This window comes from Roseospira navarrensis (genome assembly GCF_009601025.1).
Classification (GTDB): domain Bacteria; phylum Pseudomonadota; class Alphaproteobacteria; order Rhodospirillales; family Rhodospirillaceae; genus Rhodospira; species Rhodospira navarrensis.
This window is the reverse complement of record NZ_WIVE01000024.1, coordinates 1-57301: the sequence shown is the minus strand read 5'-3', so window position 1 is coordinate 57301 and position 57301 is coordinate 1. Positions and strand designations below refer to the sequence as shown.

Below are 57301 nucleotides of genomic sequence, written 5' to 3'. Positions count from 1 at the left end.
AACGTGTCCCGATCCATGCCCGCCTCCCGCGTTCGGTATCCTTCATGATACCAAATCCGGGAATGCATAGCGAACGCTATTTGAGCCAAAATTATAGGATGTCATCCTGAAGCCGCGAAGCGGCTGAAGGACCTCGAGCGCAGGTCGCCGACCCCCTGCAAAGGCCTGAAAGAGCGAGCCCGTTAACCTGAGCCCGTTGCCCTGTCCAGGACGCGGGCTTCAGGGAAAGCCGGGCGTGCGATGCCGCCACCAGCGCCGCTCGTTCACCGAATACAAGGGCTGATAGTGGGCAATGCGGTCGTCGGTCACCGGCGCCAGGATCTGGTTGTCGAGAATGTACGACTTCCCCCCCAACCGCACCGCCAGCACGGCGTGCGGCACATCCAGGTTCAGGTCCTGCAGCACCACGATGCGCAGCAGGGCGGGCGACCAGCCTAGGTCCCGCAACGCCATGTACTTGGCGATGGCATAGTCTTCGCAGTCGCCGTGCCGGGCCAGGAACTGGCCGGGCGTGGCCCAGTAGTCGGACACGCCGTAGTTGGCCGAATCCTGGACATAGGGCCCCCGGTTCAGGGCCGCGTTCACGGCCGCCAACTGGGCGTCCCGGTCCAGATCGCGCAAGGGGTCGAGCATCGCCCGCCAGCGGTCGGCCGCGCAGGCATCGTAGTCCCGCGTCCGGCAGGCGGCCCCGGCGCCGCCGGACGCGATGGCGCGTTCGGTCTCGATCCGTTCCAGCACTTCGGTCCAGCGCACGAACGGGGTCAGATCACCGTTCGCGATCTCCTCGCTGCCGAACAGCCCGTCCCCCGCCGCCGCCACGGCCGGAGACCCGGCGAGCGGCAGCAGGACCAGCAACCCGGCCATCAGCCGCGGCCCCTGTCGCACCGCGGCGCGGATCGTCCTTGCGCCTGCCTTGGGGCCTGTCATGTCGAGGGGTCGCCGTCTCGTCCCGCTGATGTGGAAATCGGGCCGCGCGCCCGACTGGCCAGCGCAGCAGGACGGGCGGTCCCGTGCCATGACCTGGATCACAGGCCGGCCCGACCGCGTCAAGATGATCGTGGGTTTTCGGGCGCGGTGGAGTGCCCCTCAGCCGCCGTCGGAATACGGCGTCCCCGACTCAAGGCGCGCCCAGACGGCGCGCTTGTCATCGGCGGTCATCCGCGTCCACAGACGGATTTCCTCCAGATGGCGGCCGCAGCCCTTGCACAGGCGCGTTTCGGTGTCGAGCTTGCAGACGGACACGCAGGGGGACGGCACGTCCTCCGGGTGGGGAGCAGTGGCGGTCATGGGTCTCGGGGCCTGGACTGTCTGTCGTTGAGTAAGGGTCGGGACGCGCGATCGCGGCGCCTCAGCAGCCGCCCCCCTCGATGGGCTTCAGTTCGCTCAGCACGCCGCGCAACGCCATGGTGCCGAAGTCCTGGATGACCTCTTCCGCTACGCCGTTGTCGTGGTAGCGCAGCCGCACCTCGTAGTCCGGCAGGCTGCTCCGGCTGTCGGCCGCGAAAAAGCTCAGGACCATTCGCCAGGAGGGGCTGTCCAGCAGCGGGTTGTCCGGCAGTTCTCCGATCGCGCCCGCCGGAACGGCCTCGGCGATCACGGCCGTGGACTGCATGGGACCGTTCACCTCGGACCCGTCGAACATGGAGGCGGTGTAGATGCGGTCGCCGGCACTGGCCGCCTCCAGCACCCGCAGCGTATGCTGCACCGGCAGCAGAACACGCGGGGCCAGATCAAGGGTGCGGTCTGCCGGCTTGCTGAACGCGGCGACCCCGCCACTGTCGCTGTCCGCCGCCATGCGCGCCTTGCCGTCGATCAACTCGTCCAGGGTGCCGTTGCGCTCCGAGCGGATGCGGAAGCGGTACTGGGTGGCGTCCTTGCTCTCCCACGAGATGAAGGACCAGTCGGTCTGGACCGGATCGCCGCGATTGTAGAACAGATTCAGGACCGTGCGGCTTTCCATGGCCCAGCCGTCGCAGGTGTCCTCGATGCGATAGGTCATGGTGCCGTTCGCCGTGGCGACGGGACTGCCCGGGGCACGGCTGATGAGGCGCAGGTCGTACACCGCCTCGTGCGGCGCCAGGGTGAACGACGACCCGGCGGCGCCATCCGCCGCCCCGCCGTCGCCCGTGGCCACCGTCTGCCCCCAGGCCGCCGGGGCGGCCGCAAGCGCAACCGCCGACACCACGAGAAGCGCGGCCCCCAGGACCGCGGCCTTGATCCTCTGATCGGTGTGGATCGCCCGGGCAACGGAGGCAGCGGACCGGCGGCGGGACTGGGCGACACTCATGCGTTCGGTTCCTTGGCTTGTCGGCGATTGGGGACATCAAGGAGGGCCTTACGGTCCGGCCCTTCTCTCATCCCTCAACGTGGGTCGGGCGGAGCGCCGCTCCAAGACACGACCGGGAAAAACGCCCGGCCCGAGACCTCACGTCATCGGTCGGGCCGCATCGCCCTGGCCCGTATCAGTCCCCGGAGCCGCCGCCGAACATCTGCTGTTGCAGGTAGCCCTGCACACCGACCTGCTCCATGAGCAGGTGCTGGCTTTCCAGCCAGTCGATGTGCTCTTCGGTGTCGTCCAGGATACGGCGCATCAGGTCGCGGCTGACGAAGTCCTGCACCTGCTCGCAGTGGGCCACGCCCTCGACCAGGGTTTCCCGGGCGGCGTATTCCAGCTTCAGGTCGCTGGCGAGGCACTCGGGCACCGTCTCGCCAATGCTCAGTGTCTTCAGGTCCTGGAGGTTGGGCAGGCCCTCCAGCAGCAAAATCCGCTCGATCACGAGATCGGCGTGCTGCATTTCCTCGATGGACTCGTGGTAAACGTGATCGCCGAGCCGCAGATACCCCCAGTTCTTCATCATCCGGGCATGGAGAAAGTACTGGTTGACGGCCGTCAATTCATTGGTGAGGACCGCGTTCAGCCGGTCGATGACAGATTTCTGTCCCTTCATGCCCGTCTCCCTGAGCCTGGACCGTGAGCGAAACCGGGAGAACCCCGGCCCGTTGACCCTCACAGTAGGCTTTCCGGGCCCGGCATGAAAGACCCGGACGCACCTGCCGCGCACTTTCGTGCCGGCCGCGCGGCAAAAAAATCCGAGTCCGGCAGCCCGGATTGGGCGCGGGTGGAGACCGTTCGCGCGATCAGGCTTCCATCTGCTGTGGCGACGGCATGTGAGCCCCGACCAGGGCCATCGGCGCGCCCTTCTCGGCGCGAATCAGGGCGGCGATCCGTTTGACGCACCGCGCGCACTGCGGTGATTCGCCGCAGGCGTGAAAGACTCCCGCCACATGGCGCGCGCCACCATCGATGGCGCCGCGCACGTGACGCTCATTCAGCCCCTTGCAGTTGCAGACGTACATCCCGCACTCCCGTGACCGCTCGTTCGCATGAGCCGGAGTATGCCGCGCCCCGGCACAAAATGCAAATGCAAATCGCTCGCAATTCACCTCGACTTGACCCGCCACAGGGTGGTCGTCCGGGTGGCCCGGTCCTCCAGCTCCAGCGTGGTGGGAACATCGAAGACGGCGACGGGCTCAAGGCCGTCCCCGGGCAGGTGGGCGCGCCCCGGATCGGCGATCAGGACCAGCGCGCCGGCCGCGGCCCGCGCCCGCAGAAGCCCCATCATGCGGTCCGCCATGGGCTGGGCGTAGCAGACGTCTCCCGCCAGCACGACCGGCCAGTCCCCGGTGTCGGCGCTGTCGGCCGCCAGGTCCTTGCAAAGCGGCGTGATCCGATCCGCCACGCCGTTTTCCGCCGCGTTGAGGGCGGTCGCCGTCAGGGCGAGCGGGTCCACGTCCACACAGTCCACGGCGGCGGCGCCGGACAGCGCGGCGGCCAGACCGATCAGGCCCCCGCCGCAGGCCAGATCGAGCACGCGCCGCCCGCGCACCGTGTCGGGATGATCCAGCACGTACCGCGCCAGCGCCTGCCCGCCCGGCCAGGCAAAGGCCCAGAACGGCGGCTCCAGGCCCTGTTCGCGCAGCCCCTCTTCCGTGGCCAGCCACAAGGGGGTGATTTCGGTGGCGGTGTGGAGACGCACCTCCGGCACCAGCGGCGGTGCGGCCAGGGCCGTCCAGGCCTGCACGAAGGCGCGGCGGCCGGCCTCGTCCCAGGGCGCGTCCGGCATGGCCCGGCTTCCTCCGTTCCGCGCGCCCTCCGCGCCTGGTGCTAATCCTTGGGGCGCAGGTCCACGACCCGCTTGGCCTTGCCCATGGAGCGCTCGATGCCGCCTTCGTCGATCACATCAACGGTGGTGCTGATGCCGATCAGACTCTTGATATGGTGCTGCAGGTCGCGCGCCGCAGCCCCGCCCGCGCTCTCGTCGGTCAGGCCGTGGCGGACCTCCACCTTCACCGTCACGTGATCCAGGTGGTGTTCCTTGCGGACCTCAAGCTGGTAGTGCGGCGACAGGCGCTCATCCTTGAGGATCAGTTCCTCGATCTGGGTCGGGAACACGTTCACACCCCGGATGATGAGCATGTCGTCCGAGCGCCCGGTAATCTTGTCCATGCGCCGCATGGTGCGGGCGGTGCCCGGCATCAGGCGGGTCAGATCGCGGGTGCGGTAGCGGATGACCGGCATGGCCTCCTTGGTCAGGCTGGTGAACACCAGTTCGCCCAGTTCGCCGTCGGGCAGCACCTGCCCCGTCTCCGGGTCGATGATCTCGGGGTAGAAGTGGTCCTCCCAGATGTGCAGGCCGTCCTTGGTCTCGATGCACTCCTGAGCCACCCCGGGGCCGATGACCTCGGACAGCCCATAGATGTCGATGGCGTCGATCCCGAGGCGATTTTCCAGCGCGCCGCGCATCTGGCCGGTCCAGGGCTCGGCCCCGAACAGGCCGATCTTCAGCGAGCTGTCGCGCGGGTCCATGCCCTGGCGCTCCATCTCGTCGGCGATCACCAGCATGTAGGACGGGGTGACCATGATGATGTCGGGCTCGAAGTCCTTGATAAGCTGGACCTGCCGTTCGGTCTGGCCGCCGGACATGGGGATGACCGTGGCGCCCAGGGCCTCGGCGCCGTAGTGCGCGCCCAGGCCGCCGGTGAACAGGCCGTAGCCGTAGGAGACGAGCACCCGGCTGTGATGGTGGCCGCCGCCGGCGCGGATCGAGCGCGCCATCACCGAGGCCCACATCTTGATGTCCGCCTGGGTGTAGCCAACCACGGTGGGCTTGCCGGTGGTGCCGGACGAGGCGTGGATGCGCACGACTTCGCTCATGGGCACGGCGAAGCTGCCATAGGGATAGGTCTCGCGCAGGTCCTGCTTGCCGGTGAAGGGGAACTTCGCGAGGTCCGACAGGTCCTTGAAGTCGCGCGGATGGACCCCGGCGGCATCGCACTTGGCCCGGTAGTGCGGCACGTTCTCGTAGGCGTGACGCAGGCTCCAGGCCATACGGCGGGTCTGCACGGCGGCGAGCTGGTCGCGAGTGGCGGTCTCGATCGGATCCAGTTCGTGTTCGAGCGGCCGCTTGGTCAGGTCCATCGTCACGTCTCCCCCCGGGATTTTTTTTCGGAAAGTGTGGTTGTTTGTCGGTTCGGGGCGACCGGGTCAAGGCGGAAAGCGGACGCGCCTACATCCGCTCCAGAATCATCGCGATCCCCTGCCCCACCCCGATGCACATGGTACACAGGGCGAACCGGCCCTGACGGCGATGCAGGTCATGGAGCGCCGTGGTCACCAGCCGCGCCCCGGACATGCCCAGCGGATGGCCGAGCGCGATCGCCCCGCCGTTGGGGTTCACGTGGTCCGCGTCGTCGGGCAACCCCAGATCGCGCAGCACGGCCAGGGCCTGGCTGGCGAAGGCCTCGTTCAGCTCGATCACGTCCATGTCGGCGAGCGCGAGCCCGGTCCGCGCCAGCACCTTGCGCGTCGCGGGCGCCGGTCCGATCCCCATGATGCGCGGCGGCACGCCTGCCGTGGCCATGCCCACGATGCGGGCGCGCGGGGTCAGGCCATGGCGGACGGCGGCGGACTCGCTGGCCACCAGAAGCGCGGCCGCCCCGTCGTTGACGCCCGAGGCATTGCCGGCGGTCACCGAGCCGTCCGGCCGCACCACGCCCTTCAGTTTCGCCAGCCCCTCCGGCGTCACATCGGGGCGCGGGTGCTCATCGGTGTCCACCACGATCGGGTCGCCCTTCCGGCGGGGCACCGAGACCGGCACGATCTCCGCGGCCAGACGCCCGGCGTCCTGCGCCGCCTTGCACCGGGCCTGGCTGCGCAGCGCGAAGGCGTCCTGGTCCGCCCGGGCCACCGCGAAATCATCGGCCACGTTTTCCGCCGTCTCCGGCATGGAGTCGATGCCGTGCGCCGCCTTCATCAGCGGATTGACGAAGCGCCAGCCGATGGTCGTGTCATGCACCGCATTGGCGCGGGCGAAGGCCGTCTCCGCCTTGGGCATGACGAAGGGGGCGCGGCTCATGCTCTCCACCCCGCCCGCGATCATCAGATCGGCCTCGCCGGCCTTGATCGCGCGGGCGGCGATGCCCACCGCATCCATGCCGGACCCGCACAGGCGGTTCACGGTCGTCCCCGGCACGTCCACGGGCAGGCCCGCCAGCAGCGCGGCCATGCGCGCGACGTTGCGGTTGTCCTCGCCGGCCTGGTTGGCGCAGCCGTAGATGACGTCCTCGACCGCGCCCCAGTCCACACCGGGATTGCGGGCCATCAAAGCCCGGATCGGCACCGTGCCCAGGTCGTCGGCGCGCACCGAGGCCAAGGCCCCGCCGTAGCGCCCGATGGGCGTGCGGATGGCGTCACAGAGAAACGCGTCGGTCATAGGGGTGGCTCCTCGCCCTCGGTCACGCGGCCGGACAGGGTGCGGGAGTTGCCCCGGAACACCGCCAGCACCTCGCCGGTCTGGTTGGTCACGGTCACATCGGTGATGCCCGCGCGGCCCTTCCTGACCACCTCGACGGCCTCGGCGGTCAGGCGGTCGCCTAGCTTGCCGGGCGCGATGAAGGAAATGGAACACGCACTGGCCACCGTGACCACGTCGTGGCTGTTGCAGCAATAGGCGAAGGCCGTGTCGGCCAGGGTGAAACATACGCCGCCGTGCAGGATGTCGTGACCGTTCACCATGAAGTCCCGCACCTCCATGGTGGCGCGGGCATAGCCGGGGCGGGTCTCCTCGACCACGATGCCCATGTGGCGGGCCGTGTTGTCGCGCGGGTACATGGCGCGGGTGGTGGCCTCGGCCATCGCCTGTCGGGCGGTCTGATCCATCTGGGGGTCCTGTTCCCGTGTCATCAACGCCCGGTGAAGGCCGGCGGGCGCTTCGCCAGGAAGGCCCGCACGCCCTCGGCGTAATCGTCCGTGGCGCCGGCCCGGCGCTGCAGGTCGCGTTCCAGGTCAAGCTGTTCGTCCAGCGTGTTGGTGGCCGAGGCCGCCAGCGCCTGCTTGATGAGCGCGAGCCCCGTGGTCGGCTGCGTCGCCAGATGGCGGGCGAGGCCGCGCGCCTCGTCCATCAGCGCCTCGTCGTCCACGACCCGCCAGATCATGCCCCACTGGGCGGCCTGCTCCGCCGGCACCTTGTCGCCCAGCATCATCAGGCCGGCCGCGCGGGCCGGCCCCACGAGGCGCGGCAGCGTCCAGGTGCCGCCGGAGTCGGGCACCAGCCCGATCTTGCAGAACGCCTGGATGAAGCTGGCCGAGCGCGCCGCCAGCACGATATCGCAGGCGAAGGCCAGATTGGCGCCCGCGCCGGCCGCGACGCCGTTCACGGCGCAGATCACCGGCATGCGCAGATCCCGCACGGCCCGGATCATGGGGTTGTAGCGGGCCTCGATGGACTCGGCGATGTCCGGCATGGTCTCGCCGGGCGCCACCGCGCGGTCGTTCAGGTCCTGTCCGGCACAGAAGCCCCGCCCGGCCCCGGTCATGAGGGTGCAGCGCACGGTCTCGTCCGCCGCCACGGCGGCCAGGGCCTCGGCCAGGGCGGCGTGCATCTCGACGGTGAAGCTGTTCAGCTTGTCCGGGCGGTTCAGGGTGATCGTGGCCACGCCGTCGGCGCGGTCCAGCAGCACGGTGGGGTCGCTCATGGCGGAACGGAATCCTCGGAAGCAAGCGGGGGGCAGCAGGCGTCGGATGGGGCGTCGGTCAGCAGGGAATGGGCGGCGGCGTCAGGCCCAGGGCCGTCAGCCGGGGGTCGGTGGTCGCGACCCAGCGATTGAGCAGTTCCGCGTTGGTGTGGCGGCGCAACCCGAACTGGCGATACCGCTCGAAATGCGCGGAGTCCACCCGCCCGAAGGTATGGGCCACGCGCGGATACCAGTAATCCACGGCCACCTGGGCGGCGGTCGGGGTGCGGCTGCGCTCGATGGCCTGGGCAAGCGCGGTCTCGCCGGCGGCCGCGTGGGCGGACTCGCGGGCGGCGATCTCGCCCATGACCGCGCACAGCGGCTGATAGGAGCAATCCGTCAGCTCCCCCAGTTGCACGGCCACGGCCGCGCCCATCAGCATGTTCATGGTGATGGCGTCCAGCCAGCCTTCCAGCGGCGCGTGAAACACGTTCAGTCGCTTGTCGCCGCCGACCCGGCGGTTGCCCAGCTCCATTTCGCGGTCCAGCCGCGAGTCCCAGCAGTGCGCCCGCACGTACAGGGTCGGATTGATGCCGAACGGCGCCATGATCTCCAGCACCCGATGGGCGTGGTCGAACTTCTCGGCCACGATCCGCGCCGCCGTGGCGCGCTCGCGCAGGCCGGGCGCGCTGTTGATGAACGGCACCAGGCCGGCCGTGCCCGCCAACTCGCTGTCCACGAACACCGCCAGCACGCGCATCAGCTCGGCCCGGTAGCCGGCCGAGCACGCCTCCGGGGCTGTCAGGGTCTCGCCCCGGGCTATGGTGGCGATCACGTCCGCATCCGTCGTTCCCATGGCTTCCGTCTCTCGTGCTGGCGTCTGTGGGGCGGGTTTGGACCGGGTCGGGGCCGGCCCGGCCCGTCGCGACTTGGAAGAGATACAAAAATAGACACATGGGACGAAACTTGGTATCGCTTTTTTCGGGCGCGGCGGCCGCCCGGGTGATCGGCGCCATGGAGAGCAGTGGTGTGAACATTCTCGTCATCGTCGGAACGGAATCGGGCAATGCCCAGATGGTGGGCGAGACCGTGGCGGACGAACTCGGCCGGTTGGGGCACCATGCGGACCTGGTGGAGGACTGCGACGGCGGCCTGGACGCGCTGGACCTGCCCGGACGCGATGCCCTGCTGGTGTGCACCTCGACCCACGGGCTGGGCGAACTGCCCGACAACCTGATCCCCTTCGCCGATGCTCTGAAAGACCAGAGCCCCGACCTGTCGGCGCTGATGTACGGCGTCATTGCGCTCGGCGACCAGACCTACGGCGAGACCTTCTGCCGCGCCGGCAAGGACATGGACGCCCTGCTGGCGAGCCTGGGCGCCCGCAAGCGCGGCGAGCGCCTGGAGATCGACGCCTGCACCCAGCCGCTGCCCGACGAGGACGCCGTGGACTGGCTCAAGGACTGGCTGCCCCTGCTGGAGGGCTGAGCCGACCCGCCCGGTCCGCCCGGGTCCGGACCCGACAAAAAACCAAAGAGAAGGGAGGCCGCGCCCATGCGCACGGAATCTGGCGCCGATCTGTTCATCGGCACGCACCGCGAGACCCTGGACCGGGCTCTGGAGGCCATCGCGTCGCGCGGCTACTGGTCGCCCTACCCGGAGATGCCGAGCCCCCGGGCCTACGGTGAAACCGCCGCCAACGACGGCGAGTCCGCGTTTCAGGCGCTGCTGAACCAGCCGTTCGCGCTCAACCAGCCGGGCGAGGACGGGGTCATGATCGGCGCCGAGCGCTCGCCGTTCGGGTTCGACCTGGGCGTGGCCTACCCGAAGCCGGAGAGGGGGGCGCTGCTGCACGCGGCCGAGGCTGCTCTACCCCAGTGGCGCGATGCCGGCCCCCTGGCCCGCGCGGCCGTGTGTCTGGAGATCCTGGCGCGGCTGAACGCACAGAGTTTCCTGATGGCCCACGCGGTCATGCACACCAACGGACAGGCGTTCATGATGGCGTTCCAGGCCGGTGGCCCGCACGCCCAGGACCGGGGCCTGGAGGCGGTCGCCTACGCCTACCGCGAACAGGCCGCCATCCCCGCCGAGGCCCGGTGGGAAAAGCCGCAGGGCAGCAAGAATCCTCCGTTGGTGGTGGACAAGACGTGGCATCTGGTGCCGCGCGGCGTGGCCGTGGTGATCGGCTGCGCCACGTTCCCCACCTGGAACGGCTATCCCGGGCTGTTCGCCAGCCTCGCCACCGGCAATCCGGTGATCGTCAAGCCGCATCCAGGGGCGACCCTGCCGCTCGCGCTGACCGTGAAGATCGCCCGCGAGGTCCTTGCGGACGCGGGATTCGATCCCAATACGGTCCTGCTGGCCGTGGACGATCCGGACGCCCCCATGGCCACGGATCTGTGCCTTGATCCGCGCGTCGGTGTCATCGACTTCACCGGGTCGTCCGCCTTCGGGACCTGGCTGGAGGACCACTGCCGGCACGCCCAGGTCTACGCCGAAAAGGCGGGCGTGAACTATATCGTGATCGAGAGCACGAACGATTTCAAAGGCCTCTGCCGCAATCTTGCGTTCGTGCTGTCGCTGTACGCCGGCCAGATGTGCACCACCTCGCAGAACATTTTCATTCCCCGGGACGGCATCCAGACCGAGGACGGCCCCAAGACCTATGACGAGGTGTGCCAGGGGCTCGCCACGGCGCTGGACAAGTTCCTCGGCAACACGGAACGGGCCGTCGAGGTGCTGGGCGGGATCTGCAACCCGGCCACGCTGGAGCGCATCGAGCAGGCGCGCGGCCTGGGCCGGGTGGTTCTGGACTCGCGGGCGGTGGATCATCCCACGTACCCGGACGCCACGGTGCGCACCCCGATCCTGGTGGCGCTGGACAGCACGGACCGGGCGGTGTTCGAGGAGGAACGCTTCGGCCCCATCGCCTTCCTGATCGCCTGCGACTCCGGCGCGGCCGCGCTGGATCTGGCGGCCGAGACGGTCGCCGCGAAGGGGGCCATCACGGGCGGTGTCTACACCACCAACCCGGACCTGGAGGCCCGGGCGGTCGAGCTGGCGCTGCGGACCGGCGTCAACCTGGCCGTCAACTTCACCGCCGGGGTGTACGTGAACCAGTCGGCGGCGTTCTCCGATTTCCACGCCACCGGGGCCAACCCGGCCGCCAACGCGGCGCTGTCGGACTCCGCCTTCGTCGCCGGGCGCTTCCGGCCGGTGTGCATCCGGCGGATGGGTGGGTGAGCCGAACAGGGCCGCGCCCCCTTTTCCGGAACGAGTAGAGGGGGCATCCTGACGGATCACAGGGGTGCGGCGGGCGCGCCCCGGCCTGCGCGGATACCGCCCCATGCCCCCCTCGGTCTTCGCCTATGTGTGGCGCTTCAGCCGCCTGCAGCAGGTCCGCATCCTCATCCTGTCGGTGATCTCGTTCCCGGTCCTCTACGTGTCGTTCGAGGTGCCGAAGCGCATCGTCAACGACGCCATCGGCGGCGGGGCGGGATCGCGCACCCTGCTCGGCATGGACGTCTCGCAGGTCACCTACCTGTGGGTCCTGTGCGGCGTTTTCCTGCTGCTGGTGCTGACCAACGGCGGGCTGAAGTACGTCATCCAGGTCTACAAGGGGGTCATCGCGGAGCGCATGCTGCGCCGCCTGCGATACATGCTGATCGGCCGCGTGCTGCGCTTTCCGCTGCCGCGCCTGCGCGGCCTCAGCCAGGGCCAGACGGTCGCGATGATCTCGCAGGAGAGCGAGCCGATCGGCGGTTTCTTCGGCGACGCCATCGCGCTGCCGGTCTACCAGGGCGGAATCCTGCTCACCATCCTGGCCTTCATGTTCGCCCAGGACCCGGTGCTGGGCCTCGCCGCCATCGCGCTCTATCCGGTGCAGGTCTGGCTGATCCCCAAGTTGCAACGCAAGGTCAACCGCCTGAACAAGGAGCGGGTGCGGACCCTGCGGCACATGTCGGACCGCATCGGCGAGACGGTCAGTCTCGCCCCCGACATCCGTTCGAACAACACAGAGCGCTTCGAACTGGCCAACTTTTCGGCCATGCTCGGCCGCATCTTCTTCATCCGGTTCGACATCTACCGCTATAAGTTCCTCATCAAGTTCATCAACAATTTTTTCGCCCAGCTTACACCGTTCTTCTTCTATGCCATCGGCGGCTATCTGGTGATCCAGGGCGATCTGTCCATTGGCGCTCTGGTGGCCGTGCTGGCCGCCTACAAGGATATCTACGGCCCGTGGAAGGAGTTGCTGACCTACTACCAGAGCCTTGAGGACGCCCGCATCCGTTATGGCGTGCTGATCGAACAGTTCGCGCCGGCCGGCATGCTGCCCGAGACCCGGACCCGGGCCGGGCAAGGCGGCCCGGCCGCCGCCCCACCCGTCAGCCCCGGACCGGACAGCGCGCTCGCCCTCAGCAACGCGGTGGTGGAGCTCGACGACGGCACCCGCCCCCTGGACGGCGCCACCCTGTCGCTGCGCCTGGACGCTCATGTGGCCCTGATCGGCCATGCCGGCAGCGGACGGCCGGAACTGGCCCAGGCGCTGGCGGGCCTGCTCGCCCTGTCACGGGGCCGGATCACGCTGGACGGACATCCGCTGGCCGACCTGCCGGCGCCGATGCTCGCCCGACTGGTGGCCTATGTGGACCAGGACACCAGCTTCCGCGCCGGGACCCTGGGGGATGCCCTGTACTACGGGTTGCGGCGCGAACCGTCGGACGGGCCGCCCCCCGAGGACGGCCACTTGTTGAAAGAAGCCACGCTGTCGGGCAACTCTCTGGAACGGGACGATGTCCCGTGGCTCGACCCCGGGGACGAGGCGGGCCTGGATTCACCCGCGTTGCATCGGCGCGCCCTGACCGTTCTGAATGTGGTGGGCCTGGGCGACGAGGTCATGGCCCTGGGCCTGCGCGCCACCATCGATCCGGCCGAGCGGCCCGACCTCGCGGACGCCGTTCTGCGCGCCCGGGTGCAGTTCGCCCGCGAACTGGAGACCGAGGGCGCCGGTGATCTGGTCGAACGGTTCCACCCCGCCCGCTACAACCGAAACGCCAGCGTGGCCGCCAACCTGGTGTTCGGCCTGCCCCGGGGCGAGGCCGACGGGCCGCTCGCCCTGGCCGGCCACCCCGCCTTCCGCAAGGCTCTGGCGGCCGTGGATCTGCTGGAGCCGCTGCTGGACATCGGCCTGCGGGTGGCCCAGCGCATGGTCGAACTGTTCCACGACCTGCCGCCGGGTCACGAGTTCTTCGACCGCTACGCCTTCTTCGACGTCGCCACGCTGGACGACCACATCCGGCTGATCCGCGACGCCCGCGCCAAGGGCGTGGGCCGCCTGCCCGAAGAGGATCGGGCGCTGCTGCGCAGTCTGGCGCTTGGCCTGATCCCCGCCCGGCACCGCCTGGGCCTCGTCGGCGAGGAGATGCAGGCCCGGATTGTCGCCGCGCGCCCCCGGGTGCGGGAGGTGCTGACGCGCGAGGCCCGATCGGACGGCATCGAGATCCATTTCCTCGATCCCGATGCCTACCATCCCTTCGCGCCGGTCAGGGTCAACGTGCTGTTCGGTCGCGTGGCCGCCGACCGGCCGGGCGCAGACCGCCGGGTGGACGAGATCCTGACCCGTGTCATGGAGCGCAACGACCTGACCGGCGCGATCACCGACCTGGGCCTTCAGACCGATATCGGGGCCGGCGGACGCCGCCTGAGCGCCGCCCAGCGCCAGAAGCTGGCGGTGGCGCGCGGCCTGATGAAGCGGCCGTCCCTGCTGGTGGTCAACGGGGCGTTCGGTGCGCTCGACAGCGCGGGCAGAACGGCGCTGGCGGGGGCGCTGGCCGACCACATGGCGGGCCGGGGGCTGGTCTGGGCGGACAGCGAAGCCCCGGCCGGCGTGGCCTTCGACGCCGTCTACGACGTGGATTCGGGCATGGTCCGCGCCCGCGCGGCGGCGGGTCCCCAGGCCACGGCGCCCGAGGACGATGCCGCCCCGCAGCCGGCCATGGACGATGAGGACTCCGCCGCCGTCGCCGGCGAGGCCGCGCTGCTGAAGCGGCTGGCGTTCTTCGCCGGCCTGGATACGTCCACCCTGAAGCTAATCGCCTTCACCAGCAGTCGCGTGGTCTACCGCGCCGGCGAGGTGCTCATGCGCCAGGGCGAGCCCGGCGAGGACGCCTATGTGATCGTGGACGGCATGGCCGACGTGCTGGTGGAACGCAACGACAGCGAAACGGCGGTCGCCGAGCGCGGGCCCGGCGACCTGATCGGCGAACTGGCCCTGCTGTGCGACGCGCCGCGCAGCGCCACGGTGCGCGCCCGCACCCAGATCGAGGTGCTGCTGATCTCCCGCGACGTGCTGTTCCGCCTGCTGGACGACAACCCGCAGGTGGGCGCCTCCCTGACCCGCACCATCGCGCGGCGCCTGGAAGAGGTCATGCGCCAGATGAGCGGGGGATAGGGTTCACCCCCCGGCGCGTTTGTCCATGGCGGCCAGCACGGCGTCGCCCATGGCGACCGTGCCGACGGGCGTCATGCCCGCTTCCACGATGTCGCCGGTCCGGATTCCGGCATTCAACACGTCCTGGCAGGCGGCATCGATCAGGTCGGCCTCGGCCGCCATGTCGAACGAATACCGCAGCATCATGGACGCCGACAGGATGCAGGCCATCGGGTTGGCCTTGTCCTGGCCGGCGATGTCGGGGGCCGAGCCGTGCACCGGCTCGTACAGCGCCTTGCGGGCGCCGCTCGCATCCGCCGCGCCCAGACTGGCCGACGGCAGCATGCCCAGCGAGCCGGTGAGCATGGCCGCGCAGTCGGACAGCAGGTCGCCGAACAGGTTGTCGGTCACGATCACGTCGAACTGCTTGGGCTGGCGCACAAGCTGCATCGCGCAGTTGTCGGCGTACATGTGCGAGAGCTGCACGTCGGTGTATTCGGCATCGCGAAGCGTCTGGACCTCTTCGCGCCACAGCAGGCCGCTTTCCATCACGTTGGCCTTCTCGACCGAGCACACCCGCCCGTCCCGCTTGCGGGCCAGATCGAAGGCCACCCGCGCCACGCGCACGATCTCGCTGGTGGTGTACACCTGCGTATTGATGCCCCGGCGCTCGCCGTTCGGCAGGTCCTCGATGCCGCGCGGCTCGCCGAAGTACACGCCGCCGGTCAGCTCGCGCACGATCATCAGGTCCAGGCCCCGGACCAGGTCCGTCTTGAGCGTCGAGGCCTGGGCCAGGGCATCGAACACCAGCGCGGGGCGGAGGTTGGCGAACAGCTCCATGTCCTTGCGCAGACGCAGCAGACCGCGTTCCGGCTTGTCGGCGAACGGCAGCGACTCCCACTTCGGGCCCCCCACGGCGCCCAGAAGCACGGCGTCGGCCTTCAGCGCAGCCGCCATGGTGTCGTCCGTCAGGGGCGTGCCGTGGGCATCGTAGGAGGCGCCGCCGACCAGTCCCTCCTCGATATTGAACCCGCCGATACGGTCGAGCAGGCGGCGCACCTGCGCCATCACCTCGGGGCCGATGCCGTCACCGGGCAGGATCAACACGGTCTTGGACATGGTCTTGTCGCCTCCTTTGCTGGGCACAGTCGAACCGGCGCGCACGGGGGCCTGATCAGGGGGGCCTGAGAAGGGGGCCTTGACGCGGGGTGGCGCAAGGTATGCGCAGACGCGGGGGGCTTGTCCAGCCCCGGCGCACGTGGACGGGGCGGCGCGCCCTTGGTATACTCATCGCCGTTTCGCTTGTGGGAACCCGAACCGGCGCCGCCCCGAGAACCGGGGACGATCCGAAGGCGATTGCGTGCCGTGACGCGCCGGACCTGTCATCGGGCGGGACTGGAACACTGAATGCCCGGTCTGAGAACGCAGACCTGTCACACCCTGCCGTCCTGGCCGTCCTTACTGAGGGCTGGGGCGATACTGAGGGCTGGGGCGATGCTCGGTCTGTCGGTCGCCCTGGTGTGGGGCGGGCCTGCTTCGGCCGACGCGGCGGAGCCGCTGGTCGTCGGCAGCGAGCTGGACTATCCCCCCTTCTCCATCGTCAACGACCAGGGCGAGCCGGACGGATTCGCCGTCGAACTGTTCCGGTCGGTGGCCGAGGTCATGGACCTGGACGCCACCGTCCGGACCGGCCCATGGAGCGACCTGCTCGACGACCTGCGCACCGGCGACCTCGACGCACTGCCGTTCGTCGGCATCTTCCCCGAGCGGGACGCCTACCTGGACTTCTCGGTGCCCGTGGTGGTGACGCGGGGCACGGCCTTCGTGCGCGACGACGGCCCGGACGTGGAGACGGACGCGGACCTTTCGGACCTGCGGGTCGCGGTCATGCGCGACGACGTCGGCCATGAGTACGCCCGCGCCCAGCCCTGGGGCTACGGCGTGGTTCCGTTCCCCACGCTTCGGGACGCCTTCGACTGTCTGGCCGTGGGCGAGTGCGATGCGGTCGTGGCCCCGCGCCTTCAGGGGCTGCTGTTGCTGGACCGCGAGGGCCGGTCCGGGATCCAGGCGGCCGACCTGGACCTGGAGGGGTTCGAGCTGCGCTACGCCTTCGCCGTCCGGGAAGGCGACGCCGACCTTCTGGCGACCCTGAACGGCGGGCTCGCGATCCGGATCGCGGACGGCACCCTGGACCGTCTGACCGACAGGTGGATGCCCCAGGTGCGCGCCGCGCAGGGCATCCCGCTGCGGCTGCTGCTGCCCTACGCGACCGGGGCGCTTGTCCTGGTGCTGGCGCTCCTGCTGGTTCTCTACCTGCGCCAGCGCGCCGCCACGCGGCTCGCGGCCACCCGGGGCCGCAGCCTCCAGAAGCAGGCCGACCACCTGCGCCAGCTCGCGGCCCGTCTGGAAGCGGAGAAAGCGCGGGCCGAGGCCGCCCGGGCCGAAGCGGATACCCTGATCCGGGTCATGCCGGACCTGTTCGTCCGCATGGACGCCGAGGGGCGCTACATTGATTTCCACGACCCCGAGCGCCTGCTCGTCACGGACGCCGACGCCCTGCGCGGGCAACATTACGACGAGGCCCTTCCCTCGGATGTGGCGGCCGCGATCACATCCGCCCTCGATCACATGCGGGCCACCGGCGAGACACAGACCGTGGAATACCAGCTCGCCCTCGCCGACGGCGCCCTTCGCAGCTTCGAGGCCCGCCTGGCCCCGTATCAGGACGGCGGCTGTCTGGCGGTGATCCGGGACGTGACGGACGCCCGCGAGCGCGAGGCCCGGCTTACCCAGGCCGCCATGGCCATCGCCGGGGCCAGCGCGGCCAAGACCCGTTTCCTGGCCACCATGAGCCATGAGCTGCGCACGCCGCTGAACGCCATCCTCGGCTTTTCCGAGGTGATGGCGAACGAGGTCTTCGGCCCGCTGGGCTCCCGGACATATCGCGACTACGCCCGCGACATCCACGACACCGGGCAGTCGCTGATGGGCCTCATCTGCGACCTCATGGACATCTCTCGCATCGAGGCCGGCAAGCTGACCCTGTCCGAGTCCGTGGTGGACCTGCAGGCGATCCTGGAACACAAGGCCGCGTTGCTGCGGGCAGACGCGGCAGCCAACGGAACCGACCTGCGCGTGCACAGGGGGACGCCGCTCCACCTGTTTGCAGACGAACAACTGGTGCAGCGGATGCTCCTGAACCTGCTGTCCAACGCCATCAAGTTTTCGCCGGACGGCCAGGTGACCACGTGGATCGACACGGAGGACCCCAGCGGCGATGTCACACTCGTCGTCGCCGACACGGGCATCGGCATGACCGCCGACCAACTGTCCCACCTGGGCGAACCCTTCTATCAGGCCGACGCTGATGTCGCCCGCCACGCCGGCGGCATCGGCCTCGGCGTGACCCTGGTCACGGAAATGATCGCCCTGCACGGCGGCACGCTGCATCACCAGAGCCAGCCGGGCGTCGGCACGACCGCCCGGCTCGTGTTTCCCAGGACCCGCCGCCTGCCCAAGGGCGTGCTGGCCGGCCCCGGACTCGCCAAGACCCCGACCTGATGCGCCAGTCCTAACCGGCCGCCGTGGGCTCGGGCTCGGGCTCAGGCAGGCTCATCCAGGCCGGCCGGCGGGGCATGACCCGCGACGCGCCGGCATGCAGAGCGGTCCCGGCCCTCAGCGCCTCCAGCCGCACGATCGCCAGCCCCAGGCCCGTCCCGCCGTCCAGCGCCATCCCGGAGCGCATCTCGCCCGCGTCCTTGCCGGAGTCGGTCAGCAGCATGGTGCCCGGCTCCGGCACCGCGCCGTCCACCGAGACCGGCATCAGGCGACGCTTGAGCAGGCCGCGATATTTGGTGCGGGCGGTCAACTCCTGGCCCATGTAACAGCCCTTGTGGAAGTCCACCCCGTTGAGGTCCTCAAGGCCGCCCTCCAGCGCGGTGGTCTTCTCCGCGATCAGGTCGCGCGACCCGTCCGGCAGACCGTGTTCAAGCCGGTGCCGGTCATAGGCCGCCGGATCGACCAGGGCCGCCCCCCGGGCCTCCAGCAGGGCCCCGGCGTGATCGGCCGGCAGGATCAGGCGCACCCCGGCCGCGGGCAGGCGCGGGTCCACATAGGCCACGCCGTCGTCCGGCGTCCCCAGCGCCCGGGCCGCCCCGGCCTCGCCCGGGCGCAGCCCGAAGGCCTCGGCGGCCCCGTCGCCCCAGGCGGCGGCCACACTCCAGCCCTCGGCCAGGGTCAGCCCGATCTTCGAGCGCAGCTTGAACTTGCGCAGCCGCGCCTGCAGGTCGGCCAGCCGCGCGGCCTCGCCGTCGATCAGCCAGCCGTCTCCCTGCGCCGCCACGAACAGATCGAACAGGAATTTGCCCTGGGGCGTCAGCAGAGCCGCGTGGATGGCCCGGTCCGAGGCCACGCGCGCCACATCGTTGGTCACCAGACCCTGGAGGAATGGTGCCCGATCCTCGCCGGTCAGGGCGAGAACCCCCCGGGTTTCCAGGATGGCGGCGGAACATGCGGACATGGTGGTGTCTCCCCGGTCGTTCGGTGGCGCGGACCTCGTGCCGGGACACGTAGGCCGCGCGGACGGCTTGGCAAGGTCCCGACCGGCGGCGTATAAGGCCCGCCATGCGCATTCTGTTTGCCGACGATGGCGTGCCCTATGATGGGCGGACGCCGGCCGAGGACCCGCTGGGCGGTGGCGAACGCGCCGTCGTGGGATTGGCGCGGGCCCTGTCGGCCCGGGGGCATGTGGTCACCGTGGCCACCCCGATCATCGACCCCGAGTACGTGGACGGCGTCTTCTGGGTGCCGCTGCCCATGGACGAGGGCGAGCGGTCCCTGCCCGACGAGGTGGACGTGCTGGTGGCCGTGCGGCGCCCGTCGCTGCTGTCGCTGCCGGTTCGGCCCGGCCGCCGCATGCTGTGGGTGATGGGCCGCCCGGATGCCCTGATCCGTCCGACCGTGCGGGCGCGCCTCGCGCACCACAATCCCGAACTGCTGTACGTCAGCGACGCCCAGAAGGCCGCCGGTCCCGCCGCCCACGCCACGGGCGCGTCGGTGCTGGCCCCGGGTGTCTCGCGGGCGATCCTCGACATCGAGCCCACCGATCCGACCTGGCCGCCGGTGGCGGTGACCACCGCCCACCCCGTGCACGGCGACCTGGACTGGCTGCTGGACCGCTGGACGGCGGGCGTCGCTCCCGTCCTGCCGGACGCGCGCCTGCACGTGTATTCCGCCCTGCTGTCGGCGGGCGTCGCCGGGGAAAAGGTCCCGGCCGAGGTTCGGCCCATGGTCGAGCGGGTGCAGGCGCTGGCCGATGCGGGTGTCGAGGTCCGCGAGCCCCAGCCGGAAGCCGCGCTCGCCGAGGCCTGGAAGACCGCCCGGGTGTTCCTGCACCCCGGCCAGCCGTGGGACTTCGCCTGCTGGTCGCTGGCGGACGCGCAGGCGCTCGGCCTGCCCGCCGTGGCCCGTCCCCTGGGCGGTGCGCCGGAACGCATCGCAAACGGGGAAAGCGGCATGCTCACCCCCGATGACGCCGCGTTCGAGAACGTGACGGTGCAGGTGCTGCGGGACAACGGCCTGCACAAGGGCATGGCGGAGGAGGCCCGGGCGCCGATCCGGCTGCGCTCGTGGGACGACGCGGCCGAGGACCTGGAACGGGCGTGGCTGTCCTTCCTGCGATGAGGCTGCTGTTCATCACCAACAGCCGCATCGGCGATGCCGTGCTGTCCACCGGCCTGCTGGACCACCTGATCCGCACCCATCCCGGGCTGCGCGTGACGATCGCCTGCGGCCGCGTGGCAGCCCCTCTGTTCGAGGGCGTGCCGGGCCTGGAGCGCCTGCACGTGATGCACAAGCGGCCCCGCGCCGGGCACTGGCGGACCCTGTGGCGGCAGTGCGTCGGCACCCGCTGGGACCTGCTCGTGGACCTGCGCGGCTCACCCATGCCCTGGGTGTTGCGGGCCCGGCGCCGCCTGATCCCGACCGATGGCCGGTCCACCGAGGATCACCGGGTGCGCCGGGTCGGCTCGGCGCTGGGTCCGGACGGGTTCGCCGATCCGCCCGCGCCCCGCCTGTGGACCAGCCCCGAGGACGAGGCGGCGGCGGATGCCGCCCTGGGCGGCCCGGCGGCTTCGAACCGGCCGCTGCTGGTGCTGGCGCCCACGGCCAACTGGATCGCCAAGACCTGGCCGGCGGACCGCTTCGTGACGCTGGCCCGCGAGCTCACCGCGCCGGACGGCCCGCTGCCCGGGGCGCCGGTGGCGGTGGTGGCCGCGCCCAACGAGCGCGAGGCGGCCCGCCCCGTTCTGGAGGGGCTCGCCGGCCCGGACCTGCTGGATCTGATCGGACGGCTCGACCTGCTGGGCGTGTTGGCCGTGCTGCGCCGCGCCCGCCTGTTCGTGGGCAACGACTCCGGGCTCATGCACATGGCGGCGGCCGCCGGCGCGCCCACCGTGGGCCTGTTCGGCCCGTCGCGCGACACCCATTACGCCCCCTGGGGACCGCTGGGGCGGGTGGTGCGCACCGACGAGCCCTATGAGGTGTTGTTCCCGCCCGACCTGGACCCGACCACCGTGCGCGCGTCCCGGATGACCTCCCTGCCGGTCTCGCGCGTCCTGGACACCGCCGCGGCCCTCGTCCGCCAGACGGAGGGCATCGGCCCCCGTTGACCGGGCCGGGCTTTTGCCCTGTGATGGGGGCCGCCCCGGAGGCCGCCACTGTCTCGCCACCATCCGGGCTATGCTGAACGCCCCTCCCCGGTCCCCTCCTGGGACCGGCCCCGCCGTTTCAAGGGAGCCCTTTTTCATGGATCCGCGTGTGTTGCAGGTCATTACGGGCGATGCCCTCGGGGGTACGGAGCGGTTCTTCGAACGCCTGGTCACCGCCCTGCACCGCGACGGCATCCAGCAACTCGTGCTGCTGCGCGACATTGCGGACCGCCTGACCCTGCTGCGCGAAGCCGGCCTGCACCCGGTCCCCATGAAATATGAGGGCCTGTCCCTGTTCGTCCGCCGACGCATCAAGGGCTACATCCGCAGCTTCCAGCCCGGCTTGGTGGTCGCCTGGACCCCCGAGACCGTGCACCACGTCACCGGCATGGGGGTGCCCGTCCTGGGGCGTTGGGGCGCGGGCCGACCGCTGGAGGAGTATCGCCACTGCCAGCACCTGCTGGTGCATCGGGGCGCCGAGCGCGAAACGTTGCTCTCCCGGGGCTGGCCGCGCGAGCGGATTCACCTGCTGCCACCGCTGGTGGACCAGACGCCGGCGGACCCGATGGCGCGCAAGACGCTGTTCACGCCGGCTCACGCCCCGCTGCTGTTCGCGGCCGGGCAGATGACGGACCGGCGCGACTTCGCCACCCTGCTCCAGGTGGTGCAGCGCCTGCCGGACGTGTATCTGTGGCTGGCTGGCGACGGCCCCGAGCGCGAACGGCTGGAAACCATCGCCTACGAGCTGGGCATCAAGCCGCGCGTGCGGTTCCTGGGCTGGCGGGACAACCTCGGCCCGCTGTATGCCGCCAGCGATCTGGTGGTCTGCACCGGCCGGGACGGCGTGCCCGACCACGCCGCCGTCGAGGCGTGGGCGCACGGCAAGCCGATCGTGGCCATCGGGCCGCTCGATCCCGGCTCGGCGATCCGCGAGAACGAGAACGCCCTGCTACTGCCGTCCGACGACATCGTGACCATCGTTCAGGGCCTGAAATGGCTGCTGACGGAATCCGACGCCCTGAGCATCCTGGTCAACAGCGGCCGGGAGACCTTCGCCAAGGGGTACATGACCGCGCAGGTTCTGGCACAATACCGCGGTCTGTTCGAACACATCGCCCAGGAGCACGGGCACCCCTGAGCCCTGGCCAGGGGCCCAGCCGGAGACCCGAGACGTGCCCACCCCATCCCCTTACGACCTGATTCTCCGCGGTGGCCGGGTGGTCACCCCGTGCGGCGCCGAAGACACCACGGTCGCCGTGCGCGGCGGCCGCATCGTCGCCCTCGGTGTTCCCGCCGACGCACCGGCCGCCGAGGTGCTGGACGTCACCGGGTTGCATGTCCTGCCGGGCGTCATCGATAGCCAGGTGCATTTCCGCGAGCCCGGCCTGGAGCACAAGGAGGACCTGGAAAGCGGTACGCGCGGCGCGGTTCTGGGCGGCGTGACGGCCATCTTCGAGATGCCCAACACCAGCCCGAACACGGACACGCCGGACGCCCTGGCCGACAAGCTGGCTCGCGCAAAGGGCCGCGCCTGGTGCGACCATGCCTTCTTCATGGGCGCGACGGACGCCAACGCCGACCGTCTGGGCGAGTGGGAAGGGCTGCCGGGGTGCGCCGGGGTCAAGGTGTTCATGGGCTCGTCCACCGGCTCGCTGCTGGTGGAGGACGACGCGGTGCTTCGCCGCGTGCTGGCCGGCGGGCGGCGCCGGGTCGCGGTGCATGCCGAGGACGAGGCCCGCCTGCGCGAGCGCAAGGCCATCGCCGAGGACCGCGCGGACCCGTCCGCCCACCCCGAATGGCGCGACGTCGAGACCGCCGTGCGCGCCACCCGGCGCTTGCTCGCCCTGTCGTGCGAGACCGGGCGGCGGGTGCACGTGCTGCACATCACCACCGAAGAGGAAATGGAGCTGCTGGCCGAGGCCAAGGACCTGGCCACGGTGGAGGTCACCCCCCAGCACCTGACCCTGGCCGCGCCCGATTGCTACGAGGGCCTCGGCAGCTTCGCCCAGATGAACCCGCCGATCCGCGAGGCCCGGCACCGGGCCGCACTGTGGCGCGCGATCGCGGACGGCTTGGTGGACGTCATCGGCTCCGACCATGCGCCCCACACGCGCGAGGAGAAGTCCCAGCCCTACCCCGCCAGCCCCAGCGGCATGCCCGGCGTGCAGACCCTGGTCCCGGTGATGCTGGGTCATGTGCATGCCCGCCACCTCAGCCTGGACCGCTTTGTCGATCTGACCAGCGCCGGGCCGGCCCGGATCTACAACATCGCCGGCAAGGGCCGCATCGCGCGCGGCTATGATGCCGACTTCACGGTGGTGGACCTTAACGCCGAACGCACCATCGAGAACGGCTGGATGGCCAGCAAGTGCGGCTGGACCCCCTATCACGGCATGACGGTGACGGGCTGGCCGGTCATGACCATCATCCGGGGCCGCACGGTCATGCGGGACGGCGAACTGATCGGATCGCCCATGGGGGCGCCGGTGCGGTTCCAGGCCCTCTGATCCTGATCGGCGATGAACCGGACTCGTCCGGGACGAAACCGCTTCACCGGGCCGACTCGATTCGGACCGGCGGGGATGGGGCGCGTCGGACCATCCCTGAGAAAAACCCCAGGATATTTGCGGGTTGGTCGGGCGGTCCGTCCGATCCCGTCGTGACCGGCGCTCGGGCCACGCACCATGCACCATCCCCCTGAAATCAGGGCATATTCCTTCGCCCGAACACCCCGGACGCCATGCGTGTTCCGGACAGGCAACGCCCCCAATGCGCCCGCCCCACGGAGATGGTTGACCGACCGGCATCCCGCGTTAGATTGAATTTAAGGGGGCTTTGTCGCGAATTCGCCCGCAAGCCCGAGGGAGGACCACCCAGTGACACGCCAGAAAGCTTTTGGGCGCCGCCCCGTGGCGACACGCGGAGGCGCCGGTTCGGTGCGGGACCGGGCGGAGGCCGCGCCGGGGTCGCTGGACGAGGCGCGACTCGACACGGAATCCTATGCCCAGGCCCTGCGCATCGGCCAGGAGGAAGAGAGCGGCTCGCGCTTCCCGTCGGTTCTCGTCGCCGGTTTGGCGACCATTGCGGCCGCGGCCCTGGCGCTGCCCATGCTTGGCGTGGGTGTGGGAACCAGCGGCGACGACGCATCCGTGGCCAGCGCTGGCGGATCGCCGCCCAGTGCGGCGGATCTGGCCGACATCGCCCCGGCCGCCGGTGGCGAGCCCGAGCCCTCCCTGTTCGAGAAGATCGCCGACGCCTTGCGCTGAGGCGATTGCGGACCGCGCCGGGCGTGGACAGAGTCGCCCGGTCTGGTATGGTCGGGACCCGGCGCTGATGATCGGTCGCGCCCGGCCCTTCTCTGGAACGTAACCACCGCATGCCCGACGCGATTCTTCTGCTTGCGCCTCCGGAGGAGCAGGAGGAGTCCATCGCGCCGTTGCGGGTCGCGGCCCCCAGCCTGCCGATCCTGCCCATCGCGACCCGCGATGACCTGCGCGCGGCCCTGCAGCGCCATCCGCATGCGCGCCTGATCTCCGTCTGCTCGCCGGTGATCGTCCCGGCCGACATCCTCGAGCGCCTGGACGGCCCCGCCTACAACCTGCATCCCGGGCCGCCGGAATTTCCGGGGCTCTACCCCGCCGTGTTCGCGCTGTTCGAGGGCGCGACGACCTTCGGCGTGACGCTGCACGAGATGACCCCGGACGTGGACTCCGGACCCATCGTGGCCACCAACAGCGTGGACATGCCGGCGGACATCGACCGCGCGGGCCTGGAGGCGCTGAGTTGGCACCTCGCCCGCCATCTGCTGCGCGGTATGGCCGAAAGCCTGGTGGACCTGTCGCGGCCCCTGCCCCGGGTGCCGCGCCGCTGGCGGGGTCCGGCCCGCCGCCAGCCCGATTTCGAGGCGCTGTGCCGCCTGCCCCCGGATCTCGACGCAGCGTCCTTCCGCCACCGGCTGCGCGCCGTCGGCGAGGGACCGGACCATGCGCTGCGGGTGTCCCTGTTCGGGCGCTGGTTCCGACTCGAACCCGACCACCCGGACGCGCCGGTGGTGAAGGGCGGCCGCCGGATCGGCTGAGCCGCCGGCGGCGGGCCTCCCCTACTCCGCCCGCACGCCGAAGGTCTCCAGAATCTCGGTGGCCGCCAACGTCACCGTCAGAGAGCCGTCGTCCACGCCCTTCAGCAGGGTGGGCAGACGATCGCGGACCTCCGGGTGGTCGCGCACGGCGTCCAGCAGACGGTCCTCGACCATCGACCACATCCACTCGATGCGCTGGCGGCGGCGCTTTTCGTCGCGCTCTCCGGATTTGGACATCACCTGCCAGTGCTCTTCGACCTTGGCCCACAGGTCGTCCAGGCCCTTGCCGCTGAGACCCGAACAGGTCACCACGGGCACGGCCCAGTTCGGGCTCGGCGGCTGCAGGATGTGCACCGCGTTCTTGTACTGATGCACGGCCTGATGGGCGACCTGGACGCCGAGGTTGTCGATCTTGTTGACCGCGATCATGTCGGCCAGTTCCAGCACGCCCTTCTTGATGCCCTGAAGCTCGTCGCCGGCGCCGGCCAGCATCAGCACCAGGAAAAAGTCCACCATGCCGGCCACCACGGTTTCGTTCTGGCCGGCCCCCACGGTTTCCACCAGAATCACATCGAAGCCGGCGGCCTCGCAGACAACCATGGTCTCCCGCGTGGCCCGGTTGACGCCGCCCAGGCGCCCGCCGGACGGCGACGGCCGGATGAAGGCGTTGGGATCGGTCGCCAGCTTCTCCATCCGGGTCTTGTCGCCCAGGATCGAACCGCCCGAGCGCGTGGACGACGGATCCACCGCCAGCACGGCGACCTTGTGGCCGGCTGCGGTCAGCATCGTGCCCAGGGCCTCGATGAACGTGGACTTGCCCACGCCCGGCACGCCGGTGATGCCAACCCGGTGCGCCCGGCCCCTATGGGGCAGAAGTTCAAGAAGCATGGCCTGCGCCAGGTCCTGGTGTCGCCGCGCGCGGCTTTCCACCAACGTGATGGCGCGGCCCAGGGCGGCGCGGTCGCCGGACCGCACACCGGCGACATGATCCTCGACGGTCAGGGGAGCACGGGGCATCCAGAGCCTCTCGGGTGCAGCAAGGAATGAGACCGGCGGACGAAACGGCTGACCTTTTTCACCGCCGATCAGGATGAGGCCCGTACTCAACCCGGTTCGGGCCGACGGTGCAAGCCCCGCAGGACGCGGCGGGCGCCCTGGATCGCACGGCTTGCCTTGATATAAAGATATCTTTATATGTAGATGCGGAAGGCGGCGTGGAGCCATGCCGGTTGCCCGCGGGCCCGCCTCCGGAAGGAGCGACCATGACCGCGACGATGGACCAGGTGCTGGGAGGCTTGCGCGCCGCCGGAGAGGAAACCCGGCTGCGGCTGCTCGCCTTGTGCGCCCGGGGCGAACTGACGGTCACCGACATGGTCGCGATCCTGGGCCTCAGCCAGCCGCGCGTGTCGCGCCACCTGAAGGTCATGTGCGAGTCCGGCCTGCTGGAGCGCGTGCGGGAGGGCGCGTGGGTGTTCTACCGCCTCGCCGCGCGCGGACCCGGCGGCACGGTGGCCCGCGCCATCGTCGCCCTGCTGCCGGCGGAAGACCCGGTCGCCACCCGCGATCGCGACCGCCACAACGAGATCCTGCGGGCCCGGGCCGAGGCCGCCCAGGCCTATTTCCGGGCCAATGCCGAGCAGTGGGACGACGTGCGGCGGCTGCATGTGGACGAAACCCGCGTGGAGCAGGCGCTCATGGACCTGCTGCCGCCCGAGTCGGTGCGCGATCTGCTGGACGTGGGCACCGGCACCGGCCGCATGATGACGCTCTACGCCCCGCACATCCGCGAGGGCCTGGGCATCGACATGTCCCGCGAGATGCTCGCCGTCGCCCGCGCGAACCTGGATCAGGCCGGGGCCACCCACTGCCAGGCCCGCCTGGGCGACCTGTACCACCTGCCCTGCGAGGACGCCAGCCGCGACGCGGTGACCGTCCACCAGGTGCTGCACTACGTGGAGCACCCCGCCGAAGCGGTGCGGGAATGCGCCCGCGTGCTGCGGCCGGGCGGACGCCTGGCCGTCGTGGACTTCGCGCCCCACGATCTGGAGGACCTGCGCGAGCGGCACAAGCACCGCCGCCTGGGGTTCTCCCACGACGAGGTCGCCGGCTGGTGCACCGACGCCGGCCTGGACATGGTCGAGACCCGCGACCTGCCCGGCGGCGCCCTCACCGTGACCCTGTGGCTGGCCCACCGGCCGGCCGCAGCCTCCGCCCCGTCCCAGACCCCGAACAAGGATCACGCCGCGTGACCATCGAAACGCTTTCCCGCGCCCAGGCCGCCCCGAGCCTGCCCCTGTGCAGCCGCCTGCCTGACCACGTGAAGGTCTCGTTCGAGTTCTTCCCGCCCAAGACGGACAAGATGGCGGACTCGCTGTGGACCGCCGTCAAGCGGCTGGAATCGCTGTCGCCCGCGTTCGTGTCCGTCACCTACGGCGCGGGCGGCTCGACCCGCGAACGCACGCACGAGACCGTCACCCGCATCGCCCGCGAAACCAACCTGAAGGCCGCCGCGCACCTGACCTGCGTGGACGCCACCCGCGATGAGGTGGACGAGGTGGCCCGCCGATACTGGGATGCCGGCATCCGCCACATCGTGGCCCTGCGCGGCGATTCCCCCGAAAGCGACGGCGTCTACCGGCCCACGCCGGGCGGCTATGCCTTCGCCGCCGACCTGGTCGAGGGCCTGAAGAAGATCGCCGACTTCGAGATCAGCGTGGCGGCCTATCCCGAGATCCACCCGGAGGCCGCCAGCCCGCAAGCCGACATCGACAACCTGAAGCGCAAGATCGACGCCGGGGCGACCCGCGCCATCACGCAGTTCTTCTTCGACGTGGACTGCTTCGACCGCTTCCGCGACCGCGCCGCGGCGGCCGGCATCACGGTGCCGATCGTGCCGGGCATCCTGCCGATCGCCAACTTCAACACCGCCGTGCGCTTCGCCGGCATGTGCGGCGCGATCATCCCGCCGTGGATGCACGAGCTGTTCGAAGGCCTCGACGATGACGCCGAAACCCGCAAGCTGGTCGCCGCCATGGTCGCCGCCGAACAGGCCCGGGCGCTGGCCGCGCGCGGGGCGGAGGACTTCCACTTCTACACCCTGAACCGCGCCGATCTGACGTTCGCGATCTGTCATGCGCTGGGCGTGCGGCCGAAGACGCCCGCGCCCCAGGCCGACGCCACCGCCTGACCGCCACCCGCGCGGTCCATACCCGTCCCGTCCCAGGGGCGCGGCGCATCCCCGCCGGGCCCCACCCTCCACGCCAGCAGGATTAGGCCCTCATCCATGAGCAACTTTCTCGATCACCTGTCCCGCGAGGTTCTGTTGTGCGACGGCGGCATGGGGTCCCTCGTGCAGGCCATGGACCTGTCCATCGAGGAGGACTTCCGCGGCAAGGAGAACTGCACCGAGGTTCTCAGCCTGTCGCGGCCGGACGTCGTGCGGGAAATCCACCAGAAGTATTACGGCGCCGGGTCGGACGTGGTGCAGACCAACACGTTCGGTGGCTCGCCCATCACCCTGGGCGAGTTCGACCTCCAGGATCAGGCGTTCGAGATCAACAAGCGCGGCGTGGAACTGGCCCGCGAGGCCGCCGAGACCTTCACCGACGGTCGGCACCGCTACGTGCTGGGCTCCATCGGGCCGGGCACCAAGCTGCCCAGCCTGGGCCACATCGATTACGACAGCCTTGAGGCCTCGTTCACCACACAGGCCGAAGGCCTGGTCGCCGGCGGCTGCGACGGCGTGCTGATCGAGACCTGCCAGGACCCCCTGCAGTTCAAGGCCGCCATCAACGGCACCAAGGCCGCCCGGATCTCCCAGGGTCGCGCCGATGTCCCGATCTTCCTGCAGGTCACGGTGGAGACCACCGGCACCCTGCTGGTGGGCGCCGACATCGCCGCCGCCGCCACGGTCGCCCAGGCGCTGGGCGTGGACTCGCTGGGCCTGAACTGCGCCACCGGCCCGGCCGAGATGGCCGAGCATGTCCGCTGGCTGTCCGAGAACTGGGGTGGACGGATCAGCCTGCAGCCCAACGCCGGCCTGCCCGAACTGCGCGACGGCGCCACGTTCTATCCCCTGACCCCGCGCGAACTGGCGGACTGGCACCGCCGCTTCATCGCCGAGGACAAGGTGAACCTGGTCGGCGGCTGCTGCGGCACCACGCCGGAGCACATCGCCGCCATTGACGCCATGCTGCGCGACACGGCCCGTAGCGGGTCGCACCGGCCGGCCGCGCAGAGCCGCACCACGGTGTGGGTGCCCTCGGTGGCCTCGCTGTATTCCCGCGTCGAACTGCGCCAGGAAAACGCCATCCTGTCCATCGGCGAGCGCTGCAACGCCAACGGCTCCAAGAAGTTCCGCGAGCTTCAGGACGCCGAGGACTGGGACGCCATCGTCGGCATCGCCCGCGATCAGGTGAAGGACGGCAGCCACACCCTGGATGTCTGCACCGCCTTCGTCGGCCGCGACGAGTTGTCCGACATGACCGAGGTGATCACGCGCCTGCGCGGTCAGGTCAACGCGCCGCTGGTGTTCGACAGCACGGAAACCCCGGTGCTGGACGCCGCGCTGAAGCTGTACGGCGGCAAGCCGATCATCAACTCCATCAACTTCGAGGACGGCGAGGAGATCGCGGCCGAGCGCCTGAAGCTGGCCCGCAAGCACGGGGCCACGGTCATCGCCCTGACCATCGACGAAGACGGCATGGCGAAGACGGCGGAAAAGAAGCTGGAGATCGCCAAGCGGCTCTATGACTTCGCCGTCAACCAGCACGGCCTGCCGGCGGCGGACCTGATGTTCGACCCGCTGACCTTCACCATCTGCACGGGCAACGAGGACGACCGAAAACTCGGCATCGAAACCCTGGAGGGCATCCGCCTGATCCACGAGGCCCTGCCCGACTGCCAGATCGCCCTGGGCCTGTCGAACATCTCGTTCGGCCTGAAGGCCGTGGCGCGGCACGTGCTGAACTCGGTGTTCCTGGATCATGCGGTGCGCCACGGCATGACCGGCGCCATCATCCATGTGGCCAAGATCAAGCCGCTGCACGCCATCCCGGAGGAAGAGGTCAAGGCCGCCGAGGCCCTGATCTACGACAAGCGGGAGCCGGGCGGCCCCGATCCGCTGCAGGCGTTCATCCACCTTTACCAGGATCGCAGCGCCGAAACCGAGAAGAAGAAGGAGCGCCCGGCCGCGGTCGAGGAGCGCCTGCAACAGCGCATCATCGACGGCGACCGTCAGGGCCTGGACGCCGACCTGGACGAGGCCATGCAGAGCCATGAGCCGCTGAAGATCATCAACGAGTTCCTGCTGGGCGGCATGAAGGTGGTCGGCGAGCTGTTCGGCGCCGGCAAGATGCAGCTTCCGTTCGTGCTGCAGTCGGCGGAGACCATGAAGACCGCCGTGGCCCACCTGGAACCCCACATGGAAAAGATCGAGGGTCAGGAAAAGGGAACGCTGGTGCTCGCCACGGTGAAGGGCGACGTCCACGACATCGGCAAGAACCTCGTGGACATCATCCTGACCAACAACGGCTACAAGGTCGTCAACATCGGCATCAAGCAGCCGATCGCGAACATCCTGTCCGCCGCGCGCGAGCACAAGGCGGACGCCATCGGCATGTCCGGCCTGCTGGTGAAGTCCACGGTCATCATGAAGGACAACCTCGTCGAGATGACCCGCGAGGGCTGGGACGTGCCCGTGATCCTGGGCGGGGCGGCGCTGACCCGCGCCTTCGTCGAGCAGGACTGTGTGGCGGCCTACGAGGGCGGTCAGGGCCGCGTGGCCTATGCCCGCGACGCCTTCGACGGCCTGACCCTGATGAGCCACGTCATGGAAGGCCGTTTCGACACCTTCCTGGAGGAGGTCAAGGCCAAGCGCGCCGACCGGCCCTCGCGCAAGAAAAAGGCGGAGCCGGAGGCGCTGGAGGTGCCCGAGGAGGCCCGCAAACGCACCAACCGCCCGGTCGAAGCCGAGGAAATCCGCCTGCGCCGCCAGGAACTGCATGCCGACGTCACGCCGCCGGAGCCGCCGTTCTGGGGCTCGCGGGTGCTGGAAACCTCCATCGCGCCCAAGACGCTGGTGCCCTACGTCAACGAGAACACGCTCTACCAGTTCCAGTGGGGCATGAAGAAGAGCGGCCGCACCCTGGCCGACTGGAAGGCCTGGGCGGCGAAGGAGTTGCGGCCCATCTTCCACGACATGGCCCGGCAATGCGCCGAGGAGGGCATTCTTCAGCCGCAGGCCGTGTACGGCTACTGGAAGGCGGCCGCCGACGGCGATTCCGTGGTCCTGTTCGAGCCGGATGGTACGACGGAGGTCGCCCGCTTCGCCTTCCCGCGTCAGGACCGGGCGGGGGGCCTGTGCCTTGCCGACTTCTTCCGCGACATCAGCGATCCGGCGCGCGACGTCATCGGCCTGCAGGCCGTGACCATGGGCCACAAGGTCTCGGACGTGGCCCGCGAGTGGTTCGCCGAGAACCGCTACAAGGACTACCTCTATCTCCACGGCATCGGCGTGGAGATGGCCGAGGCCCTGGCCGAGGTGGTGCACAAGCGCATCCGGGGCGAACTGGGCTACGCCAGCGAGGACAGCCGCGAGATCGAGGGCCTGTTCAAGCAGGAGTACCGGGGCTCGCGCTACTCGTTCGGCTATCCGGCCTGCCCCAATCTGGCCGACCAGCACGCCCTGCTGGACCTGCTGGGGGCGGACCGCATCGGCCTGTCCCTGACCGACGAGGATGAACTGGTGCCGGAGCAGTCCACCTCCGCCATCGTGGTCCTGCACCCCCAGGCCAAGTACTTCCGGGTGTAGCCGCGCGGAGACAGCGGCGGGTGCGACCGCACCGGCGGCGCCGCGAAGCGGCGGGTGGCTCTTGTCCTGACGAGTCAGGACAAGAGCCGGCCAGGATCAGGCCCCGTCGCCCGGCGGCGGAGACGATGCGCCGGGCAGGTCCGGGTCATCGCCGATCCGCATCACAGACGCGGGGCGTTCGGCACGAGGTACCCGGTCAGGGCGGTGCGCACGTCGTCCGGCAGCGGCAGCGAGCGGCCCTGGGTGGTGTCGGCCCAGACACAGACGTTCTCGGCCACACCGAAGCAACGCTCGCCGATGAACAGGCCCTGCCCGATGACACAGGATGTGCGCCCGATGTGCAGCACGCGCGAGCCGATGTCCACATCCGCCGGATAGCGGGCCTCGGCCACGAAATCCAGCAGCAGGCGGGCGATTACCCAGCCGATGCCGGACCCGGACGTGGAGCCGGGATTGAGCGTCTCCACGAAGTCCACGCGGCCGGACTCAAGGTAAATCGCGAACGACACGTTGTTGACGTGGCCCAGCCGGTCCAGGTCCTGGAAGCGCACGATGTCGCGGGTCCAGAAGCGGTAGCCCGCCCGCTCCCGGGGGCCGGGCACCGTCGCGCCCGCCTCGGGCGCGGCGCCGCCGGCGGGGGCTTTCCCTTCCGGCGCGGACAGGGGGAACGGGCGAAACCTGGGAACGGACGGCATGAATGGCCCTCTGACGCGGGGGGTTGTCGGGCACGGCGGGTTGGCCGTACATCGTGCCCCGATCATTACCCCCTGACCGGAAGGCATCGCAACGTGCTCCTGCACCTGTCCACGTGGCCCGAGGTGGAGTCCTACCTCGCCGGGCGCTCCTCCATCATCCTGCCCATCGGCTCCACCGAGCAGCACGGCCCCACCGGCCTGGTCGGCACCGACGCCATCACCGCCGAGGCCATCGCCGCCGAGACCGGCGCCCGCACCGGCACCATGGTCGGCCCGACCATCCCCGTCGGCATGGCGCATCATCACATGGCGTTCCCGGGCAGCATGACGCTGAAGCCGTCCACGCTGATCGCCCTGATCCGGGACTACGTGGTCTCGCTGGCGGGCCACGGCTTCACCACGGTGCTGTTCATCAACGGCCACGGGGGCAACATCCCCACCGTGCAGGCCGCGTTCTACGAGGTCTACGAGGACCTGCGCCGCGAGAAGGGCGCCGACGCGCCCAAGGTGCGCTACGCCCTGTGCAACTGGTTCACCATGCCGGGCGTGGCCGCGCTCCAGAACGAGCTGTTCGGCGACCGCGAAGGCTATCATGCCACGCCCAGCGAGGTGGCCGTGACCCAGGCCGTCTACCCGGACCACATCAAGTCGGCGCCCCTGGAGCCGCTGGCCCCCGTGGACCCGGACTTCCACGACTGCCGCGACTTCCGCGCCCGCTTCCCGGACGGCCGCATGGGCTCCGACCCGTCCCTGGCCACGCCGGAGCACGGCCGGCGCTTCATCGACGCGGCCGTGACCGAGATCGCGGCGCGGTACGGCGCGTTCCTCGACGGCGCATGACGGCGGAGGGGGAGGCGGCGGGGTACGGCTCCCGGGGGGCCGCCCTCGCCGCCGGCGCGCGCGCGGCGGTGGGCGCCCCGGCCGTGGTGCTGGCGGCCAGCTACGTGGGCTTCGGTGCGCTGGTCCGCTCGGTGGACTGGTCGCTGGGCATGGGGATGCTGTCCACGGGCATCGCCTTCGCCCTGCCCGGCCAGATCGTGGCCCTGGAGATGGCCCACACCGGGGCCTCGCTGCTGTTGATCGCCACCGCCGTGGCGTTGACCAACTTCCGCCTGATGCCCATGACCCTGGTGCTCATGGGTCGCCTGCGGGACCCGGAAGCGCCGCGCTGGTGGCCCTATGTCCTGGCCCACCTGATCGCGGTCACAAGCTGGCTGGTGGCCCTGCAGAAGGCGCCGCGCCTGCCGGTGCGCGAGCGCACGCCGTTCGTGTTCGGGTTCGGAGTCACCATCTGGCTGGTGACGCTGTGCGCCACCGCCGCCGGGTTCGTCCTGCACGACTCCGTGCCGGCGCTGGTGTCGCTCGGTCTGGTGTTCCTCACCCCGCTCTATTTCTTCCTCATGATGGTGGCCGACCTGCGCCAGCGCGCCCGCGTGCTGGCCATGGCCTCCGGGGCCGCCATCGGCCCGCCGCTGCACCTGCTGACCCCCGAGTGGGGCCTGGTGCTGAGCGGCGTCGCGGCCGGGTCGATCGCGTTCGGGCTGGACCGCCTGATCGACGCCCGGGCGGCGCGCCGGGCGGACCGCGCCCCCGACGGGGAGGATCCGGGCGATGTCTGACGCCCTCGCCGCCATCCTGACCGGGGCCGCCGTCACCTATGGCTGGCGCTGGCTGGGCACGACGCTGGCGGGGCGGCTGCGCTCGGACAGCGCGTTCATGCGCTGGTGCGGCTGCGTGGCGCACGGGCTTCTGGCGGCGCTGATCGCGCGCATGGTGGTGCTGCCGGTCGGCCCCCTGGAGGGCACCCCCCTCGCCGCCCGCCTGGGCGGGGTGGCCGTGGCGCTGGTGGTGTTCTTCGCGCTGGGCCGGAACATCCTGCTGGCGGTCATGGCCGGCGCCGGCGCCCTGGTCGGCTGGGTCTGGCTGGGCTGGCCGTAACGGGTAAACCGGGCCTCTTCACGCCGCACCGGGGCGTGCCCATATCCCCGTGCATGACCTCGATCCGCCACACATCGCGCAACAGCGCCGAGGCCGAGACCCCCACGGGGACCGGCTTGACCACGTATTATAACGGGTCCTGCCCGATCTGCCGGACGGAGATCGAGCACTACCAGGGTGTGGACGACCGCAACGACGTCGGCCTCGGCTGGCATGACGTCAGCCAGGGCAGCGGCGGCCTGGCGATCTTCGGCATCGAGGGCGAGGCGGCCACCCGCCGCCTGTACGCCATTGACGGGAAAGGCCGCCTGCACGCCGGCGTGGATGCCTTCATCCAGGTCTGGCAGCGCCTGCCCGGATACCGCTGGCTGGGGCGTCTGGTGGCCCTGCCGGGCATCCGCCAGATCGCGGGCGGGATCTACGAAGGCGTGCTGGCCCCCCTGCTGTTCCGCTGGAACCGCTGGCGACGGCACCGCAGCCGATAGCCGACCGCAACAATACAAACATTCACTGTTGTATTTGACTTTTCTCGCACACTTATGTGTATTGCGAAGTGTCAAAGCTGCGGCCCGCCGTCGAGGCCGCCCCGTTCCTGCCAAGGAGGCTTTCCGTGCCCATCTCCTCGAAGCATCCCGAGACCCTGGCCGTCCACGCCGGTTTCCGCGCCGCGCCCGGCACCAACAGCGTGGCGGTCCCGATCCACCAGACCACGTCCTACCAGTTCGACAGCACGGAGCATGCCGCGAACCTGTTCGCCCTGAAGGAGCTGGGGAACATCTACTCGCGCATCATGAACCCGACGGCGGACGCCTTCGAACAGCGGGTGGCGGCCATGGAGGGCGGCGCGGCGGCCCTGGCGCTGGCGTCGGGACAGGCGGCCAGCACCTATTGCGTCCTGAACCTGTGCGAGGCCGGGGACAACTTCGTGACGTCCACCGATCTCTACGGCGGCACCTGGAACCTGTTCGCGAACACGATGCGACAGATGGGCATCGAGGCCCGCTTCGTCGATCCGACCGACCCGGAGGCGTTCCGCCGCGCCGTGGACGACCGCACCCGCCTGTTCTATGCCGAGACGCTGCCGAACCCGAAGCTGAACGTGTTCCCCATCGCCGAGGTCGCCGCCATCGGCCGCGAACTGGGCATTCCCCTGGTGGTGGACAACACCTCGGCGCCGGTGATCTGCAAGCCGCTGGACCTGGGTGCGGCCGTGGTCATGTACTCGGCCACCAAGTACATGGGCGGCCATGGCACCAGCATCGGCGGCGTGGTCGTGGACGGCGGCAACTTCGACTGGGAGGCCTGGGGCGACCGCTTCCCCACGCTGAACACACCCGACCAGAGCTACCATGGCGCGGTCTGGACCGAGGCCGTCAAGCCGCTGGGTCCGATCGCCTTCATCCTGCGCATGCGGGTCATCCTGTTGCGCGACATGGGCGCGGCCATCAGCCCCTTCAACGCCTTCCAGATCATCCAGGGCGTGGAGACGCTGCCGCTGCGCATGCGCCAACATTGCGAGAACGCCATCCTGGTCGCCCGCTTCCTGCGCGACCACCCCAAGGTCACCCGCGCCATTCATCCCAGCCTGCAGGACGGCGAGATGCGCCGCCGCGCCGACTCGGTGTTCAAGAGCGGCTACGGCGCCCTGGTCGGCTTCGAGCTGGAGGGCGGGGCCGAGGCCGGCCGGCGCTTCATCGAAGCGCTTGAGTTGTTCTATCACGTCGCCAACATCGGCGACGCGCGCAGTCTGGCCATCCATCCCGCGACCACGACGCACTCGCAATTGGCGCCGGAGGACCAGCTTGCATCCGGGGTCTCGCCGGGCTATGTCCGTCTGTCGATCGGGATCGAACATCCCGACGACATCATCGCGGACTTGAGTCAGGCATTGGAGAAGGTGTGAGCGGACTGACCGTCGTCAATGGCCTCGGGCGGTATCCGAGGACCCGGCCGCGGCGCCTGCGGGGCGCCGAGTGGTCGCGCAAACTGGTCGCGGAAACCCATCTGAGCACGTCGGACCTCGTCTGGCCCGTGTTCATCCTGGATGGCGAGGGCCAGCGGGAGCAGGTGGCCTCCATGCCGGGCGTGGAGCGCCTGAGCATCGACCTGCTGGTCGAGGCCGTCGGCGAGGCCGCCGCGCTCGGCATTCGGTCGGTGGCGCTGTTCCCGAAGACCGATCCGTCGCTGAAGACCTCGGACGGGCGCGAGGCGACCAACCCGGACAACCTGATGTGCCGGGCGACCCGCGCGCTCAAGGCCGCCCACCCCGAGGTGGGCCTGTTCTGCGACGTGGCCCTGGACCCGTACAACTGCGACGGGCATGACGGCATCGTGAAGGACGGCCGCATCCTGAACGACGAGACGGTGGCGGTGCTGCTCAAGCAGAGCCTGGTGCAGGCCGCCGCCGGCGCCGACGTGATCGCGCCCTCGGACATGATGGACGGCCGCATCGGATCCATCCGCGACGCCCTGGACGGCGCCGGGTTCGAGCACGTCCAGATCATGAGCTACGCCGCCAAGTACGCCTCGGCGTTTTATGGCCCGTTCCGCGATGCGGTCGGGTCCGGCGGCGCGCTGAAGGGTGACAAGAAGACCTATCAGATGGACCCGGCCAACACGGACGAGTCCTTGCGCGAGGTCGCCATGGACCTCGACGAGGGGGCCGACATGGTGATGGTCAAGCCCGGCATGCCCTATCTGGACATCGTGCGGCGCGTGAAGGAGACCTTCGCCGTGCCCACGCTCGTCTATCAGGTGAGCGGCGAATACGCGATGATGAAGGCCGCCGCCGACAACGGCTGGCTGGACAATGACGCGGCCGTGCTGGAAAGCCTGCTGGCGTTCAAGCGCGCCGGCGCCTGCGGCATCTTCACCTATGCCGCCGTGGAAGCCGCGCGTCTGATGCGGGGCTGCTGACGATCCGGGCGGCACCGGACCGGCGGCGTGGACACTGCCCTGAACAAACGGTGTTCCCCCCGCCCCCGGTGTCGCGGTACCCTGCGCGTGAGGCCGCCGCATCGGGAACGAAGGCGGCGGCCAGAGCGTTTTTGGTGAAACGCTGTCCCTCTGACCGGGTCGTCGGTCATGCGCATTGACGTCATGTTCGATACGGTGTGCCCGTGGTGCTTCGTGGGCAAGCGCCGTCTGACGCAGGCCCTGGCGCGCCGCCCGGGCGTGCCCCTGGACTTGCGCTACCATCCGTTCCTGCTCAATCCCGACATGCCGGTGGGCGGGATTGATCGCGCCGTCTATCTGGCCCGCAAGTTCGGCGGCACGCACCGCGCCCGCCGCGTGCTGGAGGCCGTGTCCATGGCCTCGCAGGGCACCGGGGCGCGCTTCAACTTCTCGGCCATCCGCCGCATGCCCAACTCCGTCGGCAGTCACCGCCTGCTGCGCGTCGCCACCGAGTGCGACCGCACGGACGAGACCCTGGACGCCATCTTCCGCGCCTTCTTCGAGGAGGGCCGCGACATCGGCGACCGGGCGGTGCTGGACGACATCGCGGAGTCGGTCGGCCTTCCCATGGCGCGCGTGCAGGCCGAGTTCGCCCGCCCCGACGGCTTCACCGACGTGCTGACCGCCAACGCCCGCGCCCACAGCATGGGCATCAACGGCGTGCCAAGCTTCGTGTTCAGCGGGTCCTATGCCGTGGCGGGCGCCCAGGAACCGGACGTGCTGCTGCGGCTGATCGACCTCGCGCTGGAAACCCAGGTGCGGGAGCCGGTCACGGTCAGCTAGCCGGGGCCTTCCCGTCCGCCGCCATGCGCTCGATGCCCGTCAGGGGGCCGAGATCGGCGATCAGGGCCGAGACCGACCGGCCCGTGACGGGGTGGCGCCAGTCCGGGGCCACATCGGCCAGCGGCAGCAGGACGAAGGCCCGCTCGGTCAGGCGGGGATGGGGCAACAGCGGAGCACCCTCGCGCAGCACCCGTCCTTCGACATCCAGCAGGTCCAGGTCCAGCGTCCGCGCGGCGTTGCGGGTGCCGTCGCGGCGGCGGCCGAACGCCGCTTCGACCGCATGCAGGCGCGCCAGCAGATCGGCGGGCGTCAGGTCCGGCGGCCCGGCCACCCGGGCCACGCCGTTGACGAACCACGGCTGGTCCGAGGGCGGCACCGGCGCGCTGCGATACCATGCCGAGCAGGCCACAACCCGGATCCCCTGCGCCGGCAGGGCCTCAAGGGCCGCCGTCACGGTCTCGCGGGGTGACCCGCCGGGCCCCGGAAGATTCGATCCCAGTGCGATCAGACTCATGGGTCCGGTCGTTGTCACACACGCACCTTTCCTGCTTGCACCACCCCGACAAACTTCATAGTGTCTCGCAAGCAGACTGGGGATTTCGCAACCCACCCTGCTGATCCTGCCGATATTTCGCAAGCATTGTAGGCAATGCTATTCCAGTAGCATTCAGATTCAAGGACAACCCCTATGATATTCTACCCCCAGGAGCGGATCGGCCTGTTCATCGACGGGTCGAACCTGTACGCCGCCGCGCGAGCCCTTGGTTTCGATATCGACTACAAGCGCCTTCTTGAGTTGTTTGCGGCCAAGGGTCGCCTCATCCGTGCCTTCTACTACACGGCGCTGGTGGAGGACCAGGAGTATTCTCCGATTCGCCCCTTGGTCGATTGGCTCGACTATAACGGTTACACCATGGTCACCAAACCGACCAAGGAGTTCACCGATGCCATGGGCCGCCTGAAGCGCAAGGGCAACATGGACATCGAACTGGCCATCGACGTCATGGAGATGGCCCCGCATCTGGACCATATCGTGCTGTTCTCGGGCGACGGCGACTTCCGCCGGCTGGTGGAGGCCGTGCAGCGCAAGGGCCTGCGCGTCACCGTGGTCAGCACCGTGAAATCCCAGCCGCCCATGGTCGCGGATGAACTGCGCCGGCAGGCGGACAACTTCCAGGAGCTTCTGGACCTGGAGCCCAGCATCAGCCGCAGTCAGGTTCAGCGGGAACCGCGCGAGCCGCGCGAACCCAGGGAGCCGCGCGAGTCCCGGGACAGCCGTGCCGCGCCCGCCGGCGCCGAGTCCGGGTCAACCATCAGCAGCCAGGACGTCGATACCACGCCCCGCTGACGGGGACCGGCATGGACTTCCCATCCGACACCAACCCCGCGGGGCCGGCGCAGCCGGCCCGCGACTGCCCGCTGTGCCCGCGTCTGGCCGCCTTTCGCGCGGCCAACGCGGCCGCGCATGCGGACTGGTTCAACGCGCCCGTGCCCTCGTTCGGGCCGGTGGACGCCCTCCTGCTCGTGGTCGGTCTGGCCCCCGGTCTGCGCGGCGCCAACCGGACCGGACGGCCCTTCACCGGCGATTTCGCGGGCGATCTGCTGTACGAGACCCTGGCGGCCCACGGCCTCGCAGACGGCACCTACGCCGCGCGGGTGGATGACGGCCTGCGCCTGACGGGTGCGCGGATCACCAACGCCGTGCGCTGCGTGCCGCCCGAGAACAAGCCGACCACACCGGAAGTCCGGGCGTGTCAGCCTTTTCTGGTGGGGGAGCTAGGCCAGTTGCCCAGCGTGCGCGTCATCCTGGCCCTGGGCAAGGTGGCGCACGACTCGGTGCTGCGCGCCCTCGGTCTGCGCCTGTCCACCCTGCCCTTCACACACGGCGCGATGCACCCGCTGCCGGACGGCCGCGTGCTCGCGGACAGCTACCACTGTTCGCGTTACAACCAGAACACCGGACGTCTGACCCCGGCGATGTTCCGGCAGGTGGTGGCGGCCTGCGCGGCCGCCGCCCGGGCGCAGGGCTAGGATCGGATCAGCGTTCGGGGTCGGGCAGCACGCGCTCGATGGCGTTGGTCAGGCGGCCGGCCTGCGGTCCCGTCACCGACGAGAACCAGTCCGCCACAGACCCGTCCGGGGCGATCAGGTACTTGTGGAAATTCCACTTCGGCGCCCCGACGAACCCGACTTCCTGTCGCACCCAGGTGTAGAACGGATGGGCCCCGCCGCCAACGACTCGTTCCTTGGCGGTCATGGGGAAGTTGATGTTGAAATTGACGGTGCAGAATTCCTTGATCTGCTCTTCGTCACCCGGCTCCTGGCTGCCGAAATCATTGGACGGCACGCCCAGAACCACAAGGCCCCGGTCACGATACTTTTCCCACACCGCCTGAAGCCCGTCGTACTGCTTGGTGAAACCGCAGCGGGACGCGGTGTTGACCACCAGCACGGCCTTGCCGGCGAACTGCTCCATGGGCAGGGGCTCGCCGTCGATGCTGGTGAAGGTGAAATCATGCGCCGACGGCGTGGCGGGCGATGCCGCGCCCGCCTGCTGCGGTGTGCCGGCGGACAGGCTGGCGGAGGCGACGGCGGCGGCGGCGAGGCTGCCCAGCCCCGAGCGGAAGAAACGGGCCATGGTGCGCGGCTCCCTGTTGGTGGTCCGAAGTGCCGACTCTACGGCGGCGACCACCGATCGGATTACCCCGACGGCCCCGCCGCTATCCCTTGTCGCGCAACAGGCGCTGCTTCTGGCGGTTCCAGTCGCGCTGCTTGACCGTCTCGCGCTTGTCCACGGTGCGCTTGCCCTGGCCCAGCCCGATCGACACCTTGGCCAGCCCGCGCGCGTTGAAGTACAGCGACAGCGGCACCAGGGTCATGCCCTTTCGGCTGACCGCGCCCAGCAGCTTCTGGATTTCGCGCTTGCGCATGAGCAGCTTGCGGGGCCGGCGCGTCTCGTGGCTGAAGTGCCGGGCGTTGCCGTATTCGGGAACATGCAGGTTGAACAGGTACAGCTCGTCGTCCTTGCCGCCCGCATAGGACTCCGACAGGTTGGCGCGGCCCTGCCGCAGCGATTTGACCTCGGTGCCCTGCAGCACGATCCCGGCCTCGAAGGTTTCCTGGATGGCGTAGTCGTGCCGGGCGCGCCGGTTCTCGGCCACGCGCCCGGTGGAGATCAGTCCGCCACCCTTTCTGTCTTTCGGTTTGGCCATGGTCGGGTCCATATGGGGCACGGCCCCGGGTCCGCGCAAGGGACCCGGGGACCGGCTCCGGGGCAGGAAAAAAACAGGATCAGGTCAACAACCCGGCCTGTTTCATGGCGGCCTCGACCACCACCCGGGAGGATTCCGCGACCGGCACCATGGGCAGGCGCGTCGCCGGAGAGCATTTCCCGAGAAGCGAGACGCCGACCTTCACCGGCCCCGGGCTGGTCTCGACGAACAGGGCGGCGTGCAGCGGCATCAGCCGGTCGCGCACATCGGTGAACGTGGCCATGTCGCCGTCCCGCCAGGCCTTGTGCAGTTGCGCGCACAGGGCCGGGGCCACGTTGGCCGTGACCGAGATGCAGCCGTGCCCGCCCTGGGCCAGGAACGCCGCAACCGTGGCGTCCTCGCCCGACAGCATGCTGAAATCCTTGCCGATGGCCAGCCGGGTCGCCAGCGGCCGGGCCAGATCGTTGGTCGCGTCCTTGACGCCGACGATGTTGGGCAGTTCGGCCAGCCGGGCCATGGTCTGCACCGTCATGTCCACGACGCAACGGCCGGGGATGTTGTAGATGACGATGGGCAGGTCCACGGCGTCGTGGATGGCCTTAAAGTGCTGGTACAGGCCTTCCTGGGTCGGCTTGTTGTAGTACGGGGTCACCACCAGCGCGGCATCGGCCCCGGCCGCCTTGGCGTGGCGGGAAAAGTCGATGGCCTCGTGGGTCGAGTTCGACCCGGTGCCCGCAATCACCGGCACGCGTTTGCCGGCCGCCTCGACGCACAGTTCCACCACCCGTTTGTGCTCGTCGTGGGTCAGCGTGGGCGATTCCCCGGTGGTGCCGACGGGAATCACACCCTCGGTCCCTTCGGAGATCTGCCAGTCCACGAAATCCTGATAGGCGCGCTCATCCACGGCGCCCGAGGCCGTGAAGGGCGTAACGAGGGCCGCCATAGACCCCTGGAACATGACCATGATCCGGTCTCTCTGTGTTTCGTCGGAGAAAAGGAAGACGGGGCCCCAAGCCGGTGGCGCCTGGGGCCGAACGGGTGGTCCCGCCACGGGACGAGGCGGTGCGCGACCGGACGGTCAACGGACCCCCGCGGCGGGACGCTTCCTTGTAACACACATGGGGGCATGGACAAGAGGCTGGCCCCGATCCGCATGAACCCGGTCAACTGTGTGACACCCGCGCCTGCCCCCTTGCTCTCGCGCTCCGGGGCCCTCAGGATGCGCGTGTCGGCCCCATCCGCCCCGGCCCCATCCCCTGTTTGTCGCCGATGCGGTCCGGTCGTTCGCCTGTCCCGGTCGTTTGAAGGAGCCGTGCCATGGTCCCGATCCTGACCCCGACCCTCGAACGCCCCGCACCCGGCCGCCTGCCTGCCTTCCTGGCGCTGGTGGTCGCGGCCCTGTGCGCGCTGATCGCCGCCATGCCGGTCCGGGCCGAGCCGATCCCGCGCGCCGGCGCCCTGGGCCAGGCGCTGGATGCGCTGGACGAGCGCGCATTCGATGTCGCCCTGGCCCATTCGGGCCGCCTGACCGATCCGGTGGCGCGCACCATCATCCAGTGGGCGGTGCTGAAGGAAGGGCTGGGCAGCTTCGAGACCATCGCGCAGTTCCTGCAAGCGCACCCGGACTGGCCGCACACCCACGCCCTGCGGCGGTCGGCCGAGCGCGCCATCACCGGCCACGAACCGCCCGCGCGGGTCGTCGCCTGGTTCGAGACCTATCCGCCCCTGACCACCGACGGCATGGTGGCCCACGCCCAGGCCCTGCGCGCCGCCGGACGCTCGGCCGAGTCCACCGAGGCGGCCCGCCGCGCGTGGGTGAACGGCCGTTTCTCGCGCCCCGAGGCGACCGCCTTCCTGCGCCGCTTCGAGAGCGTCATCCGGCCCCGGGACCACGAGGCCCGCCTGTCCGAACTGCTGTGGGACGAAGCGATCTCGGAGGCCGAGCGGCTGATCCCGCTGGTGGATCCCGGCCATCAGGCGTTGGCCCGGGCGCGCATCCGCCTGATGACCAACGCCGGCGGCGTGGACGCCGCCATCGACGCGGTTCCGTCCGGCCTGAGCGACGACCCGGGGTTGGTGTATGACCGGCTCGTGTGGCGCTGGGATCGGGACCTGTTCGAGCGCTCCGTGTCCCTGTTGACCCATCCGTCGGCCAACCAGGGGCGACCGCAAGCCTGGGACAGGCTGCGCGCGCGCATCGGCCGCGAGGCCCTGGAACGCGGCCACGTGTCCCGCGCCTACGCGATCTTCGCCAACCATGGCCAGGACAGCGGCATCGGCTTCGCCACGGGCGAGTGGATGGCCGGGTGGATCATGCTCCGCTTCCTGCGCGATCCGGCCCGCGCCCTGCCCCACTTCGAGACCATGCACGCCGGCGTGTCCTATCCGCAGAGCCTGTCCCGCGCGGCCTACTGGGCGGGGCGGGCGGCGGCCGCGGCGGGCCGGGTGGAGCCCGCGCGACGCTGGTACGAACAGGCCGCCGTCCACGCCGAGACCTTCTACGGCCAGCTCGCCATCGAGGCCCTGGGCGAGCGCCTCGCCGACCATCTGGAGACTCGGCCCACCATCACCGACGCCGACCGCGCCCGCTTTGCCACCGACGACCGGGTGCAGGCCCTGCGCCTGCTGACCGAGGCGGGCCGCACCGACTGGGCCTTGCCCTTCGCCCTCGCGCTCAACGACGAGGCCGCCACGCCCGGCTTCCGCGTGCTGGTGGCGGACGATCTCAGCGAGACCGACCGGCCCGATCTGGCCGTGTTCTTCGCCCGCCGCGCGGCCCTGGCCGGGACCATGCTGCCCGTGACGGGCTATCCGGTCCCGCCCGAGGTGCTCGCCACCCTGCGCCAGAGCCCCGGGACCGGGCCCCGGCCGGAACCGGCGCTCATGCTCTCGCTGATCCGGCAGGAAAGCAATTTCAACACCCAGGCCGTCAGCCGCGCCGGGGCGCGCGGGCTCATGCAACTGATGCCCCGCACCGCCCAGCACGTGGCCCAGACCCTGGGCGAGTCCTCGTCCAACATCCGCCTGACCACGGACCCGGCCCACAACGCGCGGCTGGGCACGGCCTACTTCGCCTCGCTGCTGGAGGACTTCCGGGGCTCCTATGTCCTGGCCATCGCGGGCTATAATGCGGGGCCGCACCGCTCCGTCCGATGGATGCGGGTAAACGGCGACCCCCGGCGCATGTCGCCCGAAGAGGTGGTGGACTGGATCGAGAAGATCCCGTTCTCGGAAACCCGCAACTACGTGCAGCGGGTGCTGGAGGGCACGCAGGTCTACCGCCACCGTCTGGGGGAGACGCCCGCCGCCGATGCGCTGAGTCGCGACCTGCAACGGTAAACGGTAGCGCCGCGCCGGTGCCCGCCCCGAAGGACCCGCCATCGTGTCTAAGACCGCTTCGTCCCCGCCCGTCACCGCCTGCCTGTTCGACGCCTACGGCACCCTGTTCGACGTCACGTCGGCCGCCCGCCACCTGCGGGAGGACATCGGTCCCTCGTGGGAGCGTCTGGCCGAGGTGTGGCGCATGCGCCAGATCGAATACACGTGGTTGCGCAGCCTGATCGGCCGCTATGCGGACTTCCGGACCGTCACCGCCGAGGCGCTGGACTTCGCCTTCGCCGCGCTCGGTCAGGTGCCGGCCCCGGGGCTGCCGGACCGCCTGATGGACCTTTACATGACGCTGGACGCCTATGACGAGGTGCCGACCGTGCTGGCCGCCCTGCGCGCGCGCGGCATCGGCACCGCGATCCTGTCCAACGGTTCGCCGGACATGCTGGCGTCGGCCATCGCCAGCGCGGGCATCGGGGGGCTGCTGGACGACGTGTTGTCGGTGGACGCCGTGGGCATCTACAAGCCGGCCCCGGCGGCCTATCAGCTCGGCTGCACGCGGTTCGGGGTGGCGGCGGACCGGCTGGCGTTCGTCTCGTCCAACGGATGGGACGTGGCGGGCGCGGCCTCGTTCGGGTTCCGCACCCTGTGGGTCAACCGGGCCAACGCCCCCGGCGAGCGCCTGCCGGGCGCGCCGATGGCGGAACTGGACAGCCTGGCCGACCTGCCCGATCTTCTGTCCGATCCCGGCCGGGTGTAAGCCCCGCCGCCGCTTGCCCGGAGACCCGCCGCCATGATCCGTCGCGCCCTCGCCGCCTTATCCCTGCTGGCCGGTCTGCCCGCCTGCACCGGCCTGCCCGAGGGTGTAGAACCCGTGCGCGGGTTCGAGCCCGAACGGTTCACCGGCACCTGGTACGAGATCATGCGCCTCGACCATCCCTTTGAAGAGGGCATGACCAACGTGCGGGCCACCTATCAGCTCCGCGACGACGGCACCGTGGCCGTGTTCAACCGGGCCTGGGACCCGGAGGTCTGCACCTGGGAAACCATCGAGGGCACCGCCCGCCTGCGCGAGGGGCCGGACGTGGGCAGCTTCGCCGTCACCCTGACGTCGCCGATCCCGGGCGGGCTGCACGTGCTGGCGCTGGACCGCGACGGCTATGACTGGGCGATGACGGGCGGGCCGACGCGCGGTTTCCTGTGGATCCTGTCGCGCACACCCACCATGGACCGGGAGACCCGCACCGCCCTGATGCGGCAGGCGCGCGACCTGGGCTATCCCGTCGAAGGGCTCATCCTGGTGGACCAGTCCGGTCCGAGGTGCCGGGACCGCTGATCCGCTCAGGACGCCAGCGCGGCGTCGTCCGCCTTGCCGGACGCTTCGGCGGACACCCCGGGCGCCCGCGCCGGCCGGCCCAGTTCGGCCGCCACGGCCTCGGGCGACACCGAGTCACCGCCGTCGGCGTCCGACTCCGTCGTCCGCGCCCGCGCGGGGCGCAGCCACACCGGCAGGAAGCGCCAGCCGCGCCGCGCCATCGCATTGGCCAGCGCGTTTTCGCCCGCCGCCGCGTCATCGCGGAACACCAGCCCCAGCCGATCCACAACCAGATCCGCCACGGCCGCGCCGATCCACATGAAGAACAGCGCGGTCCAGGCCGTCAGGGCGAACACCGCGCCGCCGGTCACCCCCGCGCCCACCGCACAGCCGCCGGCCAGCATGCCGCCGAAGCCCATGAAGGTGGCGCCGACGATGTAGCGGCGCATGGCATAGCCGCCCGTGAAGCCCTCCAGCTTCAGGTCGCGGCAGACCAGCGCAGCCAGGAACGCCCCCAGGAAAACGCCGGGCACCAGCCCGTTGTCGAAGTCCACGGCGGACCCGATGGGGCTGAGAAACAGCATGAGAGTATCCGCCGAAGGCCCTGTAAAGCTGAGGCTTGCCACCTGGACCGGATCCCACGCCTGATAGGACAGGCTGTAGGTGAACAGCCAGCCCACGGCGATCATGGCGCCCACGCCCAGACCGCCCGCCCAGGCCCAGGCGGACAGGTGGTTGCGCGCGGCGAAGTAGATCGCCACGCCCATCAGGCCGAGGGCGATCATCAGGCCGGCCTCGGCGTCCAGGCCGAGGACCGTCAGCGCATTGAGAACCGAGGGGGCATCCACCACCCAAAGCCCGGCCAGATCGTCGCGCACCGGCGCCAGCACGCCGCGCAGGGACGCCTGGGCCGTCACGGCGAAGATCAGGCCCGACAGCAGGGCGCGCAGGTTGCCGCTCGCCGACAGCACCAGCAGGCGGCTGGAACATCCCCGGGTCAGGATCATGCCCACGCCGAACATCAACCCGCCGATGATGGCGCCGGACAGGCTGCCGGCCGAGCCCAGTTGCCGGGACGCGGAGACATCCAGGATCTCCGCCTGGATCATCGCCTGGGTGCCCAGGACGGCGGCGGAGAAGGCGATCAGCCACAGCGCCATCTTGGGTCCGACCGAGCCGCGCGCGAACTCGATCACCGCCGCGCGCAGGCAGAACCGGCTGCGCTGGGCGAAGGCCCCGAACAGCATGCCGATCAGCAGCCCACCGCCAACGATGGTGCCCGAGTCGCCAAACATTTCAAGGAGGCCCGTCAGATCCATGGTCTCGCCCTCACCCCATCGCCGGTGGTCTCGGCCCCGCCGACAGAGGCTGGGGCACCGGCGCGGCGGCACGACACCCGTCCGCCCACACACACGGACGCCGCGCGCGGTGCCCGGCGCTCCTGAAGGCCCGGCATGCGGGCCCACCCGACAGGACTCCGACTCCGGAGAACGGGGGTGTCACGGTGCGTGCCTCCTCAGGAGGTCCTTCGCGCCCGTCGGGCGCTCAGGATGACGACGTCTCTCAAAAGGGAGGCATCCTGAGGGAGCGGAGCGACCGAGGGATCCCGAGAGGCGGGCTCGCCCCCATCCGTGTCACAGACCGGCCGTCCCGGTTCAGCGCCCTGGCCCGCCGCGCGGACCGATTGACGCCGCACAGTTTACGGCGCGGGCCTTTTGCCGCGCAAGACCAGTGGCCAACCGAAACGGTTCGGATGCCGCAGGGCTGGCATACGCCCAGATCCTAGGTCCTGGACGCCTGCGCGGCGATGAAGGACTCGAACTTGGCCGCCCGATCCTCGCTGATGTCGAGCCGAATGTGCGTCGTGCTCCCGGTATGCGCCACGATACTGCCGGCGCACCGCCCCACGTCGGGAATGGTGGTGGTGAACTCCTGGCCGCGCTCGCCCTCAAGGCGACGGTCGAGCGTGCCGACGCCGCTGATCGCCAGATCCTGCAGCAGGCACGTGGTCTTCTGCCCGCCCCGGAATTCGAGCGTGGCGCTGACATTGACCGTGTGCAGCATGTTGGCGCGCCGCTCCTCGGCGCTGCCGCTGCGCATGATCTTTTCCAGGGCGTCCTGCATCAGGCGCACCCGGTTGCGCACCTCTTCCGCCGACTCCTGCACGCTGCGGGCATGGCCGCCGGTCACATCGCTGCTGGCGCGGACCTCTTCGATGTTCTCCGAGGAAACCTGCGTGTTCTGCGCCGCCATCTGGGCGTTCTGGCTGATCTCGCCGGTGGCGGCGGTCTGCTCCTCCACCGCCGCCGAAACGGCCGTGGTGATCTCGTTGATCTCGTTGATGACCCGCGAGATGTCCCCGATGGCCGAGACGGCCTCTTCCGTCGCCTTCTGAATGGCGGCGATCTGGGTGCCGATGTCCTCGGTCGCCTTGGCCGTCTGGTTGGCGAGGGTCTTGACCTCGTTCGCCACCACCGCGAAGCCCTTGCCGGCCTCACCGGCGCGCGCGGCCTCGATGGTCGCATTCAGGGCCAGCAGGTTGGTCTGCTTGGCGATGTCGTTGATGAGATCGACCACCTCGCCGATCTCGTTGGCGGCGCGGTTGAGCCCCTGAATCCGTTCGTTCGTCGTCTCGGCCTGGGCCATGGCCTTGTGCGCGGTCTCGGCGGAGGACGACACCTGCCGGCTGATCTCGGAAATCGAGCTGGCCATTTCCTCGGCCGCGGCCGCCACGGCGTCCACGCTGCCGGCCGCCTCCCGCGAGGCCCCGGAGGCCGCGTCGGACTGCGATTCCGTCTGGGAGACGGACTGCGACATCTCCAGCGCCGCCCCATGCATGGCGTCGGCCTGGGTCTTGACGAGCGCAATGGCGCTGTTGACTTCCTCTTCCAGGGCATTGGTCAGGGCGAACATTTCCGCCTTGACCCGGCGGGCGTTGCGGCGGTGCATGACCTCCTGTTCCGCCGCCATTTCCTTCAGCTTGATCCCGTTGTCCTTGAACACCTGGACGGCGCCGGCCATCTCGCCGATCTCGTCCTTGCGCTGCAGACCCGGCACATCCACCGTCAGGTCGTTGTCGGCCAGCCGTTCCATGGTGTTGGTCATGGAGCGCAGCGGGCGGCTGAGCATGCGGCTGAGCATGAGCACGATCAGCGCCAGCACCACCAGGGCGGCGAGCGGGTTCACGATGAACTGCACCGCGCTGGACTGGGACTGCGTCACGTTCAACGCGGCGACCCGGTCATTGATCTCGCGCGTGAAGCCGGCGGACTCCGCCACGATCGCGTCGTGCTGCTCTTCCGCCCGCTCAGCCAGTTCGGCCAGTTCCCGCGCCTGCTTCTCCTCCAGGGTGGCCATGCGCTCGGCCGCGCTGCGCTCCAGCGCCACCAGACCGGCCCGCGAGATCGCCACTTCCAGCACCCCGCGCTGGGTTTCCTCCTGGCCGTGGCAGCCCTGGCATTCGATGTCGTTGGTCAGCACGGCATAGGAGAACAGCACCGGCTGGACCGTGCCTTCGTCGTCCTCGACCTCCCCCGGCAGGACCGCGTTGCCGCTGGTCGCGGCCAGCGCTTCCTCCAGCCCGGTCCGCCGTTCGTCGGGGATCGGGGTCGGGTTCTCGGTCGCGTGGGGCTGGAAGTAGTCCGTGCCCAGGGCGGCGTTGACATCGCGGATGGTGGAGTTGTCCGAGAACGCCTCGATCCCGTTCGTCCGCCACAGGTTGATGGACAGGACGTCGGGGTTTTCCGAAAGGTTGAACATGATGTCTTCGGCGGCCGCCGCCTCGCCGCTCATCATGGCCGCCCGGATCATGGTGGTCGCCGAGGCGGAGATGCCGGCGTGCTTGCCGGTGATGAAGCGCCGCTCCGCCATGGTCTCGGCGTCGGCCGTGATGACGGCGACCTGCTGTTCCGCTTCAAGGGCCCGATTTTCGATCGTCAAGGCCTCATCGACGATGGAGTCCGTGAAGGCGTCCTTCTCCCCGATGATGCGCTGGACGTCATTTTCCAGCTCTTGTGTTTCCGCCTGCACCAGGATCGAGTAGTAGTATACCAGCCCGATATTTATGATTGCGATGAGCGCGACGAGCGCGACAACCGTCGCGGTAATTTTCGCGTTGAGCGACTTCATAAACAGCATCGTCAACCATCCTGTTGCAGCGCCCGCAATCCTTGCGGCACCTTGGAAACAGAAGAGCTCGCAAAAAACACGGCAATTGAGGCAAAGACGCGCGGCCGTCTTAGGGCCGCGCCGTATTCCGAGCCGACCCGGCTGTGTTCCCGCGAGGGACCCTCTAACCTTCTATACTAGCACAAGAATTATGGGTGACAACATGGATCCGCCCGACCGCCTGCGGAACGGAACGCCCGCGTCACAGCGTATGCGCTCTCACGGAACGACCCGCACGCTTGAATACCCGAAGCGGTGAGTTGCGGCCAGACCAATCGGTGGGCATGATCGCCGCCCGCCTGCCCGAACCCGGGCCCCACCGGCCAGCCGCCGCCTGAAGATACGGACTCGCGCCCTCCATGCCTGCCCCTGATCGCCCGCCCGGCTCCCCGCTCTCCGTCGGCGTCCTCATCACCCTGGCGCGCGGCCCGGAGGCCGGCGGCCACGTGAAATGCTGGGAACGGTTTGCGGAGGCCGCGGCGGTCGCCGAGCCCCCCAGGATGGACCTGACCTTGTATACCATAGGGGCGAAGGACAGTATACGATCTCTGGCCCCGCACGTTCGCTTTCAGGCACTGCGGCCGACCCTCGGCACGGACCGGATTCCCTTGCTGGAACAAGGGGCGGGTCACACGGATCTGGCCCCCTATCATCGCAGGCTGGCCCGGTTGCTGCCCCGGCACGACGTGCTGCACGCCACGGACACCTTCACCTTCGGGGCCATGGCCCGGCATGTGGCGCGCAAACGAAACCTGGGACTGACCGCATCGGTCCACACCGACCTGCCGACCTTCACCAAGGTGTACTCGCGCGAGATCATGAGCCGGGTCACGGGCGCCGGCTGGCTCGGCCGGCGGGTGCTCGACGACCTGGACCTCCCCGGCCGGCTGGGCCGCAACGCCCACCGCAAGGTGACCCGCTTCCTCGCCGCCTGCGACCGGGTCCTGGTCTCCAAGGACGCCGACCGGGTGATGGCGGAAGCCGTGCGGCCGCCGGACCGGGTGAGCTGGCTGCGCCGGGGCATCGACACGACCCGGTTTCATCCCGCCCACCGGGACCGCGCGGCCCTGCACCGGGACCTGGGCGTGCCGACGAACCGCCCGCTGCTGCTGTTCGTGGGGCGGGCCGACGACAGCAAGCGCCTGATGACGCTGGCGCACGCCGCCCGGCGCCTGATCGACGCCGGTCACGCCCTGCATGTGCTGGTGGTGGGCGAGGGCAACCGCCGCGCCGACGTCCGCGCCCTGCTCGGGCCGGACCACGCCACCACACCCGGCGCCCTGCCGCAGGGGGCCCTGCCCCGCCTGTACGCCAGCGCCGATCTTTTCGTGTTTCCGTCGGAAAGCGAGGTGTCGCCCAACGTGGTGCTGGAGGCCCGCGCCTGCGGCCTGCCCGTGGTGCTCTCCGCCCGCGACGGCGGCGCCCGGTTCGTGCGCGAGGACGGCCGCGACGGCGTGCTGGTCTCCGATCCCGACCCGGCGGCCTGGGCGGCGGTGCTGGCCCCGCTGATGGCCGACCCCGCCGCCTGCCGGGCGATGGGCGCCCGCGCCCGCGCCGTGGTCGAGGAGACGATGCCCACCTGGGGGGATGTGCTGCGGGAGGACCTGCTGCCCGTCTGGCGGGCCGCCGCCCGGGAGCACGGCCGCGCATGACCCGCCGCGCCATCCTGTTGACGGGGCTGAAGGCCGCCGTCTCGCTGGGACTGCTGGGGGTGATCCTGGCCGGGCTGGACCTGGGGGCCCTGTGGGCCCGGCTCGACGGCGACGTGGCGCTGGCCGGTCTGGCCGCGCTGGCCCTGCTCCAGGTGCAGGCCCTGGGCGCCGCCGCGCGCTGGCGCCTCGTCCTGTCCGCCCACGACCGCCGGTTGCCGTTGCGCACCGCCTGGCGCAATACGCTGCTGGGATTGTTCGGCAATCAGGCCATGCCCTCCACCATCGGCGGCGATGCCCTGCGGTTGTGGAACGGCTGGCGGCTGGGCCTGCCGCTGGGGCTGGCCACCCGCACGCTGGTGGTGGACCGGGTGTTCAGCTTCCTCGGGCTGATCCTGCTGTGCGTCGCGGGGCTGCCCGTGCTGTGGACCCAGGCCGAGGACCCCCTGGTGGCGCGCGGCCTGCTCGCGCTGGTGCTGGGCGGACTGGGCTGCCTGCTCATCCTGCTCGGCCTGCGCCTGCTGCCGAACGCCATCGCGCGGCGCAAGGCGGCCGCCCCCCTTGTGGCGCTGTCGGACTCGGCGTGGCGCGTGCTGTCCCATCGCCGCGTGATGCCGCCGGTTCTGGGCCTGATGCTGCTGCCGCACCTGATCGACATCACGGTGGTGTGGCTCTACTGCCTCGCTCTGGGCACCGCCGCGCCGTGGTGGATGATCGCCCTGGTGTTCCCGCCCGCCATCCTGACCGCCGCCGTGCCGGTGTCCATCGCCGGCTGGGGCCTGCGCGAGGGCGCGCTTGTCCTGGGCTTCGGGATCGTCGGCCTGCCCGCCGAAACCGCCCTGGCCTGCTCGTTGCTGTACGGCGTCTCGGCCGTGGTCACCGGGCTGTTCGGCGGCGCGGTCTGGAGCCTGGGCGACCCGGACGGCCTCGCGGCCCTGGGCAAGGCGCGGCGGGAGGCGGCGCGCCTGTCCGATCAGGACGACACGCGGCCCTGAACCCTTGTCGTTCCGGCGCGGCAACCCATGTCGAAGGCCGGACCCACTGCGCCGCGATCCCACCCATGCCCCGCACCCGCCGCCGTCCGCGCCGCCGCGCGTCCCTGAGATCCCTGGTCCGCTGGCCCCTGGTGGCGCTGTCGGCCCTGGGCACCTCGGCCTGTGCCCTGGTGACGTCGCTGCCCGAGGCGACCACGCTGGACGCCCGGCTGGCCGCGTTCCCGACCGAGAACCTGCCCCTCGAACGGCCGGTCACGGTGCATTGGGACGCCCACCAGATCCCGTTCGTCGAGGCCGCCACGGATGCCGATGCCGCGTTCGTGCTGGGTCTGGTCCACGCCCATCTGCGGCTGGGCCAGATGGAAACCGCCCGCCGCCTGAGTCAGGGCCGGGTCGCGGAGATGGCCGGCCCGATCCCCTTCGTGCTCGACCTGGACCACTCCCTGCGCACGCTCGGCTTCGGCCGGGCCGCGCCGGACATCCTGGCCGCCATGCCCGAGGACAGCCGCCGCTGGCTGGAGCGCTTCACGGACGGCATCAACCACTACCTCAAGACCACAGAGACCCTGCCGCATGACTTCGCCGTGCTGGGCCTGGAACGCGAGCCCTGGCGGCCGGAAGAGATCCTCACCATCGGGCGGCTGGCCGGGACCGACATCAACTGGCTGAAGTGGGTCGGCCTGCTGAGTCAGCGCGACCGGCCGGACTTCGCCCGCGTGCTCGACCGCGAACTGGGCTACGGCCGCCTTGCCCCGACCAGCGCCGCCGCCGTCGGGCGGTCGGCCGCGCTCACCTCCGGCCAGGAGCGGGCGCTCGCCGTGCTGCTGGAAATCCTGGAGGGCTGGGGTCGGGGCTCCAACAGCCTGGCCGTGGCCGGCAGCCGCACCGCCTCCGGCGCGCCCATGATCGCCAACGACCCGCACCTGGGCGTCAGTCAGCCCAACCTGTGGCTGATCGCCGGCGTCAAGAGCCCCAGCCTGCACGTGGTCGGCCTGATGCCCGTCGCCCTGCCGCTGTTCGCCATCGGGCGCACGCCCGAGATCGCCTGGGGCGGCACCAACATGCGGGCCGCCTCCAGCGATCTGGTGGATGTCTCCGGGCTGCCGCCGGGCACGATCACGACCGAGACCTATGACATCCCGGTGCGCTACTGGTTCGACACCACGCGGACCAGCCGGGTGTCGCCGCACGGGCCGATCCTGTCGGACGCCCCCCTGCTGCCCTTCCGCCCGGACGAGACGGTCGCCCTGCGCTGGATCGGCCATACGCCCACCGACGAGATTTCCGCGCTGCTGAACGCCTCACGCGCCACCTCGCTGGAGGACTTCCGCGCCGCCCTGGAGCCGTTCGGCGTGTCGGCCCAGAACTTCGTGTACGCCGACCGCTCCGGCACCGTGGGCCTGGTCGCCGCGACCCGGATCCCGCGCCGGGACATCACCGCCCCCGAACGTCTGGTCCAGCCCGCCCGCGTCGTCAGCGACTGGTGGACCGACATCGCCACCACCGCGGACCTGCCCGTGATCGCCGACCCCCCGGATGGCTTCGTGGCCTCCGCCAACAATCCGCCGGGACCGAGTCCGTTCCCGCTCGGCTGGTTCTTCTCCAGCCCGGACCGGATCGAGCGACTGTCCGATCTGGTGCGCACGCGTGACGAGCCCTGGACCGTCGAGGCCCTGGCCCGGCTGCAGACGGACACCTTCAGCCTGAGCGCGCTGACCCTGCGCGACGACCTGGCCGCACGCCTGGACGGTGCGCTGACCGCCCATCCCCTGTGGGACCTGATCGCCGGGTGGGACGGCCGTTACGACGCCGACAGCCGGGGCGCGCTGGCCTTCCAGGCCTTTTTCGTGCCCTTCGCGACCCGCCTGTGGGAGGCGGCGGACCGCCCCGACGACTGGGACGGCGGCGACGGCAAGTGGCGCGTGCTGGAAGCGGTGCGGGCCGCCGACGACGCCACGCTTCGGGCCGCCGCAGAACACGCGCTCGCCGAGGCGGCGAAGCCTCTGGCCGAGTATCGGGTCTGGGGCGACATCCACCGCCTGCGCGTGGCCACCATCCTCGGCAACATCCCCGTCGTGGGCGGGCGCTACCGCTTCGGGGACTTCCCCACCGGCGGCAGCCAGGAAACCCTTCTCAAGTCCGCGCACGAGGAGACCGCTGCCCCGCACCGCGTCCGCTATGGCGCCCAGGCGCGGCACATCTCGGACATGGCGGACCCGGACGCCAACCACTTCGTGCTGCTGGGCGGACAGGACGGCTGGTTCAACAGCGCCACCCAGTTCGACCAGCTCGACCTGTGGCGCGCGGGAACCCTGGTCCAGGTGCCGCTGATGCCGGAGTCCGTGGCCGAAAACGCCTACGTCAGCCACACCCTCACCCCGGCCCGGTAGCCGCGATGGCCCTGGACGTCACGCCCGCCCTGCGGCTGTGGACCGGCCTGCGCCTGCGCGCCCTGGACCGGCAGGACGCGGCGGCCGACCAGCGGCGCACCCTGCTGGGGCTGGTGGACCGGGCCAGGGACACCCGGTTCGGCCGCGACCATGACTTCGCCGCCATCCGCTCGGTCGAGGACTTCCAGGCCCGCGTGCCCCTGCGCCGCTGGGAGGATATGTGGGAGTCCTACTGGCAGGCCGCCTTTCCGGTGCTGGAGGACATCTCCTGGCCGGGCCGGGTGCCCTATTTCGCGGTGACCAGCGGCACCACCGGCGGGCGGACCAAGCACATGCCCGTCACCCGCCCCCTGCTCGCCAACAACCGGGCCGCCGCCCGCGACCTGATGGGCTTCCACCTGCGTCGGCGGCCGGACAGCCGCGTCTGGGGCGGCCCGAACATGATGCTGGGCGGCTCCACGGACCTGACAGAATTGGCGCCCGGCGTGCGCTGCGGCGACATGTCCGGCATCGCGGCGGCCGAAATGCCCTGGTTCGCCCGGCCGCTGAACTATCCGCCGCCGGACATTGCCCTGATTCCCGACTGGCCGGAGAAGCTGGACCGTCTGACGGCCGATCTGCCCGGCCGAGACATCCGCCTGTTGTCGGGCACGCCGTCCTGGGTGCTGGTGCTGGCCGAGCGCCTGATGGAGGCCACCGGAGCCGGGACCTTGGGCGCCGTGTTCCCGAACCTGGAGGTGTTCGTTCACGGCGGGGTCTCGTTCGCGCCCTACCGGAGCCGGTTCAACGACCTGCTGGCCGGCAGCCGGGCGGAATGCGCCGAGGTCTATCCGGCCTCGGAAGGCTTCATCGCCGTGCAGGATCGCGGTCCCGGCGAGGGCCTGCGCATGATGGCCGATGCGGGTCTGTTCTTCGAGTTCGTGCCGGTCGAGGACCTGGACAGCCCCACGCCGCGCCGCCACTGGCTCGCCACCGCCGAGACGGGGCGGGCGTATGCCCTCGTCCTCAGCTCCTGCGGCGGGCAGTGGGGCTATGTGCTGGGCGACACGGTGCGGCTGCTGGAGACGGACCCGCCCCGCCTGCTGGTCACCGGCCGCACGAGTTGGAGCCTGTCCGCGTTCGGCGAACACCTGATCGCCGCCGAAGTGGAAGCCGCCGTGGCCCGGGCCTCGGCGGCGGCCGGCCTGGAGGCGACCGACTGGACCATGGGCGCGGTGGTGCCCGCGCGGTCGGGCGAGACCGGGCATCACCGCCTGTTGATCGAGTTCGCGGCCCCACCCGACGCCACCGCCCTGGACTCGTTCCGGGCCGCCTTCGACCGCGCCCTGTCGGCGGAGAACGAGGACTACGAAGCCCACCGCGTGGAGGGCCTGGACGCCCCCCGCGTCACCGTGCTGCCGCCGGGTCGCTTCGCCGCCTGGATGGCCGCGCGCGGCAAGGCCGGCGGCCAGCACAAGGTGCCCCGCCTGATCGGAGACACGGCTCAGTTCTCGGCCACGGTCCGCGACCTTGTCCAGGCCAGGGCAACGGGCTCAGGTTAACATGACGGCACGGTCCGCGCCGTCGGAGCACGGCGCTCGAGATCCATCGTCTCGCTGCGCTCACCCGGGATGACACACGAAAATGATAGGATGTCATCAACTCAGTTTGTGGCGGGTTCGGGCTGAGGCCGGAGGACCGCGTTTGCGATGGTGACGAGCTTTCTGGCAACGGCGAGGAGTGCGCCTTTTGGTGTCTTTTTGTTTCCGATAAGCCGTTCGTAGAAGGCCTTGAGGTCGGGGTTGTATCGCACGGCGGAGAGCGCGGCCATGAAGAGCTTGGATCGCAAGGCGC

At 70.2% G+C, this 57301-nt stretch carries 50 protein-coding genes and 1 pseudogene; 29 read left to right on the top strand and 22 right to left on the bottom strand.

What is annotated here, in order from left to right:
* Positions 1-219: 219 nt before the first annotated feature.
* The 11 genes from GHC57_RS09310 to GHC57_RS09260 form a co-directional block, all read right to left on the bottom strand.
* A complete protein-coding gene (locus tag GHC57_RS09310; protein ID WP_170294789.1) occupies positions 220-864 on the bottom strand; it encodes a transglutaminase-like cysteine peptidase in 645 nt (214 codons plus the stop codon).
* Between the two features lie 222 nt (positions 865-1086).
* Positions 1087-1287, bottom strand: coding sequence for a DUF1289 domain-containing protein (locus tag GHC57_RS09305; protein ID WP_153343446.1), 201 nt, complete (start codon positions 1285-1287; stop codon positions 1087-1089).
* 61 nt (positions 1288-1348) lie between these two features.
* Positions 1349-2287 carry an EipB family protein gene (locus GHC57_RS09300; RefSeq protein ID WP_153343444.1) on the bottom strand — a complete coding sequence of 313 codons (939 nt, stop codon included), beginning with the start codon at positions 2285-2287 and terminating at the stop codon, positions 1349-1351.
* 175 nt (positions 2288-2462) lie between these two features.
* Positions 2463-2948: a bacterioferritin gene (gene bfr, locus GHC57_RS09295; protein ID WP_153343442.1), complete on the bottom strand. Its 486-nt coding sequence runs from the start codon at positions 2946-2948 to the stop codon at positions 2463-2465.
* Between the two features lie 190 nt (positions 2949-3138).
* On the bottom strand, positions 3139-3357 hold the full coding sequence (locus GHC57_RS09290) for a (2Fe-2S)-binding protein (RefSeq protein ID WP_153343441.1): 219 nt from the start codon (positions 3355-3357) through the stop codon (positions 3139-3141).
* An 83-nt stretch (positions 3358-3440) separates the two neighbouring features.
* Positions 3441-4124, bottom strand: a complete 684-nt coding sequence (locus GHC57_RS09285) for a class I SAM-dependent methyltransferase (protein ID WP_153343439.1) — start codon at positions 4122-4124, stop codon at positions 3441-3443.
* Positions 4125-4165: 41 nt separating this feature from the next.
* A complete protein-coding gene (gene paaK / locus GHC57_RS09280) occupies positions 4166-5479 on the bottom strand; it encodes a phenylacetate--CoA ligase PaaK (protein ID WP_153343437.1) in 1314 nt (437 codons plus the stop codon).
* An 88-nt stretch (positions 5480-5567) separates the two neighbouring features.
* Entirely contained in the window at positions 5568-6773 is a 1206-nt protein-coding gene (pcaF, locus tag GHC57_RS09275) for a 3-oxoadipyl-CoA thiolase (protein ID WP_153343435.1), read from the bottom strand.
* Positions 6770-7219 (bottom strand): hydroxyphenylacetyl-CoA thioesterase PaaI, encoded by a 450-nt coding sequence (gene paaI, locus GHC57_RS09270; RefSeq protein ID WP_153343433.1) that lies wholly within the window; start codon positions 7217-7219, stop codon positions 6770-6772. The genes pcaF and paaI overlap by 4 nt, the downstream gene beginning before the upstream one ends.
* Before the next feature lie 23 nt (positions 7220-7242).
* A complete protein-coding gene (paaG, locus tag GHC57_RS09265; protein ID WP_153343431.1) occupies positions 7243-8034 on the bottom strand; it encodes a 2-(1,2-epoxy-1,2-dihydrophenyl)acetyl-CoA isomerase PaaG in 792 nt (263 codons plus the stop codon).
* Positions 8035-8092: 58 nt separating this feature from the next.
* The gene (locus GHC57_RS09260; RefSeq protein ID WP_153343429.1) at positions 8093-8869 is read right to left on the bottom strand and encodes a Phenylacetic acid catabolic protein; all 777 of its coding nucleotides are present in this window, start codon (positions 8867-8869) and stop codon (positions 8093-8095) included.
* 110 nt (positions 8870-8979) lie between these two features.
* Here GHC57_RS09260 and GHC57_RS09255 point away from each other — a divergent pair, with 110 nt between their 5' ends.
* The 3 genes from GHC57_RS09255 (at position 8980) to GHC57_RS09245 (ending at position 14467) form a co-directional block, all read left to right on the top strand.
* Positions 8980-9501, top strand: a complete 522-nt coding sequence (locus GHC57_RS09255) for a flavodoxin domain-containing protein (RefSeq protein ID WP_246152229.1) — start codon at positions 8980-8982, stop codon at positions 9499-9501.
* Between the two features lie 66 nt (positions 9502-9567).
* Positions 9568-11256 (top strand): phenylacetic acid degradation protein PaaN, encoded by a 1689-nt coding sequence (gene paaN, locus GHC57_RS09250; protein ID WP_153343427.1) that lies wholly within the window; start codon positions 9568-9570, stop codon positions 11254-11256.
* Between the two features lie 103 nt (positions 11257-11359).
* Entirely contained in the window at positions 11360-14467 is a 3108-nt protein-coding gene (locus tag GHC57_RS09245; RefSeq protein WP_153343425.1) for a cyclic nucleotide-binding domain-containing protein, read from the top strand.
* A gap of 3 nt (positions 14468-14470) precedes the next feature.
* Here the strand turns inward: GHC57_RS09245 and leuB are convergent, their stop codons facing one another.
* Positions 14471-15565 (bottom strand): 3-isopropylmalate dehydrogenase, encoded by a 1095-nt coding sequence (leuB, locus tag GHC57_RS09240; RefSeq protein ID WP_153343423.1) that lies wholly within the window; start codon positions 15563-15565, stop codon positions 14471-14473.
* Between the two features lie 375 nt (positions 15566-15940).
* Between leuB and GHC57_RS09235 the strand changes: the two genes are divergently transcribed.
* Positions 15941-18007, top strand: coding sequence for a transporter substrate-binding domain-containing protein (locus GHC57_RS09235; protein ID WP_170294788.1), 2067 nt, complete (start codon positions 15941-15943; stop codon positions 18005-18007).
* 10 nt (positions 18008-18017) lie between these two features.
* Here GHC57_RS09235 and ygfZ read toward each other — a convergent pair whose 3' ends face one another.
* Positions 18018-18965: a CAF17-like 4Fe-4S cluster assembly/insertion protein YgfZ gene (gene ygfZ, locus GHC57_RS09230; protein ID WP_153343419.1), complete on the bottom strand. Its 948-nt coding sequence runs from the start codon at positions 18963-18965 to the stop codon at positions 18018-18020.
* 104 nt (positions 18966-19069) lie between these two features.
* Here ygfZ and GHC57_RS09225 point away from each other — a divergent pair, with 104 nt between their 5' ends.
* From GHC57_RS09225 to GHC57_RS09200, 6 genes are all read left to right on the top strand, one after another.
* A complete protein-coding gene (locus GHC57_RS09225; RefSeq protein WP_153343416.1) occupies positions 19070-20128 on the top strand; it encodes a glycosyltransferase in 1059 nt (352 codons plus the stop codon).
* Complete coding sequence (locus GHC57_RS09220; protein WP_343031147.1) at positions 20107-21114, top strand: glycosyltransferase family 9 protein; 1008 nt, start codon at positions 20107-20109, stop codon at positions 21112-21114. The genes GHC57_RS09225 and GHC57_RS09220 overlap by 22 nt, the downstream gene beginning before the upstream one ends.
* A gap of 136 nt (positions 21115-21250) precedes the next feature.
* A complete protein-coding gene (locus GHC57_RS09215; RefSeq protein WP_170294787.1) occupies positions 21251-22291 on the top strand; it encodes a glycosyltransferase in 1041 nt (346 codons plus the stop codon).
* A 34-nt stretch (positions 22292-22325) separates the two neighbouring features.
* Positions 22326-23660 (top strand): dihydroorotase, encoded by a 1335-nt coding sequence (locus tag GHC57_RS09210; protein WP_170294786.1) that lies wholly within the window; start codon positions 22326-22328, stop codon positions 23658-23660.
* A 402-nt stretch (positions 23661-24062) separates the two neighbouring features.
* The gene (locus GHC57_RS09205) at positions 24063-24419 is read left to right on the top strand and encodes a hypothetical protein (RefSeq protein ID WP_153343412.1); all 357 of its coding nucleotides are present in this window, start codon (positions 24063-24065) and stop codon (positions 24417-24419) included.
* A gap of 110 nt (positions 24420-24529) precedes the next feature.
* Positions 24530-25231, top strand: a complete 702-nt coding sequence (locus GHC57_RS09200; protein WP_153343410.1) for a formyltransferase family protein — start codon at positions 24530-24532, stop codon at positions 25229-25231.
* A gap of 21 nt (positions 25232-25252) precedes the next feature.
* On the opposite strand, the gene meaB is transcribed toward GHC57_RS09200, so the two are convergent.
* On the bottom strand, positions 25253-26248 hold the full coding sequence (gene meaB / locus GHC57_RS09195) for a methylmalonyl Co-A mutase-associated GTPase MeaB (protein WP_153343408.1): 996 nt from the start codon (positions 26246-26248) through the stop codon (positions 25253-25255).
* A gap of 245 nt (positions 26249-26493) precedes the next feature.
* Between meaB and GHC57_RS09190 the strand changes: the two genes are divergently transcribed.
* The 3 genes from GHC57_RS09190 (at position 26494) to metH (ending at position 32042) form a co-directional block, all read left to right on the top strand.
* Complete coding sequence (locus GHC57_RS09190; protein ID WP_246152228.1) at positions 26494-27480, top strand: ArsR/SmtB family transcription factor; 987 nt, start codon at positions 26494-26496, stop codon at positions 27478-27480.
* 44 nt (positions 27481-27524) lie between these two features.
* Positions 27525-28418, top strand: coding sequence for a methylenetetrahydrofolate reductase (gene metF, locus GHC57_RS09185; RefSeq protein ID WP_153343459.1), 894 nt, complete (start codon positions 27525-27527; stop codon positions 28416-28418).
* A gap of 96 nt (positions 28419-28514) precedes the next feature.
* Positions 28515-32042 (top strand): methionine synthase, encoded by a 3528-nt coding sequence (metH, locus tag GHC57_RS09180; protein ID WP_153343407.1) that lies wholly within the window; start codon positions 28515-28517, stop codon positions 32040-32042.
* A gap of 161 nt (positions 32043-32203) precedes the next feature.
* Here the strand turns inward: metH and GHC57_RS09175 are convergent, their stop codons facing one another.
* On the bottom strand, positions 32204-32737 hold the full coding sequence (locus GHC57_RS09175) for an acyl-CoA thioesterase (RefSeq protein WP_170294785.1): 534 nt from the start codon (positions 32735-32737) through the stop codon (positions 32204-32206).
* A 93-nt stretch (positions 32738-32830) separates the two neighbouring features.
* Between GHC57_RS09175 and GHC57_RS09170 the strand changes: the two genes are divergently transcribed.
* The 7 genes from GHC57_RS09170 (at position 32831) to GHC57_RS09140 (ending at position 38413) form a co-directional block, all read left to right on the top strand.
* Positions 32831-33577: a creatininase family protein gene (locus GHC57_RS09170; RefSeq protein WP_170294784.1), complete on the top strand. Its 747-nt coding sequence runs from the start codon at positions 32831-32833 to the stop codon at positions 33575-33577.
* On the top strand, positions 33574-34356 hold the full coding sequence (locus tag GHC57_RS09165) for an AzlC family ABC transporter permease (protein ID WP_153343403.1): 783 nt from the start codon (positions 33574-33576) through the stop codon (positions 34354-34356). The genes GHC57_RS09170 and GHC57_RS09165 overlap by 4 nt, the downstream gene beginning before the upstream one ends.
* Positions 34349-34675, top strand: a complete 327-nt coding sequence (locus GHC57_RS09160) for an AzlD domain-containing protein (RefSeq protein WP_153343401.1) — start codon at positions 34349-34351, stop codon at positions 34673-34675. The genes GHC57_RS09165 and GHC57_RS09160 overlap by 8 nt, the downstream gene beginning before the upstream one ends.
* 53 nt (positions 34676-34728) lie before the next feature.
* Positions 34729-35160 carry a thiol-disulfide oxidoreductase DCC family protein gene (locus tag GHC57_RS09155; protein ID WP_153343400.1) on the top strand — a complete coding sequence of 144 codons (432 nt, stop codon included), beginning with the start codon at positions 34729-34731 and terminating at the stop codon, positions 35158-35160.
* A gap of 125 nt (positions 35161-35285) precedes the next feature.
* Positions 35286-36578, top strand: a complete 1293-nt coding sequence (locus GHC57_RS09150) for a PLP-dependent transferase (RefSeq protein WP_170294783.1) — start codon at positions 35286-35288, stop codon at positions 36576-36578.
* On the top strand, positions 36575-37591 hold the full coding sequence (gene hemB / locus GHC57_RS09145) for a porphobilinogen synthase (protein WP_170294782.1): 1017 nt from the start codon (positions 36575-36577) through the stop codon (positions 37589-37591). The genes GHC57_RS09150 and hemB overlap by 4 nt, the downstream gene beginning before the upstream one ends.
* A gap of 168 nt (positions 37592-37759) precedes the next feature.
* Positions 37760-38413 (top strand): DsbA family oxidoreductase, encoded by a 654-nt coding sequence (locus tag GHC57_RS09140; RefSeq protein ID WP_153343398.1) that lies wholly within the window; start codon positions 37760-37762, stop codon positions 38411-38413.
* Here the strand turns inward: GHC57_RS09140 and folK are convergent.
* Complete coding sequence (gene folK / locus GHC57_RS09135; protein ID WP_153343396.1) at positions 38406-38927, bottom strand: 2-amino-4-hydroxy-6-hydroxymethyldihydropteridine diphosphokinase; 522 nt, start codon at positions 38925-38927, stop codon at positions 38406-38408. The two genes, GHC57_RS09140 and folK, sit on opposite strands and share 8 nt — an antisense overlap.
* 174 nt (positions 38928-39101) lie before the next feature.
* Here folK and GHC57_RS09130 point away from each other — a divergent pair, with 174 nt between their 5' ends.
* A complete protein-coding gene (locus GHC57_RS09130; protein ID WP_153343394.1) occupies positions 39102-39761 on the top strand; it encodes a LabA-like NYN domain-containing protein in 660 nt (219 codons plus the stop codon).
* A gap of 11 nt (positions 39762-39772) precedes the next feature.
* A complete protein-coding gene (locus GHC57_RS09125; RefSeq protein ID WP_153343392.1) occupies positions 39773-40444 on the top strand; it encodes a uracil-DNA glycosylase in 672 nt (223 codons plus the stop codon).
* Positions 40445-40451: 7 nt separating this feature from the next.
* Here the strand turns inward: GHC57_RS09125 and GHC57_RS09120 are convergent, their stop codons facing one another.
* The 3 genes from GHC57_RS09120 to dapA form a co-directional block, all read right to left on the bottom strand.
* The gene (locus tag GHC57_RS09120; RefSeq protein WP_153343390.1) at positions 40452-41051 is read right to left on the bottom strand and encodes a glutathione peroxidase; all 600 of its coding nucleotides are present in this window, start codon (positions 41049-41051) and stop codon (positions 40452-40454) included.
* An 82-nt stretch (positions 41052-41133) separates the two neighbouring features.
* Positions 41134-41625, bottom strand: coding sequence for an SsrA-binding protein SmpB (smpB, locus tag GHC57_RS09115; RefSeq protein WP_153343388.1), 492 nt, complete (start codon positions 41623-41625; stop codon positions 41134-41136).
* A 79-nt stretch (positions 41626-41704) separates the two neighbouring features.
* On the bottom strand, positions 41705-42583 hold the full coding sequence (gene dapA, locus GHC57_RS09110) for a 4-hydroxy-tetrahydrodipicolinate synthase (protein WP_153343386.1): 879 nt from the start codon (positions 42581-42583) through the stop codon (positions 41705-41707).
* Positions 42584-42942: 359 nt separating this feature from the next.
* Between dapA and GHC57_RS09105 the strand changes: the two genes are divergently transcribed.
* From GHC57_RS09105 to GHC57_RS09095, 3 genes are read left to right on the top strand one after another with little or no spacing between them, the layout of a single operon-like run.
* On the top strand, positions 42943-44964 hold the full coding sequence (locus GHC57_RS09105; protein WP_153343384.1) for a lytic transglycosylase domain-containing protein: 2022 nt from the start codon (positions 42943-42945) through the stop codon (positions 44962-44964).
* Between the two features lie 43 nt (positions 44965-45007).
* The gene (locus tag GHC57_RS09100; protein ID WP_170294781.1) at positions 45008-45712 is read left to right on the top strand and encodes a haloacid dehalogenase type II; all 705 of its coding nucleotides are present in this window, start codon (positions 45008-45010) and stop codon (positions 45710-45712) included.
* Between the two features lie 33 nt (positions 45713-45745).
* Positions 45746-46288: a lipocalin family protein gene (locus GHC57_RS09095; protein WP_153343382.1), complete on the top strand. Its 543-nt coding sequence runs from the start codon at positions 45746-45748 to the stop codon at positions 46286-46288.
* 5 nt (positions 46289-46293) lie between these two features.
* Here the strand turns inward: GHC57_RS09095 and GHC57_RS09090 are convergent, their stop codons facing one another.
* Both GHC57_RS09090 and GHC57_RS09085 read right to left on the bottom strand, forming a co-directional pair.
* Entirely contained in the window at positions 46294-47586 is a 1293-nt protein-coding gene (locus GHC57_RS09090; RefSeq protein ID WP_211369161.1) for a YeeE/YedE family protein, read from the bottom strand.
* A 463-nt stretch (positions 47587-48049) separates the two neighbouring features.
* On the bottom strand, positions 48050-50404 hold the full coding sequence (locus tag GHC57_RS09085) for a methyl-accepting chemotaxis protein (RefSeq protein WP_153343380.1): 2355 nt from the start codon (positions 50402-50404) through the stop codon (positions 48050-48052).
* A gap of 638 nt (positions 50405-51042) precedes the next feature.
* On the opposite strand from GHC57_RS09085, the gene GHC57_RS09080 reads away from it, so the two are divergent.
* The 4 genes from GHC57_RS09080 to GHC57_RS09065 all read left to right on the top strand — a co-directional run bounded on the left by GHC57_RS09080 (position 51043) and on the right by GHC57_RS09065 (position 57009).
* Positions 51043-52086, top strand: coding sequence for a glycosyltransferase (locus GHC57_RS09080; RefSeq protein WP_170294780.1), 1044 nt, complete (start codon positions 51043-51045; stop codon positions 52084-52086).
* Positions 52083-53078: a lysylphosphatidylglycerol synthase transmembrane domain-containing protein gene (locus tag GHC57_RS09075; RefSeq protein WP_153343376.1), complete on the top strand. Its 996-nt coding sequence runs from the start codon at positions 52083-52085 to the stop codon at positions 53076-53078. The genes GHC57_RS09080 and GHC57_RS09075 overlap by 4 nt, the downstream gene beginning before the upstream one ends.
* A gap of 65 nt (positions 53079-53143) precedes the next feature.
* Positions 53144-55468, top strand: coding sequence for a penicillin acylase family protein (locus tag GHC57_RS09070; protein WP_153343374.1), 2325 nt, complete (start codon positions 53144-53146; stop codon positions 55466-55468).
* A gap of 5 nt (positions 55469-55473) precedes the next feature.
* Positions 55474-57009 carry a GH3 family acyl-acid amido synthetase gene (locus GHC57_RS09065; protein WP_153343372.1) on the top strand — a complete coding sequence of 512 codons (1536 nt, stop codon included), beginning with the start codon at positions 55474-55476 and terminating at the stop codon, positions 57007-57009.
* 101 nt (positions 57010-57110) lie between these two features.
* On the opposite strand, the pseudogene GHC57_RS19535 reads toward GHC57_RS09065, so the two are convergent.
* A pseudogene (locus tag GHC57_RS19535) lies at positions 57111-57301 on the bottom strand (IS110-like element ISEc32 family transposase); the annotation flags it as partial.

Bases quoted from the DNA above. Each gene is read 5' to 3' on its own strand.
- GHC57_RS09290 (WP_153343441.1), bottom strand. From the start codon at position 3,357: ATGTACGTCTGCAACTGCAAGGGGCTGAATGAGCGTCACGTGCGCGGC.
- GHC57_RS09175 (WP_170294785.1), bottom strand. From the start codon at position 32,737: ATGCCGTCCGTTCCCAGGTTTCGCCCGTTCCCCCTGTCCGCGCCGGAA.
- GHC57_RS09285 (WP_153343439.1), bottom strand. From the start codon at position 4,124: ATGCCGGACGCGCCCTGGGACGAGGCCGGCCGCCGCGCCTTCGTGCAG.
- GHC57_RS09085 (WP_153343380.1), bottom strand. From the start codon at position 50,404: ATGCTGTTTATGAAGTCGCTCAACGCGAAAATTACCGCGACGGTTGTC.
- GHC57_RS09225 (WP_153343416.1), top strand. From the start codon at position 19,070: ATGCGCATTCTGTTTGCCGACGATGGCGTGCCCTATGATGGGCGGACG.
- GHC57_RS09190 (WP_246152228.1), top strand. From the start codon at position 26,494: ATGACCGCGACGATGGACCAGGTGCTGGGAGGCTTGCGCGCCGCCGGA.
- folK (WP_153343396.1), bottom strand. From the start codon at position 38,927: ATGAGTCTGATCGCACTGGGATCGAATCTTCCGGGGCCCGGCGGGTCA.
- GHC57_RS09305 (WP_153343446.1), bottom strand. From the start codon at position 1,287: ATGACCGCCACTGCTCCCCACCCGGAGGACGTGCCGTCCCCCTGCGTG.
- GHC57_RS09105 (WP_153343384.1), top strand. From the start codon at position 42,943: ATGGTCCCGATCCTGACCCCGACCCTCGAACGCCCCGCACCCGGCCGC.
- GHC57_RS09200 (WP_153343410.1), top strand. From the start codon at position 24,530: ATGCCCGACGCGATTCTTCTGCTTGCGCCTCCGGAGGAGCAGGAGGAG.
- GHC57_RS09070 (WP_153343374.1), top strand. From the start codon at position 53,144: ATGCCCCGCACCCGCCGCCGTCCGCGCCGCCGCGCGTCCCTGAGATCC.
- GHC57_RS09120 (WP_153343390.1), bottom strand. From the start codon at position 41,051: ATGGCCCGTTTCTTCCGCTCGGGGCTGGGCAGCCTCGCCGCCGCCGCC.
- GHC57_RS09155 (WP_153343400.1), top strand. From the start codon at position 34,729: ATGACCTCGATCCGCCACACATCGCGCAACAGCGCCGAGGCCGAGACC.
- GHC57_RS09235 (WP_170294788.1), top strand. From the start codon at position 15,941: ATGCTCGGTCTGTCGGTCGCCCTGGTGTGGGGCGGGCCTGCTTCGGCC.
- paaN (WP_153343427.1), top strand. From the start codon at position 9,568: ATGCGCACGGAATCTGGCGCCGATCTGTTCATCGGCACGCACCGCGAG.
- paaG (WP_153343431.1), bottom strand. From the start codon at position 8,034: ATGAGCGACCCCACCGTGCTGCTGGACCGCGCCGACGGCGTGGCCACG.
- GHC57_RS09260 (WP_153343429.1), bottom strand. From the start codon at position 8,869: ATGGGAACGACGGATGCGGACGTGATCGCCACCATAGCCCGGGGCGAG.
- paaI (WP_153343433.1), bottom strand. From the start codon at position 7,219: ATGGATCAGACCGCCCGACAGGCGATGGCCGAGGCCACCACCCGCGCC.
- ygfZ (WP_153343419.1), bottom strand. From the start codon at position 18,965: ATGTCCGCATGTTCCGCCGCCATCCTGGAAACCCGGGGGGTTCTCGCC.
- GHC57_RS09215 (WP_170294787.1), top strand. From the start codon at position 21,251: ATGGATCCGCGTGTGTTGCAGGTCATTACGGGCGATGCCCTCGGGGGT.
- GHC57_RS09095 (WP_153343382.1), top strand. From the start codon at position 45,746: ATGATCCGTCGCGCCCTCGCCGCCTTATCCCTGCTGGCCGGTCTGCCC.
- bfr (WP_153343442.1), bottom strand. From the start codon at position 2,948: ATGAAGGGACAGAAATCTGTCATCGACCGGCTGAACGCGGTCCTCACC.
- leuB (WP_153343423.1), bottom strand. From the start codon at position 15,565: ATGTCCAAGACCGTGTTGATCCTGCCCGGTGACGGCATCGGCCCCGAG.
- meaB (WP_153343408.1), bottom strand. From the start codon at position 26,248: ATGCCCCGTGCTCCCCTGACCGTCGAGGATCATGTCGCCGGTGTGCGG.
- GHC57_RS09165 (WP_153343403.1), top strand. From the start codon at position 33,574: ATGACGGCGGAGGGGGAGGCGGCGGGGTACGGCTCCCGGGGGGCCGCC.
- GHC57_RS09125 (WP_153343392.1), top strand. From the start codon at position 39,773: ATGGACTTCCCATCCGACACCAACCCCGCGGGGCCGGCGCAGCCGGCC.
- paaK (WP_153343437.1), bottom strand. From the start codon at position 5,479: ATGGACCTGACCAAGCGGCCGCTCGAACACGAACTGGATCCGATCGAG.
- GHC57_RS09140 (WP_153343398.1), top strand. From the start codon at position 37,760: ATGCGCATTGACGTCATGTTCGATACGGTGTGCCCGTGGTGCTTCGTG.
- GHC57_RS09130 (WP_153343394.1), top strand. From the start codon at position 39,102: ATGATATTCTACCCCCAGGAGCGGATCGGCCTGTTCATCGACGGGTCG.
- GHC57_RS09310 (WP_170294789.1), bottom strand. From the start codon at position 864: ATGGCCGGGTTGCTGGTCCTGCTGCCGCTCGCCGGGTCTCCGGCCGTG.
- metH (WP_153343407.1), top strand. From the start codon at position 28,515: ATGAGCAACTTTCTCGATCACCTGTCCCGCGAGGTTCTGTTGTGCGAC.
- GHC57_RS09300 (WP_153343444.1), bottom strand. From the start codon at position 2,287: ATGAGTGTCGCCCAGTCCCGCCGCCGGTCCGCTGCCTCCGTTGCCCGG.
- GHC57_RS09090 (WP_211369161.1), bottom strand. From the start codon at position 47,586: ATGGATCTGACGGGCCTCCTTGAAATGTTTGGCGACTCGGGCACCATC.
- GHC57_RS09245 (WP_153343425.1), top strand. From the start codon at position 11,360: ATGCCCCCCTCGGTCTTCGCCTATGTGTGGCGCTTCAGCCGCCTGCAG.
- smpB (WP_153343388.1), bottom strand. From the start codon at position 41,625: ATGGCCAAACCGAAAGACAGAAAGGGTGGCGGACTGATCTCCACCGGG.
- dapA (WP_153343386.1), bottom strand. From the start codon at position 42,583: ATGTTCCAGGGGTCTATGGCGGCCCTCGTTACGCCCTTCACGGCCTCG.
- GHC57_RS09160 (WP_153343401.1), top strand. From the start codon at position 34,349: ATGTCTGACGCCCTCGCCGCCATCCTGACCGGGGCCGCCGTCACCTAT.
- GHC57_RS09065 (WP_153343372.1), top strand. From the start codon at position 55,474: ATGGCCCTGGACGTCACGCCCGCCCTGCGGCTGTGGACCGGCCTGCGC.
- pcaF (WP_153343435.1), bottom strand. From the start codon at position 6,773: ATGACCGACGCGTTTCTCTGTGACGCCATCCGCACGCCCATCGGGCGC.
- GHC57_RS09075 (WP_153343376.1), top strand. From the start codon at position 52,083: ATGACCCGCCGCGCCATCCTGTTGACGGGGCTGAAGGCCGCCGTCTCG.